We start from the raw sequence: 48,298 nt of genomic DNA, 5'->3' as shown, positions 1-48,298 counted from the left end.
CGGCGCGGTTGATGGCCCATTCTCCGTTCGGCAGCTGCTTGGCGCCGGGAAGGTCAGGGTCGAGCAGGGCGAGTGTGCCGAGTGCGCCGATGGCTTTTTTCGGTTGGACGAGCATGGCGAGGACTCCTGCCGAAGGGTGTGGGCGGTGGAGTGATTGAGCGATCAAACGGGTGGTTTGGCTACTGTCAGATCTGACAGGTCAAGGAAGGATTTCGACGAGCGGTCACGTGAATAACCCATGCTGACAGCCCCCGTCAGGTCCGTAGCCATCCGGACGGGGGCGGCTGATCCGTATTATCGCAGCGCGATGATGTGAGAATAATGGTTGAGTTTAATCGCCCACCCTGCGCCGCTCACCGGATACAAGCAGCTTCTGGCTTGCGACCAAGGCCACCAGTAATTATTGGGTTCGGTTGTCCAGTAATGGTGATTGGGCAGAGGCCAGCGGCTCCCGTAAGCTCGATGTATTTCTTCGAGTTCACCACGGCTGGGAATGCGGGCACCATTGGCTGCCGCGAGTGAGGTCGCGGTATTCCATACGCCTTCCCCCAGCCAGATGATATGAACGACCCCTGTCACACTCACCGTATAGCTCTTTGACTGGTTGGCTGCATCAGTGGCCGTGATGGTTGCCGTTCCCCGACCGCGGGCAGTGACCAGACCTGTTCCGTCTACATCGGCAATACCGGCATTGCTGGATCGGTAGAGGTATCCCGGACGTCCACCACTGGCCTGGTGCCGTACCGAATTGCCAGAGTCGAACGCAGGTAAAGTCGCATTGCCCGGAATGATGTAAGTCTTGCCACCCAACGTGACCGGACTGGTATTGAAGTTCAACGGCGCTAACGGATTCTCCCTGGTAAAACTGCGCGACTCGCTCTGTTGATTGTTGGCAACCGACCTCGCGTAAACCGTGTTCGAGCCCAGGTGAATGCCGAGGGTCAGTGACCAGACACCGCTCCCGTTGACGGGTACGATTTGCCCCCCCACGTTGTTGAGAAAAATCTGCACGCTGTACAGCGGCGTTGCCGCCCCGATCACGGTTACCGAAGTGTCTGTTGTTTTGCCACCATTACCCAGTTCCCCGCCTGAATGCCGGACCGAAGTGAGGGTGGTGGTGAGGTGGGCCCTGACAGTAAACAAGTGAATGGGTGACTCAAGCTGGCTGCCATAAAGCGCTCTGGCCTTGAGCGAGTAGGTCTTTTGGCCAAGACTCGATAACGTGGTGCTGCCATTGCCGTTGCCGTCCAGATCAATCGGCTGTCCGATTGGCGACGCGCCGTCGTAGAGCTGAACCTTTTGGCCCGGATCGGCATTGACACTCACCGTCACCTGGTTGTCGTAGGTTGTACCGTTGTTGCCTACTGCTCCCTTGCTGTCCCTGACGCCGGTGATACCGGGCAACCTGGCCTCTTTGATGGTGAAGGATCTCGGGTCACTGATTTTATCGTCGGCCTCATATTGAGCGATAACAACGACGCGGTGCAGGCCTGAGATCAAGTCCACGGTGATTGTCCACGTGCTGTTGGCATCGACGGTTGGCATACCCTTTGAGACCCCATCGATTTGAACATCGACTTTCTCGGCCCGAGTGGCTGTCCCTTCGATCGTCAAACGCTTGTCATAGGTCTGACCCGCTTCAGGAATGACCGTACCCAGTGCCGTTTTCACGGTGGTGATGACAGGCGTGACGTACTCGTAGTGCTGGCGGATCACCAGCGGCAGTTTCGGGAAAACGATAGCGGCATCTTCATCCGTGCTGTTATCGAAAATGACCTTGCAAACCACGATGGCGTTGGAGCCATGAAGCAGTTTCAGCAATTCTGTCTTGAGCAGGGTTTCATTCAACCCTTGCGTGAGCTGCGTTGAGTTCACTTCATGCGCAGTGAGCAGATCGATTCGATAGCCGCCCGTGCTGGCCTGCCCTTCGATGTACAGCCAGACCAACTGCTTGAGGGCAATGAAAGGCCATGCCTTGACCAGAACCTTCGCGTTCCCGGCGAGCTCCATTACCAGCAGTTCGCCTGCCTTTGCTTCTGGAACCTCGGGCCGCGGCAGTTCCGTTTCAGGATTCTGGAAGTTGAGAACCTTCAGCGGGAGGATTTCCGAGGGGGTCCACAAGCCATAGCGTTGGACATCGTAATTGACCGCTACCTCGCGGTCGATGTTGGCCCCGACAAAGGAGGGCGGCAGGTGAAACCTTACGGTACCGGTGGCCTCGGCAGGTTTCTCCAGGTCTTCCGAAGTCCCGGCGCCTGGCGTGCCCCGCCATTTCAATCCGAGTTTGTCGAGCAGGGCGTCCATGGACGCGTAGCTGCAATCGATGTCCACCCCATTGATGGCGTGCATCGGGTTCAGTGTGCCATCGGGGGCCTGGACGACCACAGGCGGCAGTAATCTGCCCAGAGGAATGCCGATCAGCACCTCAAGAGGCGCTGAATAGCTGTACTTCCCGGTAGCGCCATGCAGTAACGTATAAATCACAGTCACGTAGTAGCCGATGTTGGCCGAGACGTATTGCTTGTCTACCCGGAATCGTACCGGTTGGCCAACTGTCGCCAACGTGATCGGCACGCTGCCGGATGTACTGCCGTAAAGGTTGATCCCGTTCCAGTGGTAGGTGAGCGTATCGCCCTTGACCCAGTTCACTGGCAAGACCCGCACGTGAACCAGCTTGTCAGTTTTCGAGGGATCAAGAATGTCATCCGGTGCCTCTTCAACCTTGGGGGCCGGAAGCGTTGCCTGCCATGACCCCACGTTGACCCGCAGAAACTCGGACTCACTGGTGCCGTATTGGCTGGTAGCGTCGTTGAACACCCGGTACTGAAGTTTGAGACTGCCGTTTTCCAAGACTTTGACGTGCTCACCCATGACGTAAATCGTCACTTCGCCTGCATTCTGCTCTTCGCCCGATACGGTGTGTTCTTCTTCATGCAGGTAATCATCACCGTTGGATTTTTTACCTAGCCAGATCACCCTCAGGTAATCGCCATTTTTGATGGCGGGATATCTGATTACCACCGATGCCGCTTGTATGTGGGCGGGCAAAATGTTCCCGACCACTTCGCTGATGGCAGGTGCCGGCAGTAATGATGGATTGCCGATCACGGTGGCAAACGTACGCCTGGAAAAAAGTGTCGGGCTGCCATCCTGCTTGCGCAATGCATAGGAGGCGTCGAGGGTGCCTTGGGCGAAGAGTTTCACGAACTCGTAGGCGACCGGGATTTCATGAATATAAGGCGGGTTACGGACAATGACTTCAACGGTAAATGTTTGAGGTGGCCTGCCGGGGATCGGAGTGCCGATCACTGTGATCAGGAGGGTGTCTCCGGCCGTGAAGACGTCGTTGGGTTTGATCAGTATTTGCAGGGTGACAGGTTTGGCGTCCAGGTCGGCAAGAATGATTTTCCCGTCATCCGCTTCCTTGATGATGAGCGGATCGAGGCGTGATACCCCGGCATCAACTTGCACGGAAGTGGATTTTGACCACTTCACACTCCAGTTATAAACGAGATCGCAGATGTTGTAGTGGATGATCAATGCAGCGCTGTCACCGGCCGTCAGGATATCTTCGGGCCGGGCAAGGACGATGATCTCTACGGTGCCATCCACTTCTTCCTGGGTCAAAATATGCGGCGGAAGAAACACGCTGCCCCACATCACGAGGATGATGTCGCCCACGGCGATGTTTGGATAACGCTTGATGATCAGGGGCACCCCACTATCAAGCCATGGTTTGGTGACGCCGTTATCGATGACATCTTGCGGTAGCCCGACGATAGGCAGCTCCGAGTGCCAGGGTTCGAAGGGACGCTTGTCATCACCGGCCGGGTCGTGGATTTCCAGCAGCAGTGTCAATTTGGCCGATGGGTCGTCGGGTACGGTTTCGCCTGCCCGGGTCAAAACGTAGTGGCAGGTGAAGAGACCAGGTACAAGCTCGTCCTTGGGTACAAAAAAGAACCATCGCTGATTGAGGTGCTCATCCTTGACCTTGAGTTCGCCGACCTTTTTGTCATTCAGGAAGACTTCCAGCAGGTCATTGTTCGCCATGTTCGGGTAAGGGTCGATAAGGGCAAACAGCCCATTATCGAACGCTTCATACGCCGTTCTGTTGATCCCTCCATCAGCACCCGGCACAGGAATGACCATGTCGGCGAAGTAGGGTGGGAACAATCCCGACAACGGGGCGAGCAGTTGATTACGATTGGGGAACAAGGACCGGCGGAAAGTGAACATGATCAACTCCATCCGAAGGGGATACGCCATTGGCGTCAAGGGGTTATGGCTTTGGACGCGAAGGCCGGCGAACAGGGGATTTCAGGGCAGGAACGAGCACTGGGACATTCGAGCCGCAGTTCAGGGCTGGACTGATTTAAGGCGTGAAGCGAGGGGATTGGCTACTGTCAGAAATAACAGGTAGAAGGGTATTTCCGATGAGCGGTTTGTGGCTTTGACAAGCCTGAGGTCAGGGTGAGATCAGGGCTTGCGCAACGTCTTCTGCCGCAAGATATAAACCGTCACCAACACCGCACTGGTCAGCATGAACCCCCGCGCCCATGGCAGCGGCACCAAATAGCACGAGAACAGAATGCTCGCCCACATCAACCCGATCGCGTAGACCTTGCCCTTGAGCGGAATGCCGTTGCCATCGAGGTAGTCGCGGATCCATGGCCCGAGCCGGGGATGCTCGACCAGCCATTGGTAGAAACGCGGGGAACTGCGGGCGAAGCAGGCGGCTGCCAGCAGCAGGAAGGGAGTCGTGGGGAGAACAGGCAGGAAAATCCCGATCACCCCCAATGCCACGCTCAGCAAGCCGATGGCCAGCAGGATGTAGCGCAACATCAGGGGGCGGTTGCCTATGGGGTTGTCCATAGGCTGGATCTTAGTGGTGACGTGGCTTGAGGATCGCCGGTTTTTCGTCGGGCGCCTGGCACAGCAGGTACAGCGCGGTCAGGGCCTCCGGGATCTGCACGATCATGTCGTCCATCAGGTTGGCGTCCTTGGCGATGTCTTCGAACTCGGGCTGTTCGTCGAACAGGCCCGAACCGACCATGATCGGCAGGAGCATTTCGCTGACTTCTTCTTCGGCGGTTTCGAACCAGGCCGCTTCGCGCAGGAATACGCCTTCCATGAAGCCGATGCACCAGCCACGCAGTTCGGAATCGTCCGGGTCGTCGCCCAGGTCCAGCTCGCAGGGCAGCTCGAATTCTTCATCCGACGCCAGTTGGCGGGCGATGTGGGCCTTGAGGCCGATCAGCGTGGCTTCGATCTCTTCACGCTGGGCTTCGCTGCTGTAGTGCGGCTCTTCGGCGAACAGGGCGTCGATCCACTCGCGATCCGGCACCACGTCGGCGCAGATCGACAGCGCGGTCAGGTAACCGTGAGCGGCCACGTAGTCCAGCGCCTCTTCATGCAGCTCGTCGGCGTCGAGGAAGACTTGCAGGCGGGTTAGTTGCTCGGCGAAGGACATTAAAGGGCTACCTTGGGGGAATAAACAATGCGGGAATTCTAGGCCTTCTTGAGCCCTCAAGCCAGCCGCACGGCAGATTTGCCCGTACAAGCTTCTTATCGGCGGTGCCCTCTGCCGCAGAGGGGTCGGGTATACTGCCGCGCTTTGCGATCCCTGCCGGTGTCGCGGCTGATTGTGTAGGGCGCGATGCAATGCGCGCTTACGTTTTGTTTAAAGCAGCCTCGGCTGTCTTGAACCAGCCTGTGCAGGGATGTTTCGGTGGATTTTTGGAGTTTTTATGCTCGAACAGGCTCAACGCGTCCTCAAGGACATCTTCGGCTACGACAGTTTCCGTGGCCGGCAGGGTGCAATCATTGAGCGCGTGGCCAGTGGCGGTGATGCCCTTGTGCTGATGCCGACCGGCGGCGGCAAGTCCCTGTGCTTCCAGGTGCCGGCGCTGCTGCGCGACGGCCTGGCGGTGGTGGTGTCGCCGCTGATCGCTTTGATGGACGATCAGGTCGCCACCCTCGAAGAGCTGGGTGTGGCCGCCGCCGCGTTGAACTCCACCCTGAGCGCTGAACAACAGCGCGACCTCGCCAACCGGATCAAGCGCGGCGAAGTGAAAATGCTCTATCTGGCGCCGGAGCGCCTGGTGCAGCCGCGCATGCTGTCGTTCCTGCAAGGCCTGAACATCGCCCTGTTCGCCATCGACGAAGCGCACTGCGTATCGCAATGGGGCCATGACTTCCGCCCGGAATACCTGCAACTGGGGCAGTTGGCGGAAATGTTCCCCGACGTGCCGCGCATCGCCCTGACCGCCACCGCCGACAAACGCACCCGCGAAGAAATCGTCACCCGCCTGCATTTGCAGAACGCCGAACGTTTCCTGTCGAGCTTCGACCGGCCGAACATCTTCTACCGCATCGTGCCCAAGGAGCAGCCGCGCAAGCAATTGCTGGCGTTCCTCGCCGAACGACGCAGCGACGCCGGCATCGTCTACTGCCTGTCGCGCAAGAAAGTGGAGGAGGTGGCCGCGTTTCTCACCGAACAGGGCTTCCCTGCGCTGCCGTACCACGCCGGTCTGCCCAACGATTTGCGCGCCTATCACCAGAAGCGCTTCCTCAACGAGGAAGGCCTGATCATGGTCGCCACCGTGGCGTTCGGCATGGGCATCGACAAACCCAACGTGCGCTTCGTCGCTCACCTCGATCTGCCGAAATCCCTGGAAGCCTATTACCAGGAAACCGGACGCGGCGGCCGTGACGGTCTGCCGGCAGACGCGTGGATGGCCTACGGCCTGCAAGACGTGGTGATGCTCAAGCAGATGCTGCAGAACTCCGAGGGCGACGAGCGCCACAAGCGTCTGGAGCAGCACAAGCTCGACGCCATGCTCTCGCTCTGCGAAGAAACCCGCTGCCGTCGTCAGGCGCTGCTGGCCTACTTCGACGAGGACATGCCCGAGCCGTGCGGCCACTGCGACAACTGCACCGACGGCGTGCAGACCTGGGACGCCACCGAGCCTGCGCGTCAGGCGCTGTCGGCGATCTATCGCACCGGCCAGCGTTACGGCGTCGGCCATCTGGTGGACGTATTGCTGGGCAAGGACAACGAAAAGGTCCGTAGCTTCGGCCATCAGCACCTGTCGGTGTTCGGCGTCGGCAAGGCGCTGAGCGAGAGCGAATGGCGCTCGCTGTTCCGTCAACTGGTTGCTCGCGGCCTGGCCGATGTCGATCACGAAGGTTACGGCGGGCTGCGCCTGAGCGACACTTGCCGGCCGCTGCTCAAAGGCGAAGTAAGCCTGGAGCTGCGCCGCGACCTCAAGCCGCAAGTCACCGCCAAGAGCGGCAGCAAGAGCCAGGCCAGTCAACTGGTGCGTGGCGAAGAACGCGAACAGTGGGAAGCGTTACGTGCCCTGCGGCGCAAACTGGCGGAAGAACACGGCGTGCCGCCGTACGTCATCTTCCCCGACTCGACCCTGCTGGAAATGCTCCGCAGCCAGCCGACCTCGCTGGCGGACATGGCCCGGGTCAGCGGCGTCGGTGCGCGCAAGCTGGAGCGTTACGGCGAGGCCTTCCTCGAAGTGCTCGGCGGCGAGGCCGAGGCGCCGAAAGTGGTGGCCGACGTGCGCCACGAACTGATCACCCTGGCCCGCGCCGGCATGACGCCGTTGCAGATCTCCGGTCAGTTGCAGTGCTCGGAAAAGAACGTCTACACCATGCTCGCCGAAGCCATCGGCAAGCAGCAGCTGTCGCTGGAACAGGCGCTGGATTTGCCGGAAGACCTGATGGGCGAAGTCCAGGATGCGTTCCTCGACGGCGAAGGCGAGTTGCCGTCGGTCGCCGAAGTGGCCGAGCTGTTCGCCGGTCGCGTACCGGAAGGCGTGCTGTATTGCGTGCGGGCTGCGCTGCAATCCGAGTTTGAAATGTGAGAGGGCGTTTGTGCCAACCGCTATACCGATGTAACGATTCAGTACAGGGCGCCCCTTGCCTATAGCCAAATGTCATGCTTAGCTGACTAATAATTAGTTTTTCTCTATTTCTTCAGTCTGATCATGAGTGTTTTATGCCGTTAACCGATCAACACCGCTTTGGCATGCAATTGGCCCAGATGTCCCGTGGCTGGCGTGCCGAACTGGATCGCCGGCTGGCCGGTCTGGGGCTGTCCCAGGCGCGCTGGCTGGTGCTGCTGCATCTGGCGCGCTTCGAAGAGGCGCCGACCCAACGGGAGCTGGCGCAAAGCGTCGGCGTCGAAGGGCCGACCCTGGCCCGTCTGCTCGACAGCCTGGAAAGCCAGGGGCTGGTGCAACGCCAGTCTGTAATGGAAGACCGCCGGGCGAAAAAAATCGTCCTGTGCTCCCCGGCCCTGCCGCTGATCGAACAAATCGAAACCATTGCCACGCAACTGCGCAAGGAATTGTTCGAGGGCGTCGACGAGGCGGATCTGAAGGTCTGCATGCGGGTTCACGGGCACATTCTGGCCAACCTGGAAAAGTCTTGAGGCATAACCGCGTGCCGTTTTTTTGAGGGATTGCGCTGGGCGGACTATAAGAACTACTGGGCAATATCGTGTTCGTACCGGATGTGCGAACGCATAGAAGTCGGTTTTGCTTATTCAAGGGATGCTCATGCTCGGAAGTCGGCACGTGGTACTGCGTTGCGCCAACTCGCTGTTGGTGGCCGGTGTTCTCACCTGGTCAACTGCGTCATTGGCGCTGGGGCTCGGTGACATCACCGTGCATTCAGCCCTCAATCAGCCGCTCAAGGCTGACATCGCCCTGGTGGATGTCGGAGGCGTCAGCGAAAACGAACTGGCGGTCCGTCTGGCCTCGGCGGACGAGTTTGGCCGCGCTGGCGTCGAGCGCGTGTTCTTTCTCAATAACCTCAAGTTCACCCCGATCCTGCGTGGCAATCGCAACATGATCCGGGTGACTTCCAGCAAACCGGTCAACGAACCCTTTCTGAATTTCCTGGTGCAGCTCGATCAGCCCAACGGCCACCTGCTGCGCGAATACACCGTGCTGATCGACCCGCCGGGCTCACCGGGAATAGTCCCGGCCACCGACGAGCCAACGGCGCGTGCGCAATCGTCGGAATTCCCGACCCCCGAGACTCCCACCGCAACTACGCCGGCCAGACCTGCTGCGCCGGTGCAGCCACCGGCTCCGGTCGCCGACGCGCAGGCTGAACAACTGGCGGCGAGCCTTGTGCAGAACCAGCAACTGCAAAAAACCATCGATGAATTGAACGTGAAGCTTCAGGCCCAGGAAGTGCTGATCGCTAACGGCAAGAAACAGCTCGGCGATTTACAGGCCCGACTGATTGAAGTGCAACAGGCGCGGCAGGCACCTGTCGCCCCCGTGGCACCTGCGCCTGCGCCGGTCATTGCCCCGGTCGAGTCTCAGGAGGATTCACTCAACTGGCCGCTGCTTGGCGGACTGCTGCTGGTACTGGGATTGCTGGTGGCAGGGCTTTATGTGCGCCGGCAACGCCAGCAGGCGCAAGGGACTGCTGCGCCGTTGCCGTTCCTGCCGGTACGAAACGAACCCCCGGTCGATGACGCCGAACCGATTCAGCCGAGTGCCGTTCACAGTGCTGTCGAACATCGCGAGGACCACGCCAACGGCGATGTGCTGGAAGCGGTCGGCATCTATCTGGCCTACGGACGCCTGGGCGAGGCCGCCGGCCTGTTGCGCGATGCGTTGCAGCGGGAGCCGGAACGTATCGACCTTGGCGTGCAATTGCTTGAAGTGCTGGGGCGGCAGGGCGATACGCCGGCCTATGACGAGCAGGAAAGTCGATTGCGCCAGCTCGGGGTCGAGGATCAGCGCTTGCAGGAGATTCGCGCCCGCTACCCGAAACTGGCCAGCGCCGCACCTTTGGGGGCGGCGGCCCCGGTGACTGCCGCGCTGCCGATCGAACCAGCGACGCCTGTGGAGCCGGTGGCCGAAGACAACTTCGAACTGAACCTGGATCAGCTCTCGATGGCCTCCAGTTGGGATCTTGAGGAAACTCGCCCGCCCGCTACCACACCTGAACAGGCTCCATCGGCGCTGGGTTCCGATCTGCAGGTATGGCCACAGGATTTCGAATTGCCGGAAACTCTGCCCGACGATGCTGAAACCGCCGAACTGGAATGGATCGCCGAGCCGCAAGCGCAGCCGCTGGACGAGGACTTTCTCAACGAATTTGGCGATCCCGGCACGTCGCTCTCGCTGGAGCCACTGGAGTTGCATGCTCCGGAACTGGACCCCGAACCCTCGGACGCCGCCAACGCCGGCAAACTCGAACAGGCCCAGACCTGTATCGATGACGGCGATATCGACAGCGCCATTGCCTTGCTCAACGAACTGCTCAAGGAAGCCGACGAACCCCTCAGGCAAACGGCGCGCACGCTGTTGGCGGGGATTCGCTGAGCGCTGTCAGAAGGTCTGCCCGAGATTCAGGTACACCGCCTGTTCATCCGCATCGTTCAGGCCATAGCTGAAATTCAGCGGCCCAAGCGGCGTATCGAAGCCGATGAACACGCTGGCGGCGTTGATGTAGCCGCTGTCGAACTCGTTGTCGTTGTTCCATGCCCGGCCACGTTCCAGCGAGGCGCCGGCGTACAACGGGAAGTCCAGCGGCAGGTAGGCGCGTGGGGTGAGGCGGCGGTAATACACCGCCCGCATCAGACTGACGTTCTGCCCGGAGATCGCGTCTTCGCGGAAACCGGACAATTGCCGGGCGCCGCCGAGCAGGAAACTGGAGGTCACCACGTTGGCATCGTCCAGCGTGCGGCCGTAACGACCACCCAGAATCAGCGTGTCAGGTCCACTGCTCATCGCCTTGTCCAGTTTGAATTCCCATTGCCGGTAACGCGTGTCGGAACCCAGGCTTGGTTCGAACTGAACCAGGGTCAGGCCGATGTCTTCGCCCTCGTGGGGGAAGTAGACGTTGTCCAGCGAGTCGAAGGAATACTTCAACGCGTAGAACCCTTCGTTGAAACTTTCGCTCGGCAGATCCTGGTCGCCGATCCGCACATCCGCCTTGCCCCAGGCCTCGCCGACCCCGAAGCGCACTTCGCCGCTGTTGCCGATCTGCCGGCCGACATTGAGGCCGAAGCCGTAGCGCTCGACGCGATACTGGGCGATCGGATCGTTGTCCAGAACCGAGTCGACGTTCTGTGCGGCAAACGACGCATAAGGCGCCACAAAGTAGCGAGAGCCGACGTCCAGCGGCTGGTAGAACTCGCTGTACAACTCTTGTTTATCGCCGATCTGCGCCCGGGTCAGCCATTCCGCGCCGAGCCGGTTGATGCCGTTCATTCGGTAACTGGCGCCGAGGTTGAAGGCGCTGTCGCCGCGCATGTCATCCGACAGATTGAGGCCGACTCGCAGGTAATCCGTGCCGGTGCGTTTGCCCCGCGCGCTGATCACCAGCGTGTGATCCGGGCCCTTGTGCACCACGCGGTATTGCACCTGCTCGAAGTAATCGAGGCCGTACAGGGTGCCCATGTCGGTTTGCAGACGACCCAGGTCCAGCGGTTCGCCGATGTGCTGGCGGATGTAGTAGCGGATCACGTCATCGCCGACTTTCGAGTCGTTCTCGACCTTGATCGCGGTGATGATCGGTGTGCGCTGGCCCGGCGCGCGGGCGGCGTTGAGCTCGGCGTCCTGCGATTGCGCGGGTTTGAGGCGGGCGAGGCGCACGTCCAGAGCCTGGGTTGCGCGGTAGCCGGCGTCGATCATCTCCTGGCCACGACCGAAGTCGGTGGCGCCGAAACTCGCCAGCGGCGGCTGGATCAGCACGTCATCGGGATGCAGGGTCGCCAGTTGCTCTTCGGAGTTGCGCCGGGTCATCAGGGTGATCGACTGGTTCAGCACGTCGACGACGGTCACCAGTTGCTTTCGGTTGCGCAGCGGGGTGCCGATATCGACCACGATCGCGACGTCGACGCCCATTTCACGGGCCACATCGAGAGGAATGTTGTCGGTCATGCCCCCATCCACCAGCAATCGGCCGTCGAGTTCGACCGGGGCGAACACCGCCGGGATCGACATGCTGGCGCGGATCACTTGCGGCAGGTGGCCCTTGCGGAACACCACTTTTTCGCCGTTGGCAATGTCAGTGGTCACGGCGCGGAACGGGATTGGCAGCTTGTCGAAATCCCGGGTGTCGCTGGTGTGAGCCAGCAGACTTTCCAACAGCAGTGCGAGGTTCTGGCCTTGAATCACGCCCAATGGCAGGCCGAGGCTGCCATCGTCACGAAAGCTCAGTTTCTGTTTCACCAGAAAGTCGCGGTCGTCCTGCTTGCGCCGGAACGGTACGTCTTCACGGGGCGGGGCGTCCGACAGCGCCTGCTGCCAGTCGATGGTCAGGGCGAGTTTTTCCAGCTCGTCGATCTTGTAGCCCGAGGCGTAAAGCCCGCCGACCACCGCGCCCATGCTGGTGCCGGCAATCGCATCGATCTTGATGCCTTGCTCTTCCAAGGCCTTGAGCACACCGATGTGCGCCAGTCCACGGGCCGCGCCGCCGGACAGCACCAGGCCGACTTTCGGGCGTGTGGCCTCACTGGCATGGACGCTGACACCAGCGAACAGGGGAAGGAAACCAAGCAACAGGCAGATCAGCAGACGACGCATCGTGAGTCTCGGGGCGAGCGGTAAAGCCGGCTATTATAGCGGCGCCCTCTGGCTCAGGAGTTTCAGCGATCATGACCGTCACAAAACCGGAAATCGTCATCACCTATTGCACGCAATGCCAGTGGCTGTTGCGCGCCGCGTGGCTGGCGCAAGAGCTGCTCAGCACCTTCGGCGACGATCTTGGCAAAGTGTCACTGGTGCCTGGCACTGGCGGGATATTCCACATCACCTGCAACGATGTGCAGATCTGGGAGCGCAAGGCCGACGGCGGTTTCCCGGAGGCCAAGGTGCTCAAGCAGCGGGTGCGCGACCAGATCGACCCTGACCGCGACCTCGGCCACAACGATCGTACTCACTGAGAGGCGGCTTCGGCCGCGACGGTTTTCTTGTCGCTGCTGCCTGATATCCGGCTCGACACCACGATGGCAACGATGATCAGTGCGCCGCCGATCAGCATGCGCAGGGTCGGGTCTTCGTCGAACAGCAGCCACGCCACGGTAATCCCGTACACCGGCTCCATGGCGAACACCACTGCAGCGGTGCGCGCCTTGATCACCGCGAGGCTGGCGACGAACAGACTGTGGGCAACACCGGTGCAGAACACCCCGAGCAAACCGATCCACAACCAGTCGATGGCACGCACCTCGTTCAGCTGCGGCGCCGCCACCGGCAGCAGACACAACGCCACCACCACGTTCTGACACAGCGCCGCCTGCACCGCCGGGATGCGCCCGGAACTGGCGCGGTTGGTCAGGGACAACAGGGAAAACAGCAGGCCAGACAGAATCGCCCAGAGCAGGCCGGTGGTCGCGCCGCTGGCCAGATCGAACGCTGGCGTCACCAGCACCAGCCCGACACTGACCAGCGCCACCAGCACGATTTCATTGGCGCGGATGCGTTCGCGGAAGATCAGCCCTTCGAGGATTACCGTGAAGGCCGGGAAACTGGCGAAACCCAGGGTTGCAATGGCGACGCCCGCGACCTTGACCGCAATGAAGAAGCTCACCCAGTGTCCGGCCAGCAGCACGCCGCTCAGGGCCAGTCGCCGCCAGTCCACGGCCTGCAGTTTCTGCCAGCCGCCCTGTTGGGCGAAGCGGGCGAAAAACGCCAGGGCCAGCACGGCAAACGCGGCGCGTCCGAACACGATGACGGCGGGCGTTGCGGCCGCGAGTTTGCCGAAAACGCCGGTCAGGCCGAACATCAGTGCGCCGATATGCAGGGCGCCGAGGGCGGTACGGGGAGTCATTGCAGTCCTTTTTCCAAACACCATTACAGGCCCACATTGAAGCGTGTCTCGACGCAAAAGTCTGTCGGCAGGCTATCGACTTTTGTCGTCAGCCTCGCGCCGCACTTGGGTAGGAGAGGTACCGAATTCACGCAGGACGGCGGCCGAGAACGCACTTTGCGAGTTGTAGCCGACACGGCTGGCCACTTCGCCGATGGGCAGCGCGGTGTTGCGCAACAGAGCCACGGCTTTATGCAGCCGGCGACTGCGAATGTAGTCCATCGGTGTCTGCCCGCATTCGGCGACGAACCGCGCATGCAGCCGGGCGCTGGACAATCCGGCGATGCGCGCCAGATCCGCCACTTGCAACGGATAGGCCGCGTACTGCTCGATGTGCGCATCGAGTGCCGCGTAGGGCAGGCGGCGCGCGACGATCTCGGCAGGTGGCGCGTGGTTCAGGCTCGCCAGCAGCAACACCGCGCCCTGTTGCGCAATCAACGGATCGTCCACCGGACTGTTCGCCAGCCAATTGACCAAGTGTCCTTGTCCGGCATCCAGCGATAACCGGGCGGCGTTGTCCAGCAGACGACGGCTGGCATCGGCGTGATTGCCCAGCGAGCGCGTCAGCCATTGTTCGTCAGGCACATCCAGCACCAGACAGCGGCTGCCCTTGGGACTGCCGCACGCATGATGCGCGCCGGCGGGGATCACCACGAAGCTCTGCTGCAATACCTGACTGCCACGCCCTTCGACTTCGAAATCCAGCGCGCCGGACAGGCCGAACACCAGTTGCGCGTGGTCGTGGCTGTGGGCGATCAGGTCGTGGCTGTAATGGCGCAGGGTCAGGATCGGTTGCATGGCGGTCTCCGGGCGAGCCGCCAGTCTACACCGGCGCAACGTCGACGCGTTTGTCACACGACTGACGCATACCTGTCATGGTCGATTAACCGGGCGCGCGCACAGTGGCGAAAACATCGCAGAGGGTTGCCCATGACCAGCGCCGAGCTCGCCAGACCCAGCCGTAAACAACGGGTTCGCACCTTGTGGATTTCCGACGTGCACTTGGGCACGCGGGATTGCCAGGCCGAGCATCTGTCGCAATTTCTCAAGGGCTATCACGCCGACAAGATCTACCTGGTCGGTGACATCATCGACGGCTGGAAACTGCGCGGTGGCATGTACTGGCCGCAGGCGCACACCAACGTGATCCGCCGTTTGCTGACCATGAGCAAGCGCGGCACCGAGGTGATCTATGTCACCGGCAACCACGACGAATTCCTGCGCCGCTATTCGAAACTGATTCTGGGCAATATCCAGCTGGTCGACGAAGCGGTGCACGTCACCGCCGATGGCCGCCATCTGCTGGTGATTCACGGAGACCAGTTTGACGTGATCACCCGTTATCACCGCTGGCTGGCGTTCCTCGGCGATTCGGCCTACGAGTTCACCCTGACCCTCAACCGCTGGCTCAATCACTGGCGGGCGAAATACGGCTACGGCTACTGGTCGCTGTCGGCCTATCTCAAGCACAAGGTGAAGACTGCGGTCAGTTTCATCAGCGATTTCGAAGAAGCCATCGCCCACGAATGCGTGAAGCGCGAGTTGCACGGGGTGGTCTGCGGGCACATTCACCACGCCGAGATCCGTAAGGTCGGCGAGGTGGATTACCTCAACTGTGGCGATTGGGTCGAGTCATGCACGGCGCTGATCGAACACTGGGACGGCACGATCGAGCTGTATCGCCTGGCCGATGCGCAGGCGCGGGAGGCCGAACTGAAAGCAGCGAAGGTTGCCGAGCTGGCTTAGGATCTCTGGTGTTTTCGAAGGCCTCTTCGTCGGATCGCCGCCCGGAGCAAGCCCGCTCCCACAGGTTTCGCGCCGTACACAGAATCTATGAGCGACGCGGTCACTGTGGGAGCGGGCTTGCCCGCGAAGAGGCCGGTACAGCCGACATCACATTCAGGCCGGTGTGTGCTCTTCCATCGCCGCCTTGTAGATCGAGTTTTTCGGCTGGGCGAACAGTCGCTCCATCATCGGCTCGAAGAAGCTCAGCGGCAGGGTGTCGTAATCGGGGTCGAACGCCGCCGCGTCGTATCTGGCGCAGAACTCCGCGGTCGCCAGAAACTGCGGGTGGTCGCTGAACTGCTCGCGCAGGTGCCGATCCATGCCCAGGTGATGGAAGAAGTAGTAGCCCTGGAAGATCCCGTGCTTTTCCACCATCCACAGGTTTTCGGCACTGACGAACGGCTTGAGAATGGCGGCGGCGATGTCCGGGTGATTGTAGGAGCCAAGGGTGTCGCCGATGTCGTGGAGCAGCGCGCAAACCACGTATTCCTCATCGCGTCCGTCGCGAAAGGCGCGGGTCGCGGTTTGCAGCGAGTGGGTCAGGCGATCCACCGGGAAACCGCCGAAATCGCCTTCCAGCAGTTTCAGGTGCGCCACGATCCGGCCGGACAATTGGCGGGCGTAGGCGCTGAAATCCGCCGCAATGATCGCCCAGTCTTCCTGTGTACCGTCCTTCATGTGGGTGAAACGGGCAGTGGCACTCATGGCAGTCCTCTTGATCGGAGTTTCTAGAACGGCACGCGGCCCAGGATCATGTCGCGGTACATGACGAAGTCGCCGAGCAGGCTGTAGAACGGGTGCTGGAAAGTGGCCGGGCGGTTTTTCTCGAAAAAGAAATGGCCGATCCAGGCAAAGCTGTAGCCGGCCAGCGGCAAGGCAAGCAACAGGAGCCAGGCGCCCTTGGCGATGGTCAGGGCGAGAATGAAGATCACCAGCGTCGTGCCGATGAAATGCAGGCGACGGCAGGTGCTGTTGCTGTGCTCGCTGAGGTAATACGGATAGAACTCGGCGAAGCTGTTGAAAGGCTTGAGGGTTTCCACGACTGCGATCTCTGTGGTTATTGTTCTGATTGCAAGTTGTTCGGCGGGTAGCCTATTTGAGTCTAGAGTGATCATTGGCGTCGGCCAGTGACAATCGGCGCCACTTTACTATCCTTGGGAAATCGGCCGTAGTATGCGGCTCACCATGTCATCCAAGAAAAAACGCCATGAGCGAACGAACGACTTCTGCAAGCTGGGCGATGGGGATTGTCAAGGCACTGGAAATGGACGGCCTGGATTGCCGGGTTTTGTTCAGACAGCTGGGGCTCGACTACGCGGCGCTGGAGGATCCGGACGCACGCTTCCCGCAGGATTCCATGACCCGACTGTGGCAACGGGCGGTCGAGCTGTCCGGCAATCCCGCCATCGGCCTGAACATGGGCAAGGTGGTGCGACCGGCTTCGTTCCATGTCGCGGGCTACGCGCTGATGTCCAGCAATACGCTGGCGGAAGGTTTTCAGCGACTGGTGCGTTATCAGCGAATCATCGCCGAAAGTGCCGACCTGAGTTTTCGCCTGCTCGACGAAGGTTATGCGCTGATTCTGACGGTGCACGGCGATCATCTGCCGCCGACCCGGCAAAGTGCCGAAGCCTCGCTGGCCTGCGCGCTGGCGCTGTGCGGCTGGCTGACCGGGCGCACCCTGCACCCGCGCAAAGTGCTGGTGCAGGGTGACGAGCCGGATGATCTTGAACCCTATAAACAAGCCTTCCATGCACCGTTGGTGTTCAACGCGCCTTATGACGCGCTGATCTTCGAACGCGCCGACATGGAAGCGCCGCTGCCCACCGCCAACGAAGCGATGGCGCTGCTGCACGACCGGTTTGCCGGGGAATATCTGGCGCGGTTTTCCGAAAGCCGTGTGACCCACAAGGCGCGTCAGGTGTTGTGCCGCCTGCTGCCGCAGGGCGAACCCAAGCGCGATACAGTGGCGCAGACCCTGCACCTGTCGCAGCGCACCTTGCAACGTCGTTTGCAGGAGGAGGGCACCAGTTTTCAGCAGTTGCTCGACGACACGCGCCGCGAACTCGCCGAGCAATACCTGGCGCAACCGAGCATGACCTTGCTGGAGATTGCCTATCTGTTGGGGTTTGCCGATCCGAGCAATTTCTTCCGCGCATTCCGTCGCTGGTTCGACACCACGCCCGGCGATTACCGGGCGCGGTTGCTGGAGGCGCCGAAGGCGATCAGTGACGCCAGAACGCCGGAATACACAGTACAAACACCGTAATGATCTCCAGTCGGCCGAGCAGCATGCCGAACGACAGAATCCACTTGGCCGCATCCGGCAGGCTGGCGAAGTTGCCGGCCGGGCCGATGGTCTCGCCCAGGCCAGGGCCGACGCCGGACACGGTGCTGGCGGCGCCGGTCAACGCCGTCATCCAGTCCACGCCCAACAGCGACAGCAGCAGGGCGATCACGCAGATGGTGATGGCGAAGAAGAACGAGAACGTCAGAATCGACCGGACGATTTCCTCGTCGAGACGGTGACCGTTGTACTTCTGCTTGATCACCGCGCGCGGGTGAATCAACTGATTAAGGTTGGCCTTGAGCAGGATGTAGGCGACCTGAAAGCGGAAGATCTTGATCCCGCCCGCCGTCGAACCGGAACAGCCGCCGACGAAGCCCAGATAGAAGAACAGCATCAGCGAGAAGTTGCCCCACAGGCTGTAGTCGCCCAGCGCAAATCCGGTGGTGGTGACCACCGACGTCACGTTCAGCGCCACATGGCGAAGGGCGTCCAACCAATGCAGGTTGGTCGTCCACCAGTACCAGGTGCCGAGCACCAGCCAGGTTGCCAGCAACATCCCGAGCAAACCCTGTACCTGTTGATCCTTGATCAGCGCCCGACGGTTGCCGCGCAGCGTCGCCACGTACAGGGTGAACGGCAGACTGCCGAGAATCATCACCACCACAGCCACCCAGTGCACCGCCGGTTGCGTCCATTTGGCCAGGGACTGGTCGGAGGTCGAGAACCCGCCGGTTGAAATCGCCGACATCGCGTGGTTGATCGCATCGAACGGGCTCATCCCGGCCCACCAGAACGCCAGGCTGCCGAGAATGGTGATGCCGACGTAGGCCGCCACGATCAGCCGCGCCACCATGTGCGAGCGGGGCATGACCTTTTCCGAGCGGTCCGAGGATTCGGTCTGGAACAGGCGCATGCCACCGATGCGCAGCAGCGGCAGGATCGCCACCGCCATGCCGATGAAGCCGATGCCGCCGATCCAGTGCAGCAGCGAGCGCCACATCAGGATGCCGGGGGACATGTCGTCCAGGTGATTGAGTACGGTCGACCCGGTGGCCGTGATGCCGGACATGCTTTCGAAGAACGAGTCGGTGTAGCTGATGTGCTGGGTCAGCAAAAACGGCAGCGCGGCAAAGATGCACACCACCAGCCAGCTACTGACGGTCAGCAGGTACATGTCCCGGGGGCGCAGGTGAATGTGTTCCGGGCGACCGGGAATCACCAGTGCGAGGCCGGCGAGAAAGGTGATCATGCTCGCCCAGAGGAACGACGGGAGATCGCCGGTGCGCTCGAAAATCACCAGGGTGGCCATGGGCACGACCATGGCGATGGCCAGGGTGATCAGGAAGATGCCGATGATGAAACCAATGATCCGTAAGGTCGGCAACGCCATGAAGTCCGCTCGGGCTGATGTGGGAAGGGCGCCATTCTACCTGCGGTGCAAGGCATGTAAACCGACGCGTCTGGATCACTTGCAGCTAGAATAGCCGGACATTTTTTTCAGGAGGTGGCCGATGCAGGCTCTCGACGCTTTGCTCAACCGTGTTTCCGTTCCACGACTGATCGATCCGGCCCCCACCGCCGAACAGCGCGAAGTGCTGTTCGCCGCCGCGACCCGCGCACCGGATCACGGCCATTTGCAGCCGTATCGCTTCCTGACCGTCGAAGGTGCGGCGCGTGAGCAGATGGGCGAGTTGCTGGCCGAAGCTGCAAAAATGCAGGAAGGCGAAGTCACCGAAGCGATGATCGACAAGGCGCGCAACGGCCCGCTGCGGGCGCCGCTGGTGGTCGTGGTCATCGCCAAGTTGCAGGATCACGTCAAATACCCGAAGGCCGAGCAGTTGCTGGCAGCGGGCTGTGCGGCGCACGGGATTCTGCTGGCGGCTTACGCGCAGGGGATTGGTGCGGTGTGGCGTACGGGTGATCTGGCGTACTCGAAACATGTCGCCAAGGGTTTGGGGCTGACGGATGACGAAGAGGTGATTGCCTTCCTGTACCTCGGCACACCGCAGAAAGAACCGCGGGTGGCCGAGAAGGTTGATCTGGCGGAGTTTGTCAGCGCCTGGCCGGGTAAAGCCTGACTCCATCAGGGCTGAACAACAGCCCCCGGCACCAGCGGCAACTCAAGACTCGCCACAAACCCGCCCTGCGGGTGATTGGCCAGCACCAGCGCTCCGCCATGCCGTTCCGCCGCTCGCCGGGCAATCGCCAGTCCCAGGCCATGCCCGGCGGCGGTCTGCCCCGGCGCCCGATAAAACGGTTCGCCCAACTGGCTCAGATGTTCGGCCTGCACCCCCGGCCCATGGTCACGCACGCTTATCACGATCCGCTCACCCTGACGTGACGCCTGCATTTCAATCGACTGCCCGACCGGGTTGAAGCGCTGGGCATTGCGCAGCAGGTTGTCCACGGCGCGCTCGATCATGGTCGGCCATCCCGTCATGTTGAGCTGCGGCTCGGCCTCCAAAAGCACAGTCTGCTCCGGTGAGCCGAGTTGCGCGTCCTTTTGCAGGGTAGCGAGCAAGGCATTCAGATCCACTTCTTCGGCGCTGGCGTTGTCGGCATCGACCCGCGCCAGCACCAGAATTTCACTGATCAATGCTTCCAGCCGATCACACTCGCGGGTCAGGCGCGGCCAGAGTTTTTCCCGTTCTTCCGGGCTTGCACGCTCGGCCAGAGCCAGGGCAATGCGCAGGCGTGCCAGCGGTGAACGCAATTCGTGGGACACGTCGCGCAGCAACTGGCGCTGACTGCCGATCAGGCTTTGCAGGCGTGCGCCCATGCGGTTGAAGTCGTTGGCGAGCACGCCGAACTCATCCCGACGGTTGGCCAGTTGCGCCAGGCTGTTCTGTTGATAGGTGGTTTGGCCGAGGTCGTGCACCGCGCCGCGCAAACGGCTGAGCGGGCGGGTGATGGAGAACGTCACCAGCAGGCTGAACAGGGTCAGCACCACCAGCGCAATGCCCAGCGCACTCAGTGGCCAGAGCAGGCTTTCGCGGTGCCAGGCGTCGAGTTCCGGGTGCGGGATGCGATAGATGAAGAGGTAGGTGTCGCCGCTTTTTTCGCTGGTGAATTCGTCGGTCAGACGGCGCCAGGGCAGGCGTCGGTCATCGTTGTTCTGCCGCGCCTCGAAGGCGGCCGCGCGCCGGGGGAAGGTGCCGCGCACCACCGGGTCGCCGCTTTCGTTCAGCACTTGCACGTCGATGTGGTACTGGCGTTTGCGCTGTTCGAGGATGTCCTGGGCGGCCTCTTCACCCTGGGTTTCGTAGGTCTGCGTCCATTCCGCGGCCAGGGTGTTGAGGCCCGGATGGCGGCTGAGGATCCAGGCGTCCTGGTTGAGCATGTGCCCCAGCAGAATGGAAAGCCCTGCAACCAGAGCGATGGCCAGCCAGAAGCTGGCGAGAATACGCCAGAACAATGAACGCACAATGATTCCTCAGAACAAACGCAAAACCCTGTGGGAGCGAGCTTGCTCGCGATAGCGTAGTGTCAGACAGCTAAGTTTTGTCTGATACACCGCTATCGCGAGCAAGTCGAATCGTCGCACCGTCGCTCCCACATTTGATCGGGTGAAAGCAGGCCCGACGGGGTAAGCCGTCGGGCCTGGGGTCAGAACATTATTGCGCCTTTTGCGGCTGTTGCGCTTTCCAGGCTTTGAACTCTGCCCATTCGGCGCGACGCTCGGCCTGTTTCTTCTGGATCTCGTCGAATTTCTTCTGTTGATCCGGTTTCAACACGGCACGAACATCGGACTCGGCCTTCTTGTGATTGGCCGCGATCTCGTCCTTCATGGCTTTCTGGTCGGCTGGCGAGAGTTTCTCCAGGTATTTTTCGACCGTCTGCTTACGCTCGTGCATCTGCTCGCCCATGATCTTGCGGATCTGCTCGCGCTGTTCGCGGGACAGGTCCAGCTGGCTGTACGGGCCTTTGCCGTGCATGCCGTGCATCTGACCGCCATGGCGCGGGCCGTCCAGCGGGCCACCCATCGGGCCGCCATCCTGTGGCAGGGCCATGGCGACGGTCGGCAGGGCAGCGGCAAACATCAGAGCGATAAGAGTCTTGCGCATGGTGAATCTCCTTTGTCTCGTTCCCGGTACGTTCCGGATGAGTACAGATTACGGAGATCAAGGTCAGCGGCGGTCAGCGCTGTGTAAAGCTTGGGTAAACACGTTTTCGCGCCGACCTGACAAAACTGACAGACGATCAGAGGCTGTAGTAGTAGCCACGGCTGCGCAGGGCCACGATGCGCGGACGGCCGTCGGGGTGCGGGCCGATCTTTTTGCGCAGGTTGCTGACGTGCATGTCCAGGCTGCGGTCGTACAGGGTCAGCTTGCGGCCGAGGGCGATCTGCGCCAGTTCCTGTTTGTCCAGCGGCTCGCCCGGTTGCTTGAGCAGGGCCTCGAGCAGGCGGCTTTCGGAGACGGTGAGGGTGAATTCCTTTTCGTCGATGCTGACCACGCCGCGCACCGGGCTGAAGCTCAGGTCGCCCAGCTCCAGCTGGGTCGACACGGCAGCCGGGTGGCTGCGGCGCAGCACGGCGCGCAGCCGGGCGGTCAGTTCGCGCGGATCGCAGGGTTTGGCCAGGTAATCGTCGGCGCCCAGTTCCAGGCCGAGGATCCGGTCCAGCGGCTCGCCCCGGGCCGAGAGCATCAGCACCGGCAGGTCGGCGTGATCGCTGCGCAGTTGCTTGAGCAGTTCCAGACCGCTGCCGTCGGGCAGCATCACGTCCAGCACGACGGCCGCCGGCGCGGTTTCGGCCAGCGCCTTGCGGGCGCTCTGACCATCGTGGCAGGCCCGGACCTGAAAGCCTTCCTGGCTCAGCCAGCTACTCAGGAGTTCACACAACTCCTGGTCATCATCAATCAGTAACAGCTCGCTCATGACTCACTCAATTTAGCCATTGCCGACGTTTTCGGCTTGCTCCACTGGCAAAGATACCGCAGAGCAGCGCCAATAGCGCTACCCCGGCCCCGGTGACGAACCATTGCTGCTGTTCGGTCAGCAGGCGCGGCAGCGGGCTGGCCTGGGCTTCCTTGAGTTGCAGCTTCAGACGCTGGTTCTCCTGGCGCAGCCGGGCAAGCTGGGCGCTTTCGCGGGTGTTATCGGCATTTTGCAGTTGTTTGCTCAGTTCTTCCCGTTGCTGCTCACTGGCCTTCAGGCGCTGCTGCAACTCGGTGATCTGACTGCCGGCGCTCAATGAGAGCGGCGTGGAGCTGCCGCCCTCGGTGCTTTCGTCACCATGGGCGGGCGCCATGATCGACAACGTGACCAACATCAGACACAACGGACCCTTGCGCATCGCGACTCCTGTTTCCAAATGGATATTGGGCAGGTTGTCGGCCGGCAAACGAGAATAATGAGCGATTGAGAGCGCGATGAACGGACAAGGTTCATCGCGCTGAGGGCGTTTACGGGGGGAGGTTACGGCAGGACTTGCTTGAACGGCTTGACGATCACGTTGGCGTAGACGCCGGCGGCGATGTAAGGATCGGCATCGGCCCAGGCTTGCGCAGCGCTCAGGGAGTCGAATTCGGCAACGATCAGGCTGCCGCTGAAACCTGCTGCGCCCGGATCATTGCTGTCGACCGCCGGGTGCGGGCCGGCCAGCACGATGCGGCCTTCGCCCTTGAGCACCTGCAGGCGTTCAAGGTGTGCCGGACGCGCGGCGAGACGGGCGTCCAGAGAGTTGGCGACGTCGGTGGCAATGATGGCGTAGAGCATGTCAGTCCTCGGTTTTTGGCGTTGTGGTATCGGCGTCGTGCAGGTGACGGGACAGGTAGATGCCCTGACCGACCAGGAACAGCACGGTCATGCCCAGGCTGCCGAACACCTTGAAGTCCACCCAGATGCTCTGGAAGGTGAAGGCGACGAACAGGTTGGCGGCCCCGCAGAACAGGAAAAAGGCGACCCAGGCGATGTTCAGTCGGGTCCAGACCGGATCCGGCAGGGTCAGTGCGTGGCCCATGATGCGCTTGATCAGCAGGCGGTCACCGATGAAATGGCTGCCGATGAAGGCCAGGGCGAACAGCCAGTTGACCACCGGGGCTTTCCATTTCAGGAAGGTTTCGCTGTGAAAGGCCAGTGTCAGGCTGCCGAACACCAGGCAGGCAATCAGGGTCAGCCACTGGCTCTTCTCCAGCTTGCGCTGCTTGATGAAGAGCGCGCCGTACACCACCAGCGAGCTGATGATCAGCATGGCGGTGGCACTGTAAATGCCGCCTACCGTCAGTTCATGGCCGGCAACGTCGACGGTGCGTGGATCGAGTTTGTAGACGATGAAGAACAGCAGAAGCGGGATGAAATCGATGAATTGTTTCACAGTGAGAGCCAGAAGCTGGATGTGGCGGCATAATAACAAACATATGGGCGCGCGATAGCGCCAGCTGATTTGAGGTAACACATCCCCGTGAATGTTGATTTGCACTGCCACAGCACGGCCTCCGATGGCGCCCTGGCGCCTGCGGTACTGGTTGCGCGTGCGTTCGAGAACGGCGTGCGAGTCCTGGCCCTGACCGATCACGACACCCTCGAAGGCCTCGCCGAAGCGCGTACGGCCGCCGAGGCGCTGGGCATGCAACTGGTCAACGGCGTCGAATTGTCCTGCACCTGGGGCGGGGCGACCATTCACGTGCTCGGCTACGGTTTCGACGTCAATGCCGCACCGTTGGTCGAGGCTATTGCGAAGTTGCACGATGGCCGTTGGCTGCGGTCTGAGGAAATAAGCCGCAAGCTCGCCCTCAAGGGCATGCCGAATGCGCTCGACGGCGCGCGGCAGATCCAGCAGGAACTGGGCGACAGCGGCAACGCGCCGGCCCGTCCGCATTTCGCCGACTGGATGGTGCGTGAAGGTTATGTAAAGGATCGCGCCGAGGCGTTTCGCAAATGGCTCGGCGCCGGCAAGCTGGGGGACGTCAAGCTGCACTGGCCGACCCTTGAAGACACCGTCGGTACGCTGCGCGCTGCCGGCGCCTGGGTCAGTCTGGCGCATCCGTGGCACTACGATTTCACCCGCAGCAAGCGCCGAAAGCTGATTGCCGACTATATTCAAGCGGGCGGGCAGGCGATCGAAGTGGTCAATGGTCATCAGCCTGCGGAACAGGTGGGCAGCCTGGCAATCCTTGCCCGTGAGTTCGGTCTGCTGGTCAGCGCCGGCAGTGATTTCCATGGCCCTGGTGGCTGGTCCGAGATCGGCCAGTACCGGCCGGTGCCGGAGGACCTTCCACCCCTGTGGTGTCGGTTCAAACATGACCCAGTTATTGCCGCCGTCTGAACAGGTAGAGAATGTGAGTCAATTTTTCCAGATTCATCCGGAAAACCCGCAAACGCGCCTGATCAAACAGGCCGTCGAGATCATCCGCAAGGGCGGAGTTGTGGTCTATCCCACTGACTCTTCCTACGCAATCGGTTGCCAGATCGGTGACAAGAACGCCATCGAGCGCGTTCGTCGCCTGCGTCAACTCGACGAAAAGCACAACTTCGCGCTGATCTGCAGCGACCTGTCGCAACTGGGCAACTACGCCAAGATCGATACCGGGACGTTTCGAATCCTCAAAGCCCACCTCCCGGGGCCGTACACCTTCATTCTCAACGCCACCCGTGAAGTGCCGCGCCTGCTGCTGCATCCGAAGAAACGCACCATCGGTCTGCGGGTGCCGAGCCATCCCATCGCGTTGGCGCTGCTGGCCGAACTGGGCGAGCCGCTGATGAGCGTGACCCTGATCATGCCGGGCGATGAAGACCCGTTGAGCGATCCATACGAAATGCGCCAGTTGCTCGAGCATCAGGTGGATCTGATCATCGACGGCGGTTCCGGCGGCATCAAGGCCTCCACCGTGATCGACCTGACCGGCGATGATCCGGAAGTGATCCGCGTCGGTTGCGGCGACCCGGCTCCATTCATGGTCGAGGCCTGAATGTCCGCAGTGGAAACCGTTGATCCCCAGGCCGGTGCCCAGCAGGAACTGCCGTTTGCCATGGTCTATGGCCAGGCCGTCACGGAAATGCCGCTGGACCTGTACATCCCGCCGGATGCGCTGGAAGTGTTCCTCGAAGCCTTCGAAGGCCCCCTCGACCTGCTGCTGTACCTGATCCGCAAACAGAACATCAACATCCTCGATATTCCGGTGGCGGAAATTACCCGCCAGTACATGGGCTATGTCGAGCTGATGCAGTCGGTGCGCCTGGAACTGGCCGCCGAGTACCTGGTGATGGCCGCGATGCTGGCCGAGATCAAGTCGCGGATGCTGCTGCCCCGGGCCGAAACCGTCGAGGATGAAGAAGACGATCCGCGCGCCGAACTGATCCGCCGTCTGCAGGAGTACGAACGGTTCAAGGCCGCCGCCGAAGGTATCGATGGCCTGAGCCGGGTCGGTCGCGATGTGATCGTGCCCAAGCTCGACGCCCCGGAAGCCCGTGCGCGCAAGCTGTTGCCGGACGTGGCACTGGAGGAAATTCTGATGTCCATGGCCGAGGTGTTGCGCCGCGGCGACATGTTCGAAAGCCATCAGGTCAGCCGCGAGGCGCTGTCAACCCGCGAGCGCATGAGTGACGTGCTGGAGCGGCTCAAGGGCGGCGGGTTTGTGCCGTTCGTCGAGCTGTTCACCGCCGAGGAGGGCAAGCTCGGCGTGGTGGTGACCTTCATGGCGATCCTTGAACTGGTCAAGGAATCCCTGATCGAGCTGGTGCAGAATGAGCCGTTCGCCGCGATCCACGTGCGAGCCCGAGCCGAATAACGAGTCCCGATATGAACCTGACTGAACCCCGCGAGCTGGCGTCCCTGCTTGAAGCCTTTCTGTTGGCCTCGGGAAAGCCGCAATCCCTCGAGCGCCTGTATGAACTGTTCGAAGAAGGCGAGCGCCCGGAACCGCCGGTCTTCAAGAAAGCCCTGACCCTGCTCGGCAAGTCCTGCGAGGGCCGGGCGTTCGAGCTCAAGGAAGTCGCGTCGGGCTATCGCCTGCAAATCCGCGAGAAGTTCGCGCCGTGGGTCGGCCGGTTGTGGGAAGAACGTCCGCAACGTTATTCCCGAGCATTGCTGGAAACCATGGCGCTGATCGCCTATCGCCAGCCGATCACCCGGGGCGAGATCGAGGATGTGCGGGGCGTGGCGGTCAACACCAACATCGTCAAGACGCTGATGGAACGCGAGTGGATCCGTATCGTCGGTTACCGCGACGTGCCGGGCAAACCGGCGATGTTCGCTACCACCAAGGCGTTTCTCGACCACTTCAATCTGAAGAATCTCGACGACTTGCCGCCGCTGGCCGAGTTGCGCGAGATTGAGGCGGAACCGGTGCTCGACTTCGACGACGCTCCGGTGCCACCGGGCTTGCAGGAACTGGCCGATGCCGGCGCCGAGCCGGAAGAGCCGAAGGAGGAAACCAGTTTCCATACCCTGCTGCTGGAACTGGACAGCATGGAGGAGGGGATCAAGACCGACTTCGACGACTTGCTGCGTGACGGGTTGGGCGGCGAATCGATGCCGTCCGGGGTTGAGTCCGATCCTGTCGAGCGGCCGGTTGAGGGTGAATTCGAAACTGAATTCGAGCCTGAATCTGAGTTTGAGCCTGAATTCGAGCCCGAGCAGGAAGACGATGTGCTCGGCGTGGCCGAAGCCCGGGAAAAGCTGCTGGCCGCCGTCGCCCGGCTTGAGCAGCCCGCACCCGAACCCGCCGCCGAGGAAGAATTGAGCGAAGAAGAGGCCGAGGCCCGCGCCCTGGCCGAAGCCATCGAAGCCGAACGCCGCGAGTTCGAGGATTGAGCATGAGCTCGACCAAGGACCCGTGCATCAGCGTCTGCAAGTTCAGCGATGATATCTGCCTCGGCTGCGGTCGCAGCAAGCGCGAGATCCGGGCCTGGAAGAAACTCGACAAGGACGACAAGCGCACTGTATTGGCCGAAGCCGCGCTGCGTTTGATCAAGCTCGGGGCCACCGGTCGGCGGAAAAAGAAATAACCTTGTCCTGATCGACTAGTCTCTGATGCGCGCGCGGCCACATCCGCGTATGATTCGCGACCCTTCGGCGATCCCTTCGCCCGAAAACCCAGATTTCAACGTTTCAGCGGCTCAATTCAGCGCCACTGAACAGACCACACCGGGAGGTGCCCAGATGAGTGACATCAATCAGAAAGACGACCAGGAAATCGGCCCAGCAGGCGAAAAGCTGCAGAAAGTCCTCGCCCGTATCGGCGTCGGCTCGCGCCGTGACGTCGAATCCTGGATCGCTGCCGGCCGCATCAAGGTCAATGGCAAAGACGCCACTTTGGGCCTGCGTGTCGACATGCACGACGCCATCACGATTGATGGCAAGGTCATCAAACGCGAAGAAGCCGCCGAGTCGGTTCGCCGCGTGATCATGTACAACAAGCCCGATGGCGAGATCTGCACCCGTGACGACCCGGAAGGCCGTCCGACCGTGTTCGACAAGCTGCCGCGTCCGAAAGAAGGCCGCTGGATCAACATCGGTCGTCTCGACATCAACACCACCGGTCTGCTGATGTTCACCACCGACGGTGAACTGGCCAACCGCCTGATGCACCCGTCCTACGAGATGGACCGTGAGTATGCGGTGCGTGTCCGCGGTGAAGTCGATGACGAAATGATCGAGCGCCTCAAGGCCGGCGTCGTGCTGGAAGACGGCCCGGCGCGTTTCACCGACATTCAACAGGCGCCGGGCGGCGAAGGCTTCAACCACTGGTATCACTGCGTGGTGATGGAAGGCCGTAACCGTGAAGTCCGTCGCCTGTGGGAATCCCAGGGCCTGGTGGTCAGCCGCCTGAAGCGCGTGCGTTTCGGTCCGGTGTTCCTCAATTCCGACCTGCCGATGGGCCGCTGGCGCGAAATGAGCCAGTACGAAGTCGACGTGCTGAGCGCCGAAGTCGGCCTGACCCCGGTGGCCATGCCGCAACTGAACGCCAAGAGCAAAGACAAGCTCGACCGCATGCAGCGCAAGTCGTCGCGTCCGATGGCCCGTACCGAGCGCGTGCGCACCCTGCGACCGGCCAACGGTGCACCGATTGGCGCCGGTCCGCGTCCGGTCCGCGAGCCGCAGATCGAAGGCGAGCGTCCAGGTCGCAAGCCGGCAACGCGTCCGGATGGCGAGCGCGGCCCACGTAGTCCGCGTCCGGCCAATGGCCGTACCGAGCGGGGCGAAGGTCGCGGTACGCCGGTGGCGGATCGTCCAGCCGACACCAAGCGCCCGGCCAAACCGGCGCCGAAGCGTCCGGGCATCAAGCTGGCTGACGATGACAAGCCGTCGGGTAAGCGCCGTGGCGCACCGGCCGGTTCCGGCCAGCGTCCGGGTTTCGGTCGCAAGAAGCCGGAATAACGCAGTTGTAAGCTTCGAGCCGCAAGCTTCAAGCTGAAAAACAGAAGCGCCAACCACAGGGTTGGCGTTTTTTTTTGGACTTTTTATTTCTTTTTTCGGCTGTTTTTTTTCTTGTTTGAAAACAAAAAACTTAACGCCTTTCAAATAGTTAGCCAGCTAACGTCAATCACCGGGCGCCGCTTCGACGTGTCTGGAGTGGCAACTTTACGTTACGCGCTGTCAGTGAATATTTACGAAAATGCCCTCGCCGTCCCATGAAACGGGTGGCTTTGCCTGGGTGTAAGGAAAATCTGCCGGAGCCAGGCCCGCCGGGCCTTGCGCAGCGCTCTGGCGCGCTTGTTTCAGCGTCGTTTGGAGGGTGAGATGCGCTCCATGCCTGTCGTGCAGGTGCATAACAAGAAGGAGGCGCAATGAACGCCGTTATCCATTTTCACTTCTCCACGTGGGGCGAATCTTCCATCGTCCACGCCGATGGCCTGCAAAGGCCTGACTCAAATTTTGCAGCCGCCCGGGCCTCCCGGGGTGGACACATGCAATCCCGGCAACCGACACGCTGATCCGGCGAGGTCTGGCAGCAGGGGGTTAGCGGTGTACAATGCGCCGCGTTTTAACTGTGACCCTCTGCGTAATCGCGCAAACCTCAAGGTTTATCCGCCTTGTTCACTCCGCCGCGTCACAAGCGTGTCGGGTTCGATTTCGTCACAGATAAAAACAAACAGGTGACGCATGACCGTTGTAAAAAAGCTGAATTCCTGGTGCCTGCGCTGGGGTTTGATCAAGGTTGGCTGAAATCGCCACCTTGCAGCAACGTCTACTGAACATCATCAAACCTTGCGTGAGACCTTTTTCATGAGTGGACAAAACTCGCAATCAGGCGAGCTGAAACGCGGCCTGAAAAATCGCCATATTCAACTGATCGCCCTCGGTGGCGCGATCGGTACCGGATTGTTCCTCGGCTCGGCCGGGGTGCTGAAATCCGCCGGCCCGTCGATGATCCTCGGCTATGCGATCTGCGGCTTCATCGCCTTCATGATCATGCGCCAGCTCGGCGAAATGATCGTCGAAGAGCCGGTGGCCGGTTCCTTCAGCCACTTTGCGCACAAATACTGGGGCGGCTTCGCCGGTTTCCTGTCGGGCTGGAACTGCTGGATCCTGTACATCCTGGTGGGCATGTCGGAGCTGACCGCAGTCGGCAAATACATCCACTACTGGGCGCCGGAGATCCCGAGCTGGGTCACCGCCGCCGCGTTCTTCGTGCTGATCAATGCGATCAACCTGGCCAACGTCAAAGTCTTCGGTGAAGCCGAATTCTGGTTCGCGATCATCAAGGTCGTGGCGATCGTCGGCATGATCGCGCTGGGCAGCTATCTGCTGGTCAGCGGCCATGGCGGCCCGCAGGCTTCGGTCAGCAACCTGTGGTCCCACGGTGGCTTCTTCCCCAACGGCGTCAGCGGTCTGGTGATGGCCATGGCGATCATCATGTTCTCCTTCGGCGGCCTGGAAATGCTCGGTTTCACCGCAGCTGAAGCCGACAAGCCGAAAACCGTGATCCCGAAAGCGATCAACCAGGTGATCTACCGGATCCTGATTTTCTACATCGGCGCACTGGTGATCCTGTTGTCGCTGACCCCGTGGGACAGCCTGCTGGAAACCCTCAATGCTTCGGGCGATTCCTACAGCGGCAGCCCGTTCGTGCAAGTGTTCTCGATGCTCGGCAGCAACACCGCTGCGCACATCCTCAACTTCGTGGTTCTGACCGCGGCATTGTCGGTGTACAACAGCGGCACCTACTGCAACAGCCGCATGCTGCTGGGCATGGCCGAGCAGGGCGATGCGCCGAAAGCGCTGGCTAAGATCGACAAGCGCGGCGTGCCGGTGCGTTCGATCCTGGCATCGGCGGCTGTGACCCTGGTGGCCGTGCTGCTCAACTACCTGATCCCGCAACATGCGCTGGAGCTGCTGATGTCGCTGGTGGTTGCGACGCTGGTGATCAACTGGGCGATGATCAGCTTCTCGCACTTCAAGTTCCGCCAACACATGAACAAGACCCACCAGAAGCCGCTGTTCAAGGCGCTGTGGTACCCGTACGGCAACTACATCTGCCTGGCGTTCGTTCTGTTCATCCTTGGCGTGATGTTGCTGATCCCCGGCATTCAGATCTCGGTGTACGCGATTCCGGTGTGGGTGGTGTTCATGTGGGTCTGCTACGTGATCAAGAACAAACGTGGCGCGCAGCAGGCACTGCACGCAGCGAGCGCAGCCAAGTAAGCGTCGTTGCAAAAACAACAAACCCGGCCAAGTGCCGGGTTTTTTGTACTTTCGCGGTATCCTGCGGGTTCTGATCAGGGACGCTTTTCCATGCTGGTGATTTCCAACAATGTGCATCTGCCGGATGCCGAGATCGAACTGACGTACATCCGCGCCCAGGGCGCCGGTGGGCAGAACGTCAACAAGGTCTCCAGCGCCGTGCACCTGCGCTTCGACATTCCGGCCTCGTCCTTGCCCGAGTTCTACAAGGAGCGGCTGCTGGCGCTGCGCGACAGTCGCATCACCGGCGACGGCGTGCTGATCATCAAGGCCCAGCAGTACCGCACGCAGGAACAGAACCGCGCCGATGCGCTGGAGCGTCTGACCGAGCTGATTCTCAGTGCCACCAAAGTTGAGAAGAAGCGGCGGCCGACCAAGCCGACGCTGGGTTCAAAGAAGCGTCGGCTCGAATCGAAGACCAAGCGCGGCAGCATCAAGGCCGGGCGGGGCAAGGTGGATTTCTAGTCTTCGCGGTACTTCGCCGTGTGGCGGTACAGATAGACGCTCAATGCCAGACCGCTCAGCGCGGCGAGGGCGGCGAACAGGAAGATCGAGGCAAAACCGAAGCCTGCTGCAATCGCCCCTGCCAGCGGCCCGGTGATGCCCAGCGACAAGTCGATGAACAACGAATAAGCGCCGACCGCCGCACCACGGCTCGAGGCCGGCACCAGGTTCACGGCTTCCACGCCGAGCGCCGGGAACACCAGCGAGAAACCGAAACCGCTCAATGCCGCGCCAGCCAGTGCCCAGTGCGCGTCCGGCGCCAGCCACAGCAACAGCAGGCCCAGGGTTTCCACCGACAGGCAGGCAATCGCCACACGAAAGCCGCCGAGGCGGTTGATCAGGTTGCCGAACAGCAGTCGCGCACCGATGAAGCTGGCGCCGAACAGGCTCAGGCACAGTACCGCATTGTCCCAATGCTGCGTGGCGTAATACAGGGTGATGAAGGTGGCAATGGTGCCGAAACCGATCGAGCCCAGCGCCAGTCCGCAGCCATGCGGGAAGACGCGACCGAGAACGTGCATGAACGGCAGACGCTCACCGGCCACAATCGGCGCGGCGGTTTTCGGCCAGGCCAGCAGCAGCCCCAGCGTGGCGAGCAGCAGAATGCTTACGCCCATGCTCCACAGACCGAAACGGCTGACCAGCCATACCCCGAGCGGCGCACCGACGGCCAGCGCACCGTAACTGGCGATGCCGTTCCACGAAATGACCTTGGCGGTGTTGGCTGCACCGACGCGGCCGATGCCCCAACCGATTGAGCCTGAGCCAACCAGACTTTCAGCGCTGCCCAGCACCAGACGGCCGACGAACAGGCTGATCAGGCTCAGCAGCGGCAGGTTGGGGGTCCACGCCGAAATCAGCATGAACACACCGCTCAAACCACAGCCGGCCAGACCGATCATCACCGCACGCTTGCTGCCCTGGTTGTCGATGATCTTGCCGGCATACGGACGGCTGAGCAGGGTGGCCAGGTATTGCACGCTGATCACCAGCCCGGCGATGACCGCGCCGAAGCCCAGGTCGCTGTGCACATAACCTGGCAGCACCGCCAGCGGAATGCCGATGTTCAGGTAGCCGATGAAAGTGAACAGGACGATGGAAACGACTTGCAGCGTGACCGCCAGGGGGCGCTGGGGTTCTGGCATAGAGGACGACATGAATAACGATCCACGGGAAGAGCAGAATAGATAGGCTGCTCATGATACCGATGCGGACGGGTCTGGGGCGGGGAAAAGTAAAACTATTTGGCCGGAGCGACCAATTGCGTGGTGACCAATGCGGCCAATGCGTTTTCTTCGCTGCCGAAACGGGCGAGCAGGGCGGCCTGTTTCTCGGGCGAGAGACGGCTCCAGATCTCGATCATCTTCTCGGTGGTACCGATCAGGATCTCGGCCTGTTGTTCATCGAATTCTTTGGACATGGCAGCTCATGTTTCAGGCAGTGTGGAAAGCGCATGTTAGCGCTTTCCACACGGTCTGTACGGCGGGTGTTGCTTACTCTTCGCTGTCGGCCGGACGGCTCTCGGCGGCTTCTTTCGGCTCGGGCTGTTGGGCACCGGCTTGTTGCGTGGTCGTCTGCTCAGTTTCGTGCAGGCTTGGGAAGGGGAGATTCGGAATCTCGTGCATGGTTGCGCTCCTCGCTAAGTCTGTTGATAGATCTGGTAGATCCGCGCTTTCAGAAAGCTTGCGAAGGATACAGCAGGAAAAGTGACAAACAGATTTTTAAATCCATTTGTTTCGACGGGCGGGATTGTCTAGACAAGTGCGACAGGGTGACGCAGGGCAAATGTGGGAGCGGCGGTGTGCCCGCCACCCCTGACATTTGTTTATTTGCAGACGTTGGCGATCGCTTCGGCCAGCAGGTCGAGACGCGTTGCATCAATCCCCGCAACGTTGGCCCGGCCCGAGCTGACCATGTACACGCTGTGATGCTCGCGCAGGTTCTTCACCTGTTCCGGCGACAGGCCGGTGTAGGAGAACATCCCGCGTTGCACGCCGATGTGCGCAAAACGCTCGCGCAGACCGTGCGGCTCCAGCGCTTCCACCAGACCGCTGCGCAACTGGGCGATGCGCAGGCGCATGGCTTCCACTTCGTCGGCCCAGCGGCGTTTCAGCTCCGGGTCGGCGAGGATTGTGGCGACCACGGCCGCGCCGTGATCCGGTGGCGTCGACCACAGGTTGCGGGCAATGTGTGCCAACTGGCTGCGGATGTCGATCAGCTTGTCAGCAGTTTTCGCGCTGACAATCAACGCACCGGTGCGATCGCGATACAGGCCGAAGTTCTTCGAGCAGGAGCTGGTGATCAGCAGTTCAGGCAACTCGGCCGCAAACAGCCGGGTCGACCACGCATCCTGCTCCAGACCGTCGCCAAAGCCCTGATAGGCGAAGTCGATCAGCGGCAGCAGATCGCGGCTGCGCACCACGTCCAGCACCCGCTGCCAGTCGTCGTGGCTCAGGTCAAAGCCGGTCGGGTTATGGCAGCACGCATGCAGCAGCACCACATCGCCTTTCGGCACTTCGTTGAGCACGGCAAGCATGGCATCGACGTCGAGACGGTTGTCGCTGCCGACGTACGGGTAATGGCTGATCTTGACCCCGGCGGCCGCGAAAATCGTTTCGTGGATCGGCCAGGTCGGGTTGCTCAGCCAGACGCCTTTGCCCGGCAGGCATTGGGCGATGAAGTCTGCTGCCAAGCGCAGGGCACCCGTGCCGCCCGGTGTCTGGGTGGCGCCAGCGCGTTGCTCGGCGATCAGCTTCGAGTCGGCGCCAAGCACCAGCTCATTGATGAGTTTGCCGAACAGCGGATTGCCGTGGCCACCGATGTAGGTCTTGGTGTCCTGGCTCTCGACCAGCCGCGCCTCGGCGATTTTCACCGCTTCGGGGATCGGCGTCAGGCCCTGGGCGTCCTTGTAGACGCCCACGCCGAGGTCGAACTTGCGCGGGTTGGAGTCCTGCGCGTAGGCCTCCATCAGGCCGAGGATCGGGTCGCCGGGCACCCGGCCGATGGCGTCGAAATGCATTACTTGCGTCCTTCTGCGGTCTTGGCCACTTCGTCAGTGCGCGCGGCCATGATGAAGTCGTTGCGGTGCAGGCCTTTGATCGAGTGGCTCCACCAGGTCACGGTGACTTTGCCCCACTCGGTCAGCAGGCCCGGGTGATGACCTTCGGCCTCGGAGATCTCGCCGACGGCGTTGGTGAAGGCCAGCGCGTGCTTGAAATTCTTGAACAGGAAGACTTTTTCCAGCTGCATGATGCTGTCGCGGACTTCGATGTTCCAGTCAGGGATCTGCTTGATCAGGATCGGCAGTTCTTCATCGCTGACTTGTGGGGCATCGGCACGGCACGCTTCGCAATGGGCTTGGTTCAAAGTGGACATGGTTTGATTCCTGAGATCGGATGTCTTTTTTATAAGAGCTGTTACGGTCGTCAATGTCGTCACGCTAAACCAAAGCCGCGACGACTGACAGACTCACTTGTAAGTAAAAGCCACGGTTCACGCAGCTTTTGGTTTTGGCGGAAACTTCGGTGCGTGCAGACCCAGCTGCATGCCTTGCTTGACCATGGCCATGATGTCTTCGTGGGCCAGGTCGAACAGGCGCTTGAGATTCGGCAGAACAAAGTACAGCGGTTGCAGGATGTCGATGCGGTATGGCGTGCGCATGGCTTCCAGCGGATCGAAGGCCTGATGCTCGGGCTCGTCCGACAGCGAATAAACGGTTTCTTTCGGCGAAGACAGGATGCCGCCGCCGTAGATGCGTTTGCCTTGCGGGGTGTCGACCAGGCCGAACTCGATGGTCATCCAGTACAGACGCGCCAGATAAACGCGTTCTTCCTTGGTGGCCTGCAGGCCGAGTTTGCCGTAGGTGTGGGTGAATTCGGCGAACCACGGGTTGGTCAGCAGCGGACAGTGGCCAAAGATCTCGTGGAAAATGTCCGGCTCTTGCAGGTAGTCCAGTTCTTCACGGGTGCGAATGAACGTGGCCACCGGAAACTGCTTGCTGGCGAGCAATTCGAAAAAGGTCTGGAAAGGGATCAGCGCGGGAACGCGGGCAACCTGCCAACCGGTGGTTTCGCCGAGCACCTTGTTGATCTCGCCCAGTTGCGGAATGCGGTCGTGGGGCAGACCGAGTTTTTCGATACCGTCCAGGTATTCCTGGCACGCACGCCCCTCGATCACTTTCATCTGGCGGGTGATCAGCGTGTTCCACACCGCGTGTTCTTCGGCGGGGTAGTCGATAAAACCTTGCGCATCGGGCTCGCGGGCCACGTATTGCGTCTGCTTCATACTGCTCTCCTGCGAGGGGAATTTCGTTCTTGTTATGTCCTGCGATGGACTGAGAAATACCCCGGAATGTTTGTTGTTGCAGCAGGTTGAAGATCGGTCGAGTAGGAAAAGTCTCTTTAATTCGTAAAATTTTCGTTACGCTTCGTGCGATAAGTCGTGTTTGCGCTGGCTGTCGGGTTTGAAAAGGCCGATGGCTGTCACATAATCTTGACGACTATCTTGCACGACGCGCAGAAAATTCCGGCGTCAGACCACCTCTTCACCTGTTTCGGGCCTTTATATGCGTATCAAAGTCCACTGCCAGAATCGCATCGGCATCCTGCGCGACATTCTTAATCTGCTGGTGGAGTACGGGATCAACGTTGCCCGTGGCGAGGTGGGCGGTGAGCATGGCAACGCGATCTACCTGCATTGCCCGAACCTGATCAACATTCAGTTCCAGGCGCTGCGACCCAAGTTCGAGGCGATTGCCGGGGTGTTCGGCGTCAAGCGGGTAGGGCTGATGCCCAGCGAGCGGCGGCACATGGAGTTGAATGCGTTGCTCGGCGCGCTGGAATTTCCGGTGCTGTCGATCGACATGGGTGGCTCCATCGTGGCAGCCAACCGTGCGGCAGCGCAGTTGCTCGGGGTGCGGGTGGATGAGGTGCCGGGGATTCCGCTGTCGCGTTACGCCGAAGATTTCGACCTGCCGGAACTGGTGCGCGCCAACAAATCGCGGATCAATGGCATGCGGGTCAAGGTCAAGGGCGACATCTTTCTGGCCGACATCGCGCCGTTGCAATCGGAGCACGACGACAGCGAGGCCATGGCCGGTGCCGTGCTGACCTTGCACCGCGCGGACCGCGTCGGCGAGCGCATCTATAACGTGCGCAAGCAGGAACTGCGTGGCTTCGACAGCATCTTCCAGAGCTCGAAAGTGATGGCGGCGGTGGTGCGTGAAGCACGACGCATGGCACCGCTGGATGCGCCGTTGTTGATTGAGGGCGAAACCGGCACCGGCAAGGAATTGCTGGCGCGGGCCTGTCACCTGGCGAGCCCGCGCGGCCAGTCGCCGTTGATGGCGCTCAACTGCGCCGGGCTGCCGGAGTCGATGGCCGAGACCGAACTGTTCGGCTACGGTCCCGGTGCCTTTGAAGGTGCGCGTGCCGAAGGCAAGCTCGGGCTGCTGGAGCTGACGGCAGGCGGTACGTTGTTCCTCGACGGCGTCGGCGAAATGAGCCCGCGCTTGCAGGTGAAATTGCTGCGCTTCCTGCAGGACGGCTGCTTCCGTCGTGTGGGAAGTGATGAAGAGGTTTACCTCGATGTGCGGGTGATCTGCGCAACCCAGGTCGACCTGTCGGAGCTGTGCGCGCGGGGCGAGTTTCGCCAGGATCTGTATCACCGCTTGAACGTGCTGTCGTTGCACATCCCGCCACTGCGCGAATGTCTCGACGGTTTGACGCCGCTGGTGGAGCACTTCCTTGATCAGGCCAGCCGGCAGATCGGCTGCCCGCTGCCGAAACTGGCGCCGGCGGCGATGGACCGGCTCAGTCACTACCATTGGCCGGGCAACGTGCGGCAGCTGGAGAACGTGTTGTTCCAGGCGGTTTCGCTGTGCGACGGCGGCACGGTCAAGGCCGAGCACATTCGTCTGCCGGATTACGGTGTGCGTCAGCCGCTTGGCGATTTCTCCCTTGAAGGCGGGCTCGACGAGATTGTCGGGCGCTTCGAGAAAGCGGTGCTGGAGCGCTTGTATTCCGAGCATCCGAGCAGTCGGCAACTGGGCAAGCGGCTGGGGGTTTCGCACACCACGATTGCCAACAAGTTGCGTGAGTACGAAGTCGGCAAGGACGCGTCCGAGTGATCACGGCCGGATCGGGTGTTTGCCGCCAAGCGGCATGACACCGCCGGTTTTTCGTCTTCGATACATTTCCCTCCTCTTCGCAAAATCCCTCAAGTCCTTTGTTTATCGGGTCCTCGGCCGCCAGAAAAAAGTTGGTCTGCAAATTGCTTATGGCTCAGCAGTACAGCGGTGGGCGGCAAACGTCCGGCATGCAGAGGAAAGAGTGTGGACAAGTACCTTTATGTGGCAATGACCGGTGCCAGCCAGAACGCACTGGCGCAAAAGGCTCATGCCAACAACCTGGCGAACATCTCCACCAACGGTTTTCAGCGCGACCTGGAACAGGCGCGTTCGATGCCGGTGTTCGGTGACAGCTTTCCGGCGCGTGCGTTTGCCATGAGCGAACGGCCCGCCACCGACTTCACGCCGGGCTCGCTGGTGCAGACCGGCCGTGACCTCGACGTGGCCGTCAGCGGCAACGGTTTCATTGCCGTGCAGAACCCCAACGGCGGCGAAAGCTACGTGCGCACCGGCAGCCTGAATATCGACGCACTTGGCGTGTTGCGTGCCGGCAATGGCATGCCGGTCATGGGCAACGGCGGGCCGATCGCGGTGCCGCCGGAGCAACAGGTGGAAGTTGGCGAAGACGGCACCATCAGCATTCGTGCGATGGGCGAAGGCCCGCGCGTCATGGCCGAAGTCGACCGCATCAAACTGGTCAACCCGGACATCAAGAACATGAACAAGGGCCTGGACGGTTCGATCTACACCAAGGACGGCCAGCCTGCGCCGGCCGATGCCAACGTCAAACTGGTGTCGGGTTTCCTGGAGTCGAGCAACGTCAACGCCGTGGAAGAAATGACGTCGGTGCTGGCTCTGGCCAAGCAGTTCGAACTGCACGTCAAGATGATGAACACCGCCAAAGACGACGACCAGGCCATGGCTCGGGTCTTGCAGATCAGCTAATTATCAGAACGTCGCGCCGTAAAACAGGCGCACGAGGAGAATCGAATGCTTCCGGCTCTATGGGTTGCCAAAACCGGTCTGTCCGCCCAGGACACCAACCTGACCACCATTTCCAACAACCTGGCGAACGTGTCGACCACGGGTTTCAAACGTGACCGCGCCGAGTTCCAGGACCTGCTGTACCAGATCAAGCGTCAGCCAGGCGCCCAGTCGACCCAGGACAGCGAACTGCCGTCGGGTCTGCAAGTGGGTACCGGTGTGCGCATCGTCGGCACTCAGAAAAACTTCACCGCCGGCAGCCTGCAAACCACCGAGCAGCCGCTGGACATGGCCATCGACGGTCGCGGTTTCTTCCAGATCCTGCAACCGGACGGCACCACGTCCTACACCCGTGACGGTACGTTCCACCTCGACTCCAACGGCCAGATCGTCAACGCCAGCGGTTTCGCCCTGGAACCGGCCATCGTCATTCCAAACAACGCCCAGACCTTCACGGTCGGTCGTGACGGCACCGTGTCGATCACCGTCGCCGGCAACCCTGCCGCTCAGGTGATCGGCAACCTGCAAACCGCTGACTTCATCAACCCGGCCGGTCTGCAAGCGGTGGGCAACAACCTGTTCCTGGAAACCGCCGCTTCCGGTGCGCCGCAAGTCGGTACTCCGGGCCTGAACGGTTTCGGCACCACGCTGCAGAACACCCTGGAAACCTCCAACGTCAGCACCGTGGAAGAGATGGTCAACATGATCACCACCCAGCGCGCGTACGAGATGAACTCCAAGGTGATCTCCACCGCCGACCAGATGCTCTCGTTCGTAACGCAGAATCTGTAATCAAGTCTATGAGGCGGCCATGAGGTCGCCTGCAACACCGTGAGGTAAGGGTCATGAAGCGCTTTGTATCTGTTGTGGCATTGAGCGGGGTCGTCTCGCTCGCGGGCTGCGTCGCTCCGACGCCCAAGCCCAATGATCCTTACTACGCCCCGGTGTTGCCGCGCACACCGTTGCCGTCGGCCGCCAACAACGGCTCGATCTATCAGGCCGGTTTCGAGCAGAACCTGTACAGCGACCGCAAGGCGTTCCGGGTCGGTGACATCATCACCATCACCCTGAACGAGAAGACCCAGGCGAGCAAGAACGCCAACTCACAGGTGGCCAAGAACAGCAAGACCGGCATCGGCCTGACCTCGCTGTTCGGCGGCAGCGGCACCACCAACAACCCGTTGGGCGGTAACGACCTGAGCCTGGATGTCGGTTACAGCGGCGACCGCGCGACCAAGGGTGACAGCAAGGCGGCCCAGGGCAACACCCTGACCGGCTCGATCACCGTAACCGTCGCCGACGTGCTGCCCAACGGCATCATCGCCGTGCGTGGCGAAAAGTGGATGACCCTCAACACTGGCGACGAGCTGGTGCGGATCGCCGGTCTCGTGCGGGCCGATGACATCGCCACCGACAACACTGTGTCGTCGACCCGTGTCGCCGATGCACGCATCACCTACTCGGGCACCGGTTCGTTCGCCGATGCGAGTCAGCCAGGCTGGTTCGACCGTTTCTTCCTCAGCCCGCTGTTCCCTTTCTAGGTGGCTACGTTGAATTTCAAGAGCCTCATGCTCGCTGCGGCGTTGATGTCCGCAGCCTTTGGTGCCCACGCCGAGCGGCTGAAAGATATCGCCAGCATTTCCGGCGTGCGTTCCAACCAGTTGATCGGCTATGGCCTGGTGGTCGGTCTTAACGGTACCGGCGACCAGACCACGCAGACCCCGTTCACCCTGCAGACCTTCAACAACATGCTCTCGCAGTTCGGCATCAAGGTGCCGCCGGGATCGGGCAACGTGCAGCTGAAAAACGTCGCGGCAGTATCGGTGAGTGCCGATCTGCCGGCGTTCGCCAAGCCGGGTCAGCAGGTCGACATCACCGTATCGTCCATCGGTAACTCCAAGAGCCTGCGCGGCGGCACCCTGTTGCTGACTCCGCTCAAGGGTATCGACGGCAACGTTTACGCTATCGCTCAGGGCAACCTGGTGGTGGGTGGTTTCGACGCCGAAGGTCGTGACGGTTCGAAGATCACCGTCAACGTTCCGTCGGCCGGTCGCATCCCTGGCGGTGCGTCGGTCGAGCGTTCGGTGCCGAGTGGTTTCAACCAGGGCAACAGCCTGACGCTGAACCTCAACCGTTCCGACTTCACCACCGCCAAGCGCATCGTCGACAAGATCAACGACATGCTCGGCCCTGGCGTTGCCCAGGCCATCGACGGCGGTTCGATCCGTGTGACCGCGCCGCTCGATCCGAGCCAGCGTGTCGACTACCTGTCGATCCTGGAAAACCTCGAAGTCGATCCGGGTCAGGCCGTGGCGAAAGTCATCATCAACTCGCGTACCGGCACCATCGTCATCGGCCAGAACGTGAAGGTATCGCCGGCCGCCGTGACCCACGGCAGCCTGACCGTGACCATCACCGAAGACCCGATCGTCAGCCAGCCGGGCCCGCTGTCCAACGGTCAGACCGCCGTCGTGCCGCGCTCGCGGGTGAATGCCGAGCAGGAAGCCAAGCCGATGTTCAAGTTCGGCCCGGGCACCACCCTCGACGAGATCGTCCGTGCGGTGAACCAGGTCGGCGCCGCGCCGGGTGACCTGATGGCCATCCTCGAAGCCCTGAAGCAGGCCGGTGCGTTGCAAGCCGACCTGATCGTGATCTGAGGACGCCGATCATGGATATGCGCAAAAGCGGTCTGGTCAGCAGCAGCGATTCGGGTTCGTACTCCGACCTCAATCGCTTGAATCAGCTGAAGGTCGGCGACAAGAACAGCGATGGGAACATGCGCAAGGTCGCGCAGGAATTCGAATCGCTGTTCCTCGGTGAAATGCTCAAGTCGATGCGTTCGGCCACTGAAGCGCTGGGGCAGGACAACCCGCTCAACACGCCGGCCGCCAAGCAGTATCAGGAAATGTATGACCAGCAACTGGCGGTCTCCCTGTCCCGCGAGGGCGGTGGTATTGGCCTGGCCGACGTGCTGATCAAGCAGATGTCGAAGAACAAACCGATGGCGCCGGGCGAGGCTGCGGCCGCGTCCGCCGCCAAGCAGGAAGAAGCCAGGGCCAAGGCCGCTGCCGTGGCCACGCCGATTGCCGCTGGCACCGTGGCTGCCAATGGTCCGTTGTCGCGACTCAATGGCGAGCGTCCGCTGTGGGCGTCGCGTTCGGTGCATGCGCCGAACACTGAACTGACCCATCGCAATGACATGGAAATGATCAACCAGCGTCGTCTGGCGTTGCCGCCGAAACTGGCGGATCGCTTGCTCGCCGGTCTGGTGCCGTCGGCCACGCCGGCGGCGGCCACTCAATTGCCGCAGCGCGCCACGACCGTCGCTGCCACCGGCGCCGGCCCGCTGTACAACGGCGACTGGCTGGCCCGCGCCGAGGCGGACAAGGCCTCTGGCGGGCAGATGCAGATTTATGGTCGCGCCATGGCGCAGATCCCGCTGGCGCCAGCCAAGCGTGCGTTCAGCAGCGCCGACCAATTCGTCAACACCATGCTGCCGATGGCGCAGGAAGCCGCAGCTCGCATCGGCGTCGATCCGCGTTATCTGGTGGCTCAGGCGGCGCTGGAAACCGGCTGGGGCAAATCGGTCATGCGCGCCCAGGACGGCAGCAGCAGTCACAACCTGTTCGGCATCAAGGCCAGCAGCAACTGGAAGGGCGATTCGGCCCGGGCGATCACCAGCGAATTCCGCAACGGGCAGATGGTCAAGGAGACGGCCGAGTTCCGTTCCTATGCCTCGTACAAGGACAGCTTCCACGATCTGGTGACGTTGTTGCAGAGCAATAATCGCTATCAAGAAGTGTTGAAGTCGGCCGATAACCCAGAACAGTTTGTACGCGAATTGCAAAAGGCCGGTTATGCAACCGACCCGAACTACGCGACGAAGATTTCGCAGATTGCCAGGCAGATGACGGTCAATCAGAACTACGCTGCGGCCGGCGTTTCAACAACGCCCTTATAAACACAAGGTAAGGTTTGAATCATGAGTTTGCTCAATATCGGGATGTCGGGGTTGGCCGCGAGTTCGTCCTCTCTGGCTGTGACAGGTAACAACATTGCCAACGTCGACACCGCCGGTTATTCACGTCAGCAAACCGTGCAGGGCACCAAGTCCTCGATTCAGTACGGTAACGTGTTCATCGGTACCGGTACGACCCTGGCCGACGTGCGTCGGGTGTACAACTCCTACCTTGAATCGCAGCTGCGTACCGCCACGTCGCTCAACAGCGAATCCGCCGCGTTCGGTGCGCAGGCGACCGCGCTGGACGGCTCGCTGTCCGACACCAACACCGGCCTCACCGGTGTGCTGCAGAAATTCTTCACCTCGATGCAAGGCGTGTCGACCTCGGCCACCGACGACACTTCCCGTCAGTCGGTGCTGACCGGCGCCCAGGCCCTGACCAGTCGCTTCAATGCGCTGGCCAAGCAGATGAACGATCAGAACGCCACGCTCAATGGCAACCTGTCCGACATGGCGTCCCAGGTGAACAAACTGGCAACGTCCATTGCCACGCTGAACCAGAAGATCGGCGAGATTTCCACCAGCGGCGGCCAGCCCAACGATCTGCTCGACAGCCGTAACGAAGCCGTGCGTCAGCTCTCCGAGCTGACTGGCGCGCAAGTCGTTGAGCGTGGCACCAGCTTCGACATCTACATCGGCAGCGGCCAGCCGTTGGTCATCGGCAATACCACCAATACCCTGAGCACCGTGCCGCTCAAGGGTGACCCGTCGCGCATGGGCATCCAGATGGATCGTGGTTCGAGCACCATCGACATCACCTCGGCGATGACCGGTGGTGAAATCGGCGGCCTGCTGACTTATCGCAAGGAAGTGCTTGATCCGGCACTCAACGAGCTGGGCCGTGTGGCACTGGTCGTGGCCGACCAGATCAACCGCCAGCAAGCCCAGGGCATCGACAAGAACGGTGACTTTGGCGCGGCTATTTTCAATGACATCAACAGTGCTGCCCTGATCAGTCAGCGCAGTATTGCCCAGTCGGGCAACAGCGCAGGCTCGGGTAATCTTGACGTCACCATCAAGGATACCGGCAAGCTGACCACCAGCGACTACCAGGTCACCTTCACCAGCGCGACCAACTACACGGTCAAGCGCTCCGACGGCACCGACATGGGTTCGTTCAGTACCACGACCACGCCGCCACCGGTGATCGACGGCTTTACCCTGGCCCTTAACGGTGGTGCGCTGAGCGCCGGCGATACGTTCAAGGTCACTCCGACCCGCAACGCAGCGGCCAGCATTCAGACCGTGCTCACCGATCCGAAGAAAATCGCGGCAGCCGGACCGTTGACCGGCGTGGCCAGTGCCAACAACGCGGGCACCTACACCCAGCCGACGCTGACCGACGTTGTCGACATCTACAATCCGGCCTCCAAGGCGGAGTTGCAGAACGCGCTCAAGTATTCGACCCCGGTCAAGCTGGTGTTCGGTGCAGTCGCCAGTGGCAGCCAGTCGTACAACATGGTCGACGCCAAGGGCAACACCATTGGCACCGGGACCATTGTGCCGGGGCAGGCCAACACCCTGAACCTGAAGATCGGCATGCTCGATTCCACCGGTGCTCCGGTGATGGACACCAGCGTCACGCCGAACGTGCAAAAGACCTTCACCGTGCAGACCACCGTGGGCGCGACGCCGAAGTCCGGCGAAACCTTCACCATCAACCTGACCGGTGCGGCTTCTTCGGACAACCGCAATGCCCAGGCACTGGTCGGCCTGCAAACCAAGCAGACCGTGGACACCGGCACCGCCAGCAAAGGCATCAGCCTGACCGACGCCTACAACAAACTGGTGACCAACGTCGGTACCCAGGCCGCCCAGAGCAAGTCCGACAGCGCAGCCACCTCGGTGATCCTGGATCAGGCCCAGGGTGCGCGGGACTCGCTGTCCCAGGTCAACCTGGATGAAGAGACCGGCAACCTGGTCAAGTATCAGCAGTACTACACAGCGTCTTCGCAGATCATCAAAGCTGCGCAGGAAACCTTCGCCACGCTGATCAACAGCCTTTAAGGAGCCGTAATTCATGCGCATTTCCACCGCCCAGTATTACGCGACGCAAGCTGCCCAATATCAGCGCAACTACAGCAAGACGGTCGCGACCGCCAACGAGGCCAGCAGCCTGCAGCGCATCAACACCGCCGCCGACGATCCGATCGGGGCGGGTCGTTTGCTCCGTCTGGGTCAGCAGGCCGCGATGCTCGATCAGTACAAAGGCAACATCGACACCACCAAGAGTTCGCTGACGATTCAGGAGTCCACGCTGACGGCCATCACCGACGCCTTGCAGCGCGCCAAGGAAATCGGGCTGGCAGCCAACAACGGCATCGCCACCGATAAGGACCGCCAGGCTTACGCCGCCGAACTGGGCCAGATCCAGCAACAAGTGCTGGGCTTGATGAACTCCAAGGACGCCAACGGCAACTACCTGTTCTCCGGCTCGAAGACCGATACCGCGCCGTACTCGCAGAACGCCGATGGCACCTACACCTACAACGGTGACCAGACCCAGATCAACCTGGGCATTGGCGACGGTTTGTCGGTGGCCACCAACACTACCGGTTGGGATGCTTTCCAGCAGACCATCAATACTGCGCGCACCCAGACCAACATGACGGCTCCGGCCGTTGATGACGGTCGCGTTGTGCTGACCAACGGTATCGTTGGCAACGCCGCGACCTATAACTCCAAGTTCGCGGCCGGCCAGCCATACACCGTGGACTTCATCAGCAGCACTCAGTTGAAGATCACCGATGCCTTGGGCAACGATGTGACGGCCGAAGCCAGCCAGAACGGTCTGATCAGCAACAGCAACGGTGCGAACCAGACGGTCAGCTTCCGTGGCGTCGACCTGAAGTTGAACATCAACCTCAAGGCCGGTGACACCAACCCGGACGCCGTCATTGCCGGTCACAGTTTCCAGCTGTCGGCCACGCCGGACTCGTTCACCACCGCACGCAGCCCAGGCAACCCGTCGACTGCGGTCATCACCGGTTCGAACGTGACCAACCAGGCGGCTTACGACGCTGCCTTCCCGTCCGGCGGCGGTGCGGTCCTGAAGTTCACCAGCGCCACTGCGTTCGACTTGTACGCAGCGCCTGTGACTGCCGACAGCAAGCCGATCTCGTCGGGCACCGTGGCTGGCGGCAACGCGACGGCGGCCGGTGTGACCTTCGCTCTCGGTGGCACGCCTGCGGCCGGTGACCAGTTCTCGATCCAGTCCAACAACCACCAGACCCAGAACGTGCTCGACACCCTGGGCCAGATGGTCGCGGCGCTGAATACACCGATCGACGGTGATCCGGTCGCCAAGCAGAAATTCCAGGGGGCAATGGAGTCGGCACTGGGCAACATCGACAGTGCCGCCAACCAGATCGGCAGTGCGGTAACGTCCATCGGCGCCCGCGGGCAGTCGCTGGATGACCAGAGCACCACCAACCAGAGCCTGCAACTGGCAAACGCCACCACCCAGGGCACGATCCGTGATTCGGATCCGGCCGAAGTGATGACCCGCCTGACCTTGCAGCAAACCATGCTGCAGGCCTCGCAGCTGGCGTTCAGCAAAATCTCTCAGTTGGGCCTGTTCAACAAGATCTGAAGCCTGGGCGGGCGCGCAAGCGCCCGCCTGCTCCGATCGCTCTGTATCATTTGTCTTTTTCTGCGGTTTCAAAGGGCTCGCTGTTCCGGGCGGGTTCCCGCCGCTTGCGAGTCCGCCGTGAATTCACTTCCTCTTGTCAGCGTCGTCATTCCTGCCTTCAATCCGCGCTTCTTCGAGCGGACATTGAACAGTGCTGTCAGCCAGACTTACAGCCCTTTGGAAATCATCGTCTGCGATGACAGTCGGGGGCCCGAGATCGAGCGCATCGTTGCGTCGGTCATCGAACAGTCCGGTGTGGACGTGCGCTACATACGCAATCCGCGCACCCTGGGAATGGTCGGCAACCTCAAGGCCTGCCTGAGTCAGGCGCAGGGCGAGTTCATCAAGTTCCTGTGCGACGACGATCACCTGTATGCCGACTGCATCCGGCAGCAGGCCCACGAGATGATGCGTGGCGAGGTCAGTCTGGTGTTGGCCCAGCGGCTGCTCTGGGATGAGCAGGACATCATTCTGCCCGCGCGCCTGGAAAACACGTCGTTGTCGCCGCACAGTGGTCTGTTCAAGGGCGATGACCTGCTGGGCATCTTCGAGAAATTCCCGGTCAATGTCCTCGGTGGGTTTACCAACGCGTTGTTCCGGCGTGTCGACGTTGAAGAGTTGTTGCCGGCGCTGACTCAGGAAGGTCACTGCTTCGTCGCGTCGCTGGATTTTGCCCTGTATGTCTGCCTGCTGAGGCGCGGCAATCTGGCGGTGTCCAACAATGTGCTAAGCGCCGAGCGGCTGTACCCTGAGCGCCTGAGTGCACAACAGCCGATGAAAGATGCGCTTGAGGTCGAGCGTGAGTGGATGACGCAGATGCTCAAGGCGCGCGGCGGCGAGTCGGCGCCTGCACCGGGCTGGGTTCGTTACATCCCTCTGACCAAGGCTGATGATCTGCCCAAGGTCTGGGAGGAGTTGCCGCTGAGTCGTACCCTTGGCTCCAAACAGAGCCGCCAGGAGTGGAGTGTCGGCATCGACAGCTGGAGTTTTGCCGAACTCTACGCGCAGTGGCTCAACTGCCGGGTACTGACCGAAGGTCAGCGCACGTTGCTGCCGGAAACCCTCGCCGGCTGGACGCATCAACCCCGGATCGTGCCGATCGTCATCGACGGGCAGGGCAGTCGCGACGGTGTCGAACGCACACTGGCCTCGCTTGCCGCTCAGGATTATCCGCCGGAGCTGATCCTTGTCCTGTCTGCCTCGTGTACCGATACCGAGCTGGACGGGCGAGTGTTCCGCATGCCTTTGCAGGACGATGGCATGGCGCAGATCAATACGCTGCTGCCGCAACTGGCGGGGGCTGACTGGTTCTACCTGCTGCAGGCCGGTGATCGGCTGGTGGCACCGGCGTTGCTGGTCATGGCCGAGCGCATCGTGCATTACCCGTCACTGAAATGTCTGTACAGCGACGAGGGCAGCTTGCGTAACGGGGAGTCGGCAGAGCCTGCGTTCAAGCCGGATTTCAACCTCGACCT

At 61.3% G+C, this 48,298-nt stretch carries 45 protein-coding genes (1 of these 45 only partly in view); 24 read left to right on the top strand and 21 right to left on the bottom strand.

The annotated features are described in order from the left end of the window. Window positions 1-294: 294 nt before the first annotated feature. The 3 genes from QLG12_RS18370 to QLG12_RS18360 all read right to left on the bottom strand — a co-directional run bounded on the left by QLG12_RS18370 (window position 295) and on the right by QLG12_RS18360 (window position 5,470). On the bottom strand, window positions 295-4,236 hold the full coding sequence (locus tag QLG12_RS18370; RefSeq protein ID WP_282475028.1) for an Ig-like domain-containing protein: 3,942 nt from the start codon (window positions 4,234-4,236) through the stop codon (window positions 295-297). A 240-nt stretch (window positions 4,237-4,476) separates the two neighbouring features. After that, complete coding sequence (locus QLG12_RS18365; RefSeq protein ID WP_197869670.1) at window positions 4,477-4,872, bottom strand: YbaN family protein; 396 nt, start codon at window positions 4,870-4,872, stop codon at window positions 4,477-4,479. Window positions 4,873-4,882: 10 nt separating this feature from the next. After that, window positions 4,883-5,470: a YecA family protein gene (locus tag QLG12_RS18360; protein WP_007958400.1), complete on the bottom strand. Its 588-nt coding sequence runs from the start codon at window positions 5,468-5,470 to the stop codon at window positions 4,883-4,885. A gap of 277 nt (window positions 5,471-5,747) precedes the next feature. On the opposite strand from QLG12_RS18360, the gene recQ reads away from it, so the two are divergent. The 3 genes from recQ (at window position 5,748) to QLG12_RS18345 (ending at window position 10,361) form a co-directional block, all read left to right on the top strand. Continuing rightward, window positions 5,748-7,877 carry a DNA helicase RecQ gene (gene recQ / locus QLG12_RS18355; RefSeq protein ID WP_197869669.1) on the top strand — a complete coding sequence of 710 codons (2,130 nt, stop codon included), beginning with the start codon at window positions 5,748-5,750 and terminating at the stop codon, window positions 7,875-7,877. Window positions 7,878-8,011: 134 nt separating this feature from the next. Then, on the top strand, window positions 8,012-8,446 hold the full coding sequence (locus tag QLG12_RS18350) for a MarR family transcriptional regulator (RefSeq protein WP_007958397.1): 435 nt from the start codon (window positions 8,012-8,014) through the stop codon (window positions 8,444-8,446). A gap of 127 nt (window positions 8,447-8,573) precedes the next feature. Further along, entirely contained in the window at window positions 8,574-10,361 is a 1,788-nt protein-coding gene (locus QLG12_RS18345) for a FimV/HubP family polar landmark protein (RefSeq protein WP_282475027.1), read from the top strand. A 6-nt stretch (window positions 10,362-10,367) separates the two neighbouring features. Here the strand turns inward: QLG12_RS18345 and QLG12_RS18340 are convergent, their stop codons facing one another. Then, entirely contained in the window at window positions 10,368-12,569 is a 2,202-nt protein-coding gene (locus QLG12_RS18340) for a patatin-like phospholipase family protein (protein WP_197869667.1), read from the bottom strand. Window positions 12,570-12,640: 71 nt separating this feature from the next. On the opposite strand from QLG12_RS18340, the gene QLG12_RS18335 reads away from it, so the two are divergent. Beyond that, entirely contained in the window at window positions 12,641-12,928 is a 288-nt protein-coding gene (locus QLG12_RS18335) for a SelT/SelW/SelH family protein (protein ID WP_282475026.1), read from the top strand. Here QLG12_RS18335 and QLG12_RS18330 read toward each other — a convergent pair. Together QLG12_RS18330 and QLG12_RS18325 are read right to left on the bottom strand one after the other, a co-directional pair. Continuing rightward, window positions 12,922-13,815, bottom strand: coding sequence for a DMT family transporter (locus QLG12_RS18330; RefSeq protein ID WP_282475025.1), 894 nt, complete (start codon window positions 13,813-13,815; stop codon window positions 12,922-12,924). The genes QLG12_RS18335 and QLG12_RS18330 overlap by 7 nt on opposite strands. A 72-nt stretch (window positions 13,816-13,887) precedes the next feature. Beyond that, window positions 13,888-14,652, bottom strand: coding sequence for an AraC family transcriptional regulator (locus tag QLG12_RS18325; RefSeq protein ID WP_282475024.1), 765 nt, complete (start codon window positions 14,650-14,652; stop codon window positions 13,888-13,890). Window positions 14,653-14,784: 132 nt separating this feature from the next. Between QLG12_RS18325 and QLG12_RS18320 the strand changes: the two genes are divergently transcribed. Beyond that, window positions 14,785-15,600 carry a UDP-2,3-diacylglucosamine diphosphatase gene (locus QLG12_RS18320; RefSeq protein WP_007958385.1) on the top strand — a complete coding sequence of 272 codons (816 nt, stop codon included), beginning with the start codon at window positions 14,785-14,787 and terminating at the stop codon, window positions 15,598-15,600. A gap of 153 nt (window positions 15,601-15,753) precedes the next feature. Here the strand turns inward: QLG12_RS18320 and QLG12_RS18315 are convergent, their stop codons facing one another. Then, window positions 15,754-16,344 (bottom strand): HD domain-containing protein, encoded by a 591-nt coding sequence (locus QLG12_RS18315; RefSeq protein ID WP_197869664.1) that lies wholly within the window; start codon window positions 16,342-16,344, stop codon window positions 15,754-15,756. Between the two features lie 23 nt (window positions 16,345-16,367). After that, window positions 16,368-16,679, bottom strand: a complete 312-nt coding sequence (locus tag QLG12_RS18310; protein WP_197869663.1) for a DUF962 domain-containing protein — start codon at window positions 16,677-16,679, stop codon at window positions 16,368-16,370. Window positions 16,680-16,846: 167 nt separating this feature from the next. Between QLG12_RS18310 and QLG12_RS18305 the strand changes: the two genes are divergently transcribed. Continuing rightward, window positions 16,847-17,908 carry an AraC family transcriptional regulator gene (locus tag QLG12_RS18305; protein WP_011332998.1) on the top strand — a complete coding sequence of 354 codons (1,062 nt, stop codon included), beginning with the start codon at window positions 16,847-16,849 and terminating at the stop codon, window positions 17,906-17,908. Here QLG12_RS18305 and QLG12_RS18300 read toward each other — a convergent pair. Beyond that, entirely contained in the window at window positions 17,865-19,319 is a 1,455-nt protein-coding gene (locus QLG12_RS18300) for a TrkH family potassium uptake protein (protein ID WP_064378585.1), read from the bottom strand. The genes QLG12_RS18305 and QLG12_RS18300 overlap by 44 nt on opposite strands. 121 nt (window positions 19,320-19,440) lie before the next feature. On the opposite strand from QLG12_RS18300, the gene QLG12_RS18295 reads away from it, so the two are divergent. Then, window positions 19,441-20,007: a nitroreductase family protein gene (locus QLG12_RS18295; RefSeq protein ID WP_064378586.1), complete on the top strand. Its 567-nt coding sequence runs from the start codon at window positions 19,441-19,443 to the stop codon at window positions 20,005-20,007. A 5-nt stretch (window positions 20,008-20,012) separates the two neighbouring features. Here QLG12_RS18295 and QLG12_RS18290 read toward each other — a convergent pair whose 3' ends face one another. From QLG12_RS18290 to QLG12_RS18265, 6 genes are all read right to left on the bottom strand, one after another. Further along, on the bottom strand, window positions 20,013-21,353 hold the full coding sequence (locus QLG12_RS18290) for a HAMP domain-containing sensor histidine kinase (RefSeq protein ID WP_197869662.1): 1,341 nt from the start codon (window positions 21,351-21,353) through the stop codon (window positions 20,013-20,015). Window positions 21,354-21,543: 190 nt separating this feature from the next. Further along, complete coding sequence (locus tag QLG12_RS18285) at window positions 21,544-21,993, bottom strand: LTXXQ domain protein (protein WP_197869661.1); 450 nt, start codon at window positions 21,991-21,993, stop codon at window positions 21,544-21,546. Window positions 21,994-22,129: 136 nt separating this feature from the next. Next, on the bottom strand, window positions 22,130-22,807 hold the full coding sequence (locus tag QLG12_RS18280; protein ID WP_007958370.1) for a response regulator transcription factor: 678 nt from the start codon (window positions 22,805-22,807) through the stop codon (window positions 22,130-22,132). A gap of 7 nt (window positions 22,808-22,814) precedes the next feature. Next, window positions 22,815-23,225, bottom strand: a complete 411-nt coding sequence (locus QLG12_RS18275; RefSeq protein WP_011333001.1) for a translation initiation factor 2 — start codon at window positions 23,223-23,225, stop codon at window positions 22,815-22,817. 122 nt (window positions 23,226-23,347) lie between these two features. Continuing rightward, complete coding sequence (locus QLG12_RS18270; protein ID WP_064378589.1) at window positions 23,348-23,647, bottom strand: YciI family protein; 300 nt, start codon at window positions 23,645-23,647, stop codon at window positions 23,348-23,350. Window position 23,648: 1 nt separating this feature from the next. Beyond that, the gene (locus QLG12_RS18265) at window positions 23,649-24,245 is read right to left on the bottom strand and encodes a septation protein A (protein WP_236193849.1); all 597 of its coding nucleotides are present in this window, start codon (window positions 24,243-24,245) and stop codon (window positions 23,649-23,651) included. Window positions 24,246-24,332: 87 nt separating this feature from the next. Here QLG12_RS18265 and QLG12_RS18260 point away from each other — a divergent pair, with 87 nt between their 5' ends. The 8 genes from QLG12_RS18260 (at window position 24,333) to arfB (ending at window position 32,021) form a co-directional block, all read left to right on the top strand. Beyond that, window positions 24,333-25,196, top strand: coding sequence for a PHP domain-containing protein (locus QLG12_RS18260; RefSeq protein ID WP_197869660.1), 864 nt, complete (start codon window positions 24,333-24,335; stop codon window positions 25,194-25,196). A 13-nt stretch (window positions 25,197-25,209) separates the two neighbouring features. Beyond that, window positions 25,210-25,839, top strand: a complete 630-nt coding sequence (locus tag QLG12_RS18255; protein ID WP_197869659.1) for an L-threonylcarbamoyladenylate synthase — start codon at window positions 25,210-25,212, stop codon at window positions 25,837-25,839. A 120-nt stretch (window positions 25,840-25,959) separates the two neighbouring features. Continuing rightward, window positions 25,960-26,658, top strand: coding sequence for a ScpA family protein (locus tag QLG12_RS18250; protein WP_170844946.1), 699 nt, complete (start codon window positions 25,960-25,962; stop codon window positions 26,656-26,658). Between the two features lie 11 nt (window positions 26,659-26,669). After that, entirely contained in the window at window positions 26,670-27,683 is a 1,014-nt protein-coding gene (scpB, locus tag QLG12_RS18245; protein ID WP_282475023.1) for an SMC-Scp complex subunit ScpB, read from the top strand. Window positions 27,684-27,685: 2 nt separating this feature from the next. Beyond that, the gene (locus tag QLG12_RS18240; RefSeq protein WP_007958358.1) at window positions 27,686-27,877 is read left to right on the top strand and encodes a DUF1289 domain-containing protein; all 192 of its coding nucleotides are present in this window, start codon (window positions 27,686-27,688) and stop codon (window positions 27,875-27,877) included. A 154-nt stretch (window positions 27,878-28,031) separates the two neighbouring features. Beyond that, entirely contained in the window at window positions 28,032-29,249 is a 1,218-nt protein-coding gene (rluB, locus tag QLG12_RS18235) for a 23S rRNA pseudouridine(2605) synthase RluB (RefSeq protein WP_197869657.1), read from the top strand. Window positions 29,250-30,098: 849 nt separating this feature from the next. Then, the gene (locus tag QLG12_RS18230) at window positions 30,099-31,517 is read left to right on the top strand and encodes an amino acid permease (RefSeq protein ID WP_064378594.1); all 1,419 of its coding nucleotides are present in this window, start codon (window positions 30,099-30,101) and stop codon (window positions 31,515-31,517) included. Between the two features lie 90 nt (window positions 31,518-31,607). After that, window positions 31,608-32,021, top strand: a complete 414-nt coding sequence (arfB, locus tag QLG12_RS18225) for an alternative ribosome rescue aminoacyl-tRNA hydrolase ArfB (protein WP_011333010.1) — start codon at window positions 31,608-31,610, stop codon at window positions 32,019-32,021. Here arfB and QLG12_RS18220 read toward each other — a convergent pair. The 6 genes from QLG12_RS18220 to phhA all read right to left on the bottom strand — a co-directional run bounded on the left by QLG12_RS18220 (window position 32,018) and on the right by phhA (window position 36,344). After that, the gene (locus QLG12_RS18220; RefSeq protein WP_172829517.1) at window positions 32,018-33,205 is read right to left on the bottom strand and encodes an MFS transporter; all 1,188 of its coding nucleotides are present in this window, start codon (window positions 33,203-33,205) and stop codon (window positions 32,018-32,020) included. The genes arfB and QLG12_RS18220 overlap by 4 nt on opposite strands. Before the next feature lie 95 nt (window positions 33,206-33,300). Continuing rightward, complete coding sequence (locus QLG12_RS18215; RefSeq protein WP_085747137.1) at window positions 33,301-33,480, bottom strand: hypothetical protein; 180 nt, start codon at window positions 33,478-33,480, stop codon at window positions 33,301-33,303. Window positions 33,481-33,553: 73 nt separating this feature from the next. Continuing rightward, on the bottom strand, window positions 33,554-33,685 hold the full coding sequence (locus tag QLG12_RS18210) for a hypothetical protein (protein ID WP_007958347.1): 132 nt from the start codon (window positions 33,683-33,685) through the stop codon (window positions 33,554-33,556). A 200-nt stretch (window positions 33,686-33,885) separates the two neighbouring features. Then, complete coding sequence (locus QLG12_RS18205; protein ID WP_236193841.1) at window positions 33,886-35,079, bottom strand: amino acid aminotransferase; 1,194 nt, start codon at window positions 35,077-35,079, stop codon at window positions 33,886-33,888. Beyond that, a complete protein-coding gene (locus QLG12_RS18200; protein ID WP_003222798.1) occupies window positions 35,079-35,435 on the bottom strand; it encodes a 4a-hydroxytetrahydrobiopterin dehydratase in 357 nt (118 codons plus the stop codon). The genes QLG12_RS18205 and QLG12_RS18200 overlap by 1 nt, the downstream gene beginning before the upstream one ends. A 117-nt stretch (window positions 35,436-35,552) precedes the next feature. Further along, window positions 35,553-36,344 carry a phenylalanine 4-monooxygenase gene (gene phhA / locus QLG12_RS18195; protein ID WP_039765515.1) on the bottom strand — a complete coding sequence of 264 codons (792 nt, stop codon included), beginning with the start codon at window positions 36,342-36,344 and terminating at the stop codon, window positions 35,553-35,555. Window positions 36,345-36,624: 280 nt separating this feature from the next. Here phhA and QLG12_RS18190 point away from each other — a divergent pair, with 280 nt between their 5' ends. From QLG12_RS18190 to QLG12_RS18150, 9 genes are all read left to right on the top strand, one after another. Beyond that, window positions 36,625-38,187, top strand: a complete 1,563-nt coding sequence (locus QLG12_RS18190) for a sigma-54-dependent phenylalanine hydroxylase transcriptional regulator PhhR (protein ID WP_011333015.1) — start codon at window positions 36,625-36,627, stop codon at window positions 38,185-38,187. A 204-nt stretch (window positions 38,188-38,391) separates the two neighbouring features. Then, the gene (locus tag QLG12_RS18185; RefSeq protein WP_011333016.1) at window positions 38,392-39,132 is read left to right on the top strand and encodes a flagellar basal body rod protein FlgF; all 741 of its coding nucleotides are present in this window, start codon (window positions 38,392-38,394) and stop codon (window positions 39,130-39,132) included. Window positions 39,133-39,177: 45 nt separating this feature from the next. Further along, on the top strand, window positions 39,178-39,963 hold the full coding sequence (gene flgG / locus QLG12_RS18180) for a flagellar basal-body rod protein FlgG (RefSeq protein ID WP_011333017.1): 786 nt from the start codon (window positions 39,178-39,180) through the stop codon (window positions 39,961-39,963). A gap of 53 nt (window positions 39,964-40,016) precedes the next feature. Then, a complete protein-coding gene (flgH, locus tag QLG12_RS18175) occupies window positions 40,017-40,712 on the top strand; it encodes a flagellar basal body L-ring protein FlgH (protein ID WP_085699519.1) in 696 nt (231 codons plus the stop codon). Window positions 40,713-40,739: 27 nt separating this feature from the next. Beyond that, window positions 40,740-41,828 carry a flagellar basal body P-ring protein FlgI gene (locus tag QLG12_RS18170; protein ID WP_011333019.1) on the top strand — a complete coding sequence of 363 codons (1,089 nt, stop codon included), beginning with the start codon at window positions 40,740-40,742 and terminating at the stop codon, window positions 41,826-41,828. Between the two features lie 11 nt (window positions 41,829-41,839). After that, window positions 41,840-43,132, top strand: coding sequence for a flagellar assembly peptidoglycan hydrolase FlgJ (flgJ, locus tag QLG12_RS18165; RefSeq protein WP_282475022.1), 1,293 nt, complete (start codon window positions 41,840-41,842; stop codon window positions 43,130-43,132). A gap of 21 nt (window positions 43,133-43,153) precedes the next feature. Further along, a complete protein-coding gene (gene flgK, locus QLG12_RS18160; RefSeq protein WP_282475021.1) occupies window positions 43,154-45,199 on the top strand; it encodes a flagellar hook-associated protein FlgK in 2,046 nt (681 codons plus the stop codon). A 13-nt stretch (window positions 45,200-45,212) separates the two neighbouring features. Continuing rightward, complete coding sequence (locus QLG12_RS18155) at window positions 45,213-46,784, top strand: flagellar hook-associated protein 3 (protein ID WP_282475020.1); 1,572 nt, start codon at window positions 45,213-45,215, stop codon at window positions 46,782-46,784. 117 nt (window positions 46,785-46,901) lie between these two features. After that, window positions 46,902-48,298: the start of a glycosyltransferase gene (locus tag QLG12_RS18150; protein ID WP_282475019.1), read on the top strand. Its footprint extends 2,197 nt past the window's final position; 1,397 of the gene's 3,594 nt are visible here — the first part of the coding sequence; it begins with the start codon at window positions 46,902-46,904; its stop codon lies off the right edge, out of view.

This window comes from Pseudomonas sp. V88_4 (assembly GCF_029967985.1).
GTDB classification, from domain to species: Bacteria; Pseudomonadota; Gammaproteobacteria; order Pseudomonadales; family Pseudomonadaceae; genus Aquipseudomonas; species Aquipseudomonas glycinae.
Note: the sequence above shows the minus strand (reverse complement) of the source record. Positions and strands in the feature narration are given on the sequence as shown.

Coding starts and splice junctions, on each gene's coding strand:
- QLG12_RS18280 (WP_007958370.1), bottom strand. CDS start 22,807: ATGAGCGAGCTGTTACTGATTGATGATGACCAGGAGTTGTGTGAACTC.
- QLG12_RS18305 (WP_011332998.1), top strand. CDS start 16,847: ATGAGCGAACGAACGACTTCTGCAAGCTGGGCGATGGGGATTGTCAAG.
- QLG12_RS18275 (WP_011333001.1), bottom strand. CDS start 23,225: ATGCGCAAGGGTCCGTTGTGTCTGATGTTGGTCACGTTGTCGATCATG.
- QLG12_RS18170 (WP_011333019.1), top strand. CDS start 40,740: ATGCTCGCTGCGGCGTTGATGTCCGCAGCCTTTGGTGCCCACGCCGAG.
- flgG (WP_011333017.1), top strand. CDS start 39,178: ATGCTTCCGGCTCTATGGGTTGCCAAAACCGGTCTGTCCGCCCAGGAC.
- QLG12_RS18220 (WP_172829517.1), bottom strand. CDS start 33,205: ATGCCAGAACCCCAGCGCCCCCTGGCGGTCACGCTGCAAGTCGTTTCC.
- QLG12_RS18155 (WP_282475020.1), top strand. CDS start 45,213: ATGCGCATTTCCACCGCCCAGTATTACGCGACGCAAGCTGCCCAATAT.
- QLG12_RS18300 (WP_064378585.1), bottom strand. CDS start 19,319: ATGGCGTTGCCGACCTTACGGATCATTGGTTTCATCATCGGCATCTTC.
- QLG12_RS18230 (WP_064378594.1), top strand. CDS start 30,099: ATGAGTGGACAAAACTCGCAATCAGGCGAGCTGAAACGCGGCCTGAAA.
- QLG12_RS18240 (WP_007958358.1), top strand. CDS start 27,686: ATGAGCTCGACCAAGGACCCGTGCATCAGCGTCTGCAAGTTCAGCGAT.
- recQ (WP_197869669.1), top strand. CDS start 5,748: ATGCTCGAACAGGCTCAACGCGTCCTCAAGGACATCTTCGGCTACGAC.
- QLG12_RS18335 (WP_282475026.1), top strand. CDS start 12,641: ATGACCGTCACAAAACCGGAAATCGTCATCACCTATTGCACGCAATGC.
- QLG12_RS18215 (WP_085747137.1), bottom strand. CDS start 33,480: ATGTCCAAAGAATTCGATGAACAACAGGCCGAGATCCTGATCGGTACC.
- QLG12_RS18315 (WP_197869664.1), bottom strand. CDS start 16,344: ATGAGTGCCACTGCCCGTTTCACCCACATGAAGGACGGTACACAGGAA.
- QLG12_RS18190 (WP_011333015.1), top strand. CDS start 36,625: ATGCGTATCAAAGTCCACTGCCAGAATCGCATCGGCATCCTGCGCGAC.
- QLG12_RS18350 (WP_007958397.1), top strand. CDS start 8,012: ATGCCGTTAACCGATCAACACCGCTTTGGCATGCAATTGGCCCAGATG.
- QLG12_RS18325 (WP_282475024.1), bottom strand. CDS start 14,652: ATGCAACCGATCCTGACCCTGCGCCATTACAGCCACGACCTGATCGCC.
- flgK (WP_282475021.1), top strand. CDS start 43,154: ATGAGTTTGCTCAATATCGGGATGTCGGGGTTGGCCGCGAGTTCGTCC.
- QLG12_RS18370 (WP_282475028.1), bottom strand. CDS start 4,236: ATGTTCACTTTCCGCCGGTCCTTGTTCCCCAATCGTAATCAACTGCTC.
- QLG12_RS18285 (WP_197869661.1), bottom strand. CDS start 21,993: ATGCGCAAGACTCTTATCGCTCTGATGTTTGCCGCTGCCCTGCCGACC.
- arfB (WP_011333010.1), top strand. CDS start 31,608: ATGCTGGTGATTTCCAACAATGTGCATCTGCCGGATGCCGAGATCGAA.
- QLG12_RS18340 (WP_197869667.1), bottom strand. CDS start 12,569: ATGCGTCGTCTGCTGATCTGCCTGTTGCTTGGTTTCCTTCCCCTGTTC.
- QLG12_RS18330 (WP_282475025.1), bottom strand. CDS start 13,815: ATGACTCCCCGTACCGCCCTCGGCGCCCTGCATATCGGCGCACTGATG.
- phhA (WP_039765515.1), bottom strand. CDS start 36,344: ATGAAGCAGACGCAATACGTGGCCCGCGAGCCCGATGCGCAAGGTTTT.
- QLG12_RS18345 (WP_282475027.1), top strand. CDS start 8,574: ATGCTCGGAAGTCGGCACGTGGTACTGCGTTGCGCCAACTCGCTGTTG.
- QLG12_RS18200 (WP_003222798.1), bottom strand. CDS start 35,435: ATGTCCACTTTGAACCAAGCCCATTGCGAAGCGTGCCGTGCCGATGCC.
- QLG12_RS18295 (WP_064378586.1), top strand. CDS start 19,441: ATGCAGGCTCTCGACGCTTTGCTCAACCGTGTTTCCGTTCCACGACTG.
- QLG12_RS18365 (WP_197869670.1), bottom strand. CDS start 4,872: ATGGACAACCCCATAGGCAACCGCCCCCTGATGTTGCGCTACATCCTG.
- flgH (WP_085699519.1), top strand. CDS start 40,017: ATGAAGCGCTTTGTATCTGTTGTGGCATTGAGCGGGGTCGTCTCGCTC.
- rluB (WP_197869657.1), top strand. CDS start 28,032: ATGAGTGACATCAATCAGAAAGACGACCAGGAAATCGGCCCAGCAGGC.
- QLG12_RS18210 (WP_007958347.1), bottom strand. CDS start 33,685: ATGCACGAGATTCCGAATCTCCCCTTCCCAAGCCTGCACGAAACTGAG.
- QLG12_RS18270 (WP_064378589.1), bottom strand. CDS start 23,647: ATGCTCTACGCCATCATTGCCACCGACGTCGCCAACTCTCTGGACGCC.
- QLG12_RS18205 (WP_236193841.1), bottom strand. CDS start 35,079: ATGCATTTCGACGCCATCGGCCGGGTGCCCGGCGACCCGATCCTCGGC.
- QLG12_RS18320 (WP_007958385.1), top strand. CDS start 14,785: ATGACCAGCGCCGAGCTCGCCAGACCCAGCCGTAAACAACGGGTTCGC.
- QLG12_RS18360 (WP_007958400.1), bottom strand. CDS start 5,470: ATGTCCTTCGCCGAGCAACTAACCCGCCTGCAAGTCTTCCTCGACGCC.
- flgJ (WP_282475022.1), top strand. CDS start 41,840: ATGGATATGCGCAAAAGCGGTCTGGTCAGCAGCAGCGATTCGGGTTCG.
- scpB (WP_282475023.1), top strand. CDS start 26,670: ATGAACCTGACTGAACCCCGCGAGCTGGCGTCCCTGCTTGAAGCCTTT.